Below are 57,671 nucleotides of genomic sequence, written 5' to 3' on the forward strand. Positions count from 1 at the left end.
CCGATGCATAAACCGCTGCCTCGCCGAACCTGTGGGGTTCGACTGTCAAGCGCCGGTTTGTCGGGCTTCCCGTTCGCGGGTCGGTCGCTGCCGTTTCGGCGGCGCCGGCGTCGTTCGCGTCGGGAGGCGTCTTATATGCGGCCCACCCCGGACCGCGCAAGAACTTTCTTCACTCCCATGACGATTTTTTGACCGGAGGCCAAAAAGGGGCGCCGCATGGCGCGACGCCCCCTGCCCGTCAGCCCCCCGCCCGTCAGTAGGCGGCGTGGTCCCAGAACTGGGCCATGCTGCTGTCGGCGTGGTAGCCGTCGGTTCCCATCGATGACCAGCTGAGGTCGTGAATGCCGTGGGCCAGGACAGGAGCCTTGTCCTTCAGCGAGTAGTCGGCATGCGCGCTGTCGCGGAAACCCGGATTGAAGACCGCGTCGTTCGGACCGAAGGCGCGGCCGTTGGCGGCGACATTGCCGTCCATGGTCAGCCGGCCCGGGCTGAGCAGCTTCCAATACTGATCGATCGGCATGTCGCCGGCCGCAAGGTTGTGGATCACCATGTTGTCATGGGGGCGCGCCTCGTCGCCGGCCTTGGGCACCCATTCCAGGCGGATGAAGGCATTCTCCGGACGGCTGGCGATGCCGAAATTGTTCTCCAGCAGATTGTTGTCGCCGCCATGGACATAGATGCCGGCCCAGGCGAAGCCCTTCACGAAGTTGTCGCGCACGATGACGCCGCTGGTCAGATCGTCGAGCGAGATGCCCCAACCCTTGTGATCGGTCAGCCAGTTGCCCTTGCCGTCGGTGGCGAGACCGCCGGTGTCGATCACCTCGTTGCCGCGGATGACCGACCCCATGTCCTTGGCCGAGCGGCCGAGCATCTCGATGCCGCCGCCGTCGGCGGTCTCCTGCCCGACATGGTGGATCTTGTTGAACTGGACGGTGTTGTTGCGGTTCAGCTGGCCGTCGTCCCATTCCTTGAACGACACGCCGTAACGCGGGGCGTCGGTGATGTCGTTGTTGCTGACCATGCTGTTGCTGCTGCCGACGGCGCCGATGCCGGCCCCGCCCTTGGTGATCTGGCCGATATGCTCGATGGTGTTGGCGTAGATGCGGTTACCGTCGGCGGCATGGATCATCGAAACGCCGGTGTCGCCGAGCTGCTCCATATGGTTGCCAGCGATGCGGCTGTTGTCGGTGCCGTCGAGCGAGACCGCGGTCCCGACATTGACGAAATGATTGCCGCCGACCGAATTGCCGTGCCCGCCCTGCATCGACAGCGCAGCGCCGTCATAACGGGTGTCGGAGAAGGTCAGCCCTTCGATGCTGACATTGCTGGCGTTGTTTGACTTGATCAGCGTGCCGAGCCGGGCGACGACGACGCCGTCCGACTGGAAGCTGGCGGCATGTTCCGGCTTCACCACCAGCTTGCCGTCGCTGGCGCGCCAACCGAATTCACCGGCGTCGCGGATCAGCGAGGCGTCGTTCATCACCCGATAGGTGCCGCCGGTGCGCAGAGCATAGGAGGCCGCGTCGTCGAGCGTCACCGTGTGGTGATACTGGTCGATCGACTTCACATGCGAGATGTCGTCCCTCAGCCGTTCCGTATCGAATGTCTGGACGACCAGACCGTCATGGGGCTTCAAGCCCGCCGGGATGTCGCCGTTCGAGAAGTTGAAGCTGGTCTTGCTGGCGCCGGTCGAGTTGGCCTTCAGCACATGCCAGCCGCTGGTGGCCGCCTCCGCGGGATCGAAGTCGCCGGTCTGCGCCGCATGCTGGCGCACGCCGCCGATGCTGACATCCAGGCCGTTGGCCGACGCGAGCTTGGCGGAGTAAAGGCCTTTGCCTTCATAGGTGAAGCCGGTCACCCGCTCTCCGCCGCTGAGGACCGGCGTCTCGTTCCCATAAGCGAGGAAGCTGTGGCCGTCGTCATGGGAGTCGAGTGTCAGAGTCTTGTCCAGGCGATAGGTGCCGCCACGGACATAGGTGGTGTCGACATCGCTCACCCGCATCGCGTCCCGCGCCTTCTCGAGGCTGGCGAAGGGACCGTCGGTGCCGGCGGCGTTGGGAGCGGCGAGCCGCCCGGACCAGCTGTCATTGCCCTTGGCGGACACGAAAAAAGCGGCCTGGTCGGTGGTCGTCATAAGTCATTCCTCCGTTCTGATGGAGGCATGAGTCGAATTTTTTAGTTAAAATTTTATTTACGGCCTTAGTACCTCTGATGGACAGGAGGGCTCTGCAAGATCGGTATTATGCGATGGGATGAACATCCACGAATTGCTGGCAATGTGATCCGGCATTAATTGTGAAACTGAACCTTCTCTATGGACAAGCTCTCGCCATCCGGATTCGCGCATTACGCGCCTCACCCGGCCGGCAAGAGATGCCGACAGTCGCCGCCGCGTTACAGGGCATCACTGGACTGGTCATTTTCTGGAATTTTATGATAAGCTGACCTGAGCCGGGGTCTTGTTCTTGGTCATACAGCGGTGCCGCGCCCAGTTCAGCGTCAGGGCCGCCCCTCCCCCGGCTACAGGACGTGAAAGGGACCTGTCTTGAGCGAAGAGTTGAAGAACGTCACCGCGACGAACGTCACCGCGACGGTAAAGTGGTTCAAGCCGGAAAAGGGTTTTGGGTTCGTCCGCCTTGCCGATGGCTCCGGCGAGGCTTTCTTGCACGCTTCGGTCCTGGCCGCCGCCTCCCTGCCCAACCCGGTTGAGGGCACGACGGTCGTCTGCGATCTGGCCCAGGGCGCCAAGGGGCCCCAGGTCGTCGCCATTCACTCCGCCACGCCGCCGGAAACCCCGCCCGCCCCGCGGGCCCGCAACCAGCGCCCGCCGCGCGCCACCGCCTCGGCATCCCAATCGATGGGCCAGCCGATGGGGCAGCCGGCAGGTCAGGCAGCCGGACAGGGCCCGCAGCCTGAGGATGGCGGCGAGGGCTTCGCCCGTCCGCCGAAGCCGCCGCGCGAACGGCGCGAGCGCCAGTCCGAACCGGCCGGGCCGGCGACGATGGCCTATGGCACGGTGCGCTGGTACAATCTGGACAGCCAGTCCGGCCTGATCGAGCCGTGGGAAGATGGCGCCACCGTCTATTTCGACCGCGCCACCCTGCGCCAGTCCGGCCTGGACATCGTCGCCGACGGCGAGGATGTGCGCTATCTGGCCGTCGGGTCGGAGGATGCGCCGGTCGCCCAGCGGGTGGAGCTGATCTGACGATACCGCCTTCGCAGGTGCTTGCCGCCGCCGGTTGGCCCTAACAGGCCGGCCGCGCGGCGGCTGTCGTGCATGGGGTGGACCGGTTCGCCTCAGAATCTGGTCGAGAGCGTGAAGAAAGCCCGCGGGGCGCGGTCCTGCGTGCTGAACGGCGTGGTGATGAAGGGCTTGGCCAGTTCCACACTGGCATCGATGCGCTGGAAAACCCCGAAGCGCAGGCCGACACCGGTCGAGGCGAGGGACCGGCGGCCATGGCGCGTGCCACCTTCGTAATTGTACACCGCCCCATAATCGCCGAAGCCATAGGCGACCGCATAATCCAGCCCGTCCTCCTGGACCGGAAGGATGTATTGCAGTTCCGCCCGGCCGGCGAAGCCGCTGTCGCCGGTGATTTCCGAGGGATCGAAGGCGCGGCCATACTGCTTGCCGCCCAACCCGTATTCCTCGGACGACAGCAGTTGGTCCGGGCTGTACTGCGCTTCGCCGGAGAGGGCGAGGATCAGCTGGTCGGTCAGGGGCTGGTTGCGCTGGGCCGACAGCAGCAGCTTGCGGAAATCGCTGCGCCCGCCGCTGCGGGTCAGGTTGGCGCTGCCGGATTCCGTGGCGTTCAGGATGTCCAGCCCCTTGGACAGTTCCACCGTCAACAAGTTCGACCCGCCCCAGCCGTCGGCGAAATCGTAGGAGACGTTGGCGGCGACGATGCGCAGCCGATCCTGCGACAGCTTATCGCCCAACACGTCGGTGCGGCTGTCGCGGATGGTGAAGCTGAGGCCGGCGCGCAGGGTCTCCGCCCGGCTGCGGATGAAGGGATGCGACACCGCCACACGGCCGGAGGTGGTCAGGCTGTAGAGGTCGAGCGGCCGCACGCTGTCGCCGGGCTGCGACCAGGAGCGGCGAACGCCATATTCCACCGTCGTGCCCTCGGCATCCACCGGCACCAGCTGCCCGACGTCGAAAAAGCGCAGCTCGCGGATCTGCGGGGTGACGATGCCCTGGGCGGTGGTCCGCTCGAACAGGCCGAGCTGATCCTCGACGGTGGCGACGCCGGTCAGCTGCATCGGGCCGATGGAGCGGGTGCCGCGGTTGTCCAGCGACAGGAAGCCGTTGAAGGGCGTGCGCTCCAGCGCCAGGGTCAGGCGCGAGGCGCCCGGGGTGTCGGGCGACGCCTCCAGCACCGTCTTCACCGCGACGCCGGGCAGGTCGTCGGCCAGCAGGACGTAGCGCTCCATGTCGGCCATGCGCAACGGGCGAGACGCCTTGATCTTCTCCCCCATGCGCCGCAGCAGGCCGAGCCGGTCCTTTGCCTCGCCCTGGACGACCACCTCGTCGACATAGCCCTCCACCACCTGCAGGCGGACGACGCCGTCGCGGATGCGCTGGGCCGGCACCACCGCCTGGGACAGCACATAGCCGTCGTTGCGGTAGCGCGCGGTGATGGCGTCGCGGATGGCATAGAGATCGGCCAGCGTCACCGGCTTGCCCAGCTTGTCGCGCCACAGGGCGGACAGACTGTCGCCGTCATAGACGCTGTTGCCGTCGATGCGGATCTCGGTCAGCGTCAGGGTGATGCGCTCGGCATCGCGTGGCGGCGGAGCCTTCTCCGGCGCCGGCATCTCGATCTCCGGCGAAGATTGCGGCACGGGCGGCCGTTCGAAGCGCTGCTCCAGCCGGTTGGGGTCGAGCGAGGGCGGCAGCACCGGCGGAACCGCCTGGGCCAGCGCCGGCAATGGACCTGCAACCCCCGCCAACAGGAGGATGGACAGGCGGACGAGGCGCCGGGGCGCGGACATGGACATCGACATGGTGGAGGGGGCGGTTCGGGACACGGCTCTTCGTCGCAAGGCTATTTGTCGGTGAGGGCGGTCACGCCGGCCCAGTCCGGACCGGCCGGCTGTCCGACGCGCTTTTCCGCCTTGTGCAGCATCGCCAGCGCGGCACCGTCGACGGCCACCAGCGCGCGGAAACCGGCAGCCGCGGTCTCGAACCGGCCGGCACGCCAGTGCTCCAGCGCCGAGGCGTAGGCGGCACGCTGGGCACGGTCCTCGGGATCGGCGCGGCGGGCCTCGGACAGCGGCTCGAACACCTCGACCGGCTCGCTGCGGCCGACGACCTGCACGATGTCGAGCGCGCGGAAGGCCTCCGGGTCGCCATGATGGCGCACGGTCTCGCCGCTGACCATCAGCACGGAGTTGTAGTATTTGTTGGCGCCCTCCAGCCGGGAGGCCAGATTCACCGTGTCGCCCATCACCGTGTAGTTGAAGCGGCGCGGCGAGCCGATGTTGCCGATCAGCGCCGGACCGGTGGCGATGCCGGTGCGGTTGGAACCGCGCCCGCTGGCCGTCGCCAGCAGGGTCGGGTCGTCCGCCATCGCCTGACGCATCGCCAGCGCGGCCGATACCGCGGCGCGGGCATGGTTGTCGATGGCGTAAGGGGCGCCGAACACCGCCAGCACGGCATCGCCGATGTATTTGTCGACGAAGCCGCCATGCGCCTCGATGATGTCGGTCATCACCGTGAAATAGCGGTTCAGCACGGCGACCAGCGCTTCCGGCTCCATCCCCTCCGACATCTTGGTGAAGCCGGCAATGTCGCAGAACAGGATGGACAGGTCGCGCTCCTCCCCGCCCAGGCTGGGCGACTGGCCCGACGCGATCATGTCGTCGATCAGCGATCCCGGCAGGTAGAGCTTGAAGGCGTTGCGGATGTGCCGCTGGTCGCGGTCGAGCACGGCGAAGCGGAAGCCGAGCGCCAGCGGGAAGACCAGAAGCGCCGCCAGCGCCGCCTGGAGGTAGGGCAGCACCAGCCCGCCCTGGAACGCCTCCACCGCCACCCCGCTCCACCCCGCCAGCAGCAGGAGCAGCCCGGCCGCGGCCGCCGCCGGCCGGGTCGCCAGCGTCACCACGGCAGCCAGTCCGGCTAGCAGCAGGACCAGGGACGCGGCGGCGGCCGGGCCGGTCTCCTCCAGCGCATCGTGCGCGATCAGGTTGGAGATGGCGGCGGCGTGGATGTAGACGCCGGGTATGCTGTCACGGGTGCGGCCGGCGACATACAGCTCGCTCATCACCGGCAGGGCGCAGCGTTCGGGAAGGTTCATCCCCTCCGGCTTGGTGACCCAGCGGTTGGAGGAGAGCTTGCGGTCCTCGACATCCAGCACGGTGCCGACCATCACCGCCTTGCCCTTGAAGTGCCTGGCGAAGAAGTCGGCCTTGCCGGCTTCGGCACAGGCATGGAGGTCGGCCAGCGAATAGGTCGGGATGGACCCGGCGGCGGTGGCGTGGTTGACCAGCAGCCGGTTGCCCTCCCCGCCCGGCACCCGGTAGCCGGCCAGCGTGGCGGAGCCGTCGGTCCCCCGCTCCAGCGGCGCCTTCAGCGCGCGGGAGGCGACCTCGACCGCCATGCCGGGCTCGGCCTTCGGCTGGCCGTCGGGTCCGGCGACGGACAGCGTCAGCGGAACGCGGCGCAGCACGCCGTCGGCATCCTCCACCAGATTGACCGAGCGGACGTTGTTCACCCCGGCGGCGATCGTATAGCCGCGGTAGGGCATCAGCGGGTCGCTCTGATGCTGGACCTTGGCCAGCACCAGCCGCCCCTCCTTGCCGCCGCGGCGAAGCGTCAGCAGGTAATCGCGCTCGAAGCCCGGGATCAGCGTCTCGACCGAGGTCGGGTGGACGAGGTCGAGGCCGATGGCCGCCGCCCCGCCATCCAGCATGGCGCCGAGGACGGTGCCCAGCCGCGGCCCCCACAGCGCCTGCGGCGTGCCGGCGAAGGGCGGACGGCGGTAGGTCTCCTCGTCGATGCCGACCACCACCACCGGCGAGGGGTCGGGGGCCGGCCGCGGGCCATGCACCCGCTCCCGCAGCCAATAGAGACTGTCGATCGACGGCCCCTGCAACATGGACGAGGCCGCCAGCACCAGAAGCGATGCGACCGCCGGCGCCACCGCGCCGAGCAGGACCAGCCGGACGCGCCGGGGCAGCCTCATCCCGTTCAACGGCCGCGCCCGCCGCTCAGAACCGGATCAGCCGGCCGAGCGCCGGACCGCCGCCGGCCGCGGCCTTCTCATCGATCTTCACGACGAAGGACTTCTGCCCGGCGGCGATCTTGTAGAGCCCGCCCGGCTCCAGCCCGGCGCCGCTCTTGGCGGTGTCCAGCGTGGTGCCGGGAACATTGACCGTGCTCAGCGCGATGCCCTGCACGTCCAGCCGGTCGATGGTGACCGGGCCGGGCGCCGACAGGATCAGCACCGGATGGGTCTTGAACAGGGTCAGGTCCGGCTTCGGCAGCGGCGCCTTCATGCCCGGCAGGGCGATGGGGGCGCTGCGGAAGACGGTCACCCCCGCCTTGCCCGCCTCGTTGGAGGCCAGCAGCAGCTTGCCGCCGTCGCAGGGCAGCGTGTGGCGGTCGATGCTGCCGCCCTGCACCGCCGATTCGCGAGCGCCGACCATCACCGAACCGCCGGTGATCGTCTCGTTGACGCAGGATTCCAGATAGCTCAGCGTCAGCGTCTGCCCGGCCTTCAACGTGAGCGTGCGGCCGGCCGCCAGGTAATCCATCGGCTGCACGCCGTCGACGCCGTCCGACACATCCTCAACCAATGCGGTGGGTGCAGCCGGGGCCGGAGCCGGATCCGCGGCGAGCGCCAGCGGCGATGCAGCCAGCAGAAGCAGGGTTCCGGCAACGGCGGAGCGGACGGGCATCTGGAACGCGACGAACATGGCGACGGACATGGAAAAACGGCCTCCCGGTCAGTGCAGGGGGCTGCACCCCCTACGGACGGAATCACTATAGCTGCCGTTCCCTTTAGCGAAGTTACCGGGGTACTTCAAATCCAATACGCCGCCGCGGCCCCCGGTCACAGCGATGCCGCCAGTAGATTCCCGTCATCCCGACGACATCCTATTGTCAAGAAAGTGAAATACTCCCGCCACAACGCCGTCATGACCACCGGCTAATATACACTTCCCGCGCGTGGCGGCCTTCCGGGACCCGCCGGATGGGACGGACATCATTGGAGCGTCGCGACCGAACATGGGTACCGAACACATCGTCCGCTCCTTCGCGCAGGAATTGCAGCGTCTGTCCAACCTCGTCACCCAGATGGGCGGCGTGGCCGAAGCCCAGGTGGAAGCCGCGGTGAAGGCGGTGACCCGCCGCGACGTCGGGCTGGCCTCCCAGGTGATGCAGGCCGACGCGCGGCTCGACGCCTACGAGCGCGACATCGACGCGGAGGCGGTGCGGCTGCTGGCGCTGCGCCAGCCGATGGCCCAGGATCTGCGCGAGATCGTCTCGGCCCTGAAGGTCTCGGCCGATCTGGAGCGCATCGGCGACTATGCCGCCAACGTCGCCAAGCGGTCGCTGGCGCTGGCCCAGGTGCCGGTGGTGCGGCCGGCGGCCGGCATCCCGCGCATGGGCCGGCTGGTCGAGGCGATCCTGAAGGAGGTGCTCGACGCCTACATCGAGCGCGACGTCGACAAGGCCATCGCCGCCTGGGAGCGCGACGAGGAGCTGGACGACCTCTACACCAGCCTGTTCCGCGAGGTCCTCACCTACATGATGGAGGATCCGCGCAACATCACGCCCTGCACGCACCTGCTGTTCATGGCGAAGAATCTGGAGCGCATCGGCGACCACGCCACCAACATCGCCGAGATCATCCATTTCCTGGTGGTCGGCAGCCCCCTGACGGTGCTGCGCCCGAAGAACGACGGCAGCAGCTTCGCCGTCGTCACGCCGATGGCGCCGGGCAACGGCTTTGCCCTGCCTCCCGACGACGAGGACACGGACGGGGATGCGGGCCCCGCCGACGCCGGCTGATCCGCCGCCCGCCTGCGCACTTGCCCGGACCTCCGCCGGCAGCGACACTTTGTCCGGCGACGGAGGCGAATTCACACGCGCAGGGGAGATACCGCCACGGTGCGGGGCTTTTCCGTTTGCATGCGGCGCGGGGGTCGGGTATTAGCCCGCCCCGTGTGCCCGACATCAGCCGCGGCATCCCTTTCCCTGCCTGCAACGAGACACGCTGGTCATGCCCGCCGACGCACTGAGCTCCGCCCTGCTTCCCGCCGGACTGCACGACGTGCTGCCGTCCGAAGCGGCGCATGAGGCGGCCGCCGTCGAACGCCTGCTGGCGGAATTCGCCGCGCAGGGCTATCGCCGCGTCGATCCGCCGCTGGTCGAGTTCGAAGAGAACCTGCTCTCCGGCCCCGGTGCCGTGATGTCCAAGCAGACCTTCCGGCTGATGGACCCGCATTCGCAGCGGATGATGGCGGTCCGCGCCGACATCACCCCGCAGATCGCCCGCATCGCCACCACCCGCCTGAAGAACGAGGCCCGGCCCCTGCGCCTGTGCTACGCCGGGCAGGTGCTGCGGGTGAAGGGATCGCAGCTGCGCCCCGAACGCCAGTTCACCCAGGTCGGCGTCGAGCTGATCGGCGCGCTGGAGGCCGAGGCGGACGCCGAGGTGGTCCTGCTGGCCGTCCAGGCGCTGACCGCCATCGGCGTGCCGCACCTGTCGGTCGATCTCTGCGTGCCGACCATGGTGTCGCGCATCTGCGCCGGCCTCGGGCTGGGCGAGGATGAGATCCGGCAGCTGCGCGCCGCACTCGACCGCAAGGACTCGGCCGCCGTGGCGGCCGTCGGCGGTCCCGCCGCCTCGCTGCTGGAAACGCTGATGAGCGCGTCCGGTCCCGCCGACCGCGCCATGCAGGCGCTGGTCGCCCTGCCGCTGCCGGAGGGGGCCGAGAAGGACCGCCGCCGGCTGACCGACACGCTGGCCCTGCTGCGCGCGGCGATGCCGGACCTGACGGTGACCATCGATCTGGTCGAGCATCGCGGCTTCGAATACCAGACCGGCCTCAGCTTCACCCTGTTCTCCCGCGCCGCGGGCGAGCTGGGCCAGGGCGGGCGCTACCGCGCCGGCGCGCAGGGTGAAGCCAAGGGAGATGGGCGCGGGGAGCCGGCGACCGGATTCACGCTGTACATGGATACGCTGCTGCGCGCGGTTCCGGCGGCCAAGGCGCCCGGCCGGGTTTACGTGCCGCATGGCAGCGGCTGGGAAACGGCACGCAGGCTGCGGGCCGACGGATGGGTGACGGTCGCCGGGCTTGCCCCGGTGGCCGATGCGGCCGCGGAAGCCAGACGGCTCCACTGCGGCCATTGGCTGGCAGGCGGGGACGTCAAGCCGGTCGGGTGACCCTGGGTTCAAACGACTTGCGTTCACAGAAGTTGGGTTCAAGCGAGTTGGGTTCAGGGTGAACGGGCCCCCACGCCGCGCGGATGGTACCCTGCGGTGGATCGGGAGGCTGAGCGGTTCCTTTTTGAAGTTTTGCGGAGACGAGAGATGGCCAACGTTGCGGTGGTCGGCGCCCAGTGGGGCGACGAGGGCAAGGGCAAGATCGTCGACTGGCTGTCCAGCCGGGCCGATGTGGTGGTGCGCTTCCAGGGCGGTCACAACGCCGGCCACACGCTGGTGATCAACGGCGTCGAATACAAGCTGAGCCTGCTGCCGTCCGGCGTGGTGCGCCAGAGCAAGCTGTCGGTCATCGGCAACGGCGTCGTCTTCGACCCCTGGGCCTTCATCCGCGAAGTCAACGCGATCAAGGAAAAGGGCGTCACCGTCAACCCGGAAAACCTGATCGTCGCCGAGAACGTGCCGCTGATCCTTCCGGTGCACAGCGCGCTCGACAAGGCGCGGGAAGAGGCCAAGGGCGCCGGCAAGATCGGCACCACCGGCCGCGGCATCGGCCCGGCCTATGAGGACAAGGTCGCCCGCCGCGCCATCCGCCTGTGCGACCTGACCGACGACGCCGTGCTGGTGGAGAAGGTCGACGCCCTGCTCGCCCACCACAACGCGCTGTTCCGCGCGCTGGGCGCGCCGGAGATGACCCCGGCCGACATCCTGGAGCCGCTGCGCGAGATCGCCCCGCAGGTCCTTCCCTACGCCGCCGTCGTCTGGAAGCAGCTGGACGAGTTGCGCCGCGCCGGCAAGCGCATCCTGTTCGAAGGCGCCCAGGGCACGATGCTGGACATCGACCACGGCACCTATCCGTACGTCACCTCCTCCAACACGGTGGCCGGCAACGCCGCCGCCGGCAGCGGCATGGGTCCGCGCGCCGTCGGCTATGTGCTGGGCATCTGCAAGGCCTACACCACCCGCGTCGGCTCCGGTCCCTTCCCGACCGAGCTGCTGGACGAGATCGGCGAGTTGATCGGCCAGAAGGGCAAAGAGTTCGGCGTGGTCACCGGGCGCAAGCGCCGCTGCGGCTGGTTCGACGCCGTCATGGTCCGCCAGGCGATCAAGACCGGCGGCATCGACGGCATCGCCCTGACCAAGCTGGACGTGCTGGACGGCTTCGACGAGATCAAGGTCTGCGTCGGCTACCGGCTGGACGGCCAGGAGCTCGACTATTACCCGTCGAACGCCGGCTCCCAGGCCCGCGTCGAGCCGATCTACGAGACCTTCGAAGGCTGGAAGGACACCACCCGCGGCGCCCGTTCCTGGGCGGAGCTGCCGGCCCAGGCGGTCAAGTATGTCCGCCACATCGAGGAGCTGATCCAGGCCCCGGTCGCCCTGCTGTCGACCAGCCCGGAACGCGACGACACCATCCTGATGACGGACCCCTTCGCCGACTGATCTGGCGGGAGGTTCTCCTGAAGAAAAAGGGCCGGCATTCCGCCGGCCCTTTCTCGTTTCCGCGGTCTCAGGTCAGGCCAGCCCGATCAAACAGACCGCGTCAGCCCGCCGTCGACCCGGATGTTCTGGCCGGTGATATAGCCGGCGCCCGGCGAGGCCAGGAAGGCCACCGTGGCGGCGATCTCCTCGCTGCTGCCGTAGCGCTGCATCGGCACGCTCTGGCGCCGTTCCTCGGTCGCTGGCAGGCTGTCGATCCAGCCGGGCAGGACGTTGTTCATCCGCACATTCTCCGCCGCATACTGCTCGGCGAAGATCCTGGTGTAGGCGGCCAGACCGGCCCGGGCGACGGCGGAGGTCGGGAACATCGCGCTCGGCTCGAACGCCCAGGCGGTGGAGATGTTGACGATGGAGCCGGCCTTCTGCCCGACCATGATCGGCGCCACCAGCCGGACCGCCCGCACGACGTTGAGGAAATAGACCTCGATGCCGCGGTGCCAGTCCTCGTCGCTGATCTCCAGCAGGGCGCCGCGCGGACCGTGGCCGGCGCTGTTGACCAGCGCGTCGATGCGGCCCCAGCGCTCTATCGTCGCATCGACCAGCCGCTTCAGGTCGTCATTCGACTGGTTCGACCCCGTCACCCCGATGCCGCCGAGTTCCGCGGCCAGGGCCTCGCCTTTGCCGGAGGAGGACAGGATCGCGACCTTGAACCCGTCGGCCGCCAGCCGGCGCGCCGAGGCCGCCCCCATGCCGCTGCCGCCGGCGGTGATGACGGCAACCTTTTCGTCGGACATGCTCATTCCTCCCAATCCTGCAGTTGCCCAACCATAAGGGCGGCCGGCCGCCGTCTCAAATGCGATTTCAGCGGCGGCCTTGGAACTGCGGGGGAACTGCGGAGCGGTAAGGGCCGCGACTGCGGCCCCGCAGGCCCATGCCTGCGCAGGCAAGCGGCCGGATGGCCGCGCCCGACGATTGAGGGCAAGCGGAAAGCCTGATGTGTCAGGCTTTCCGCTCGATAATATCAGATGTCGAAATTGGCGGCGATGTTGCCGGTGGACTGGCGATGACGCAGGGCGTCGGCCAATGTCTGATTGTCCAGCACGGCGGCGGTGGCGTCGCGGACCTGGACCATCAGCCAGCGGACCGAGCAGGTCTCGGTATCGATGCAGTCCTCGCACGGCCGGAAGGACGCCTTGCTGGCGCAGGGAATCGGCGCCAGATGCCCGTCGATCAGCCGGATCACCTCGCCGAAGGTGATCTCCGCGGCCGGGCGGGCAAGCCGGTAGCCGCCGCTCTTGCCGCGCTTGGCGAACAGAATGCCTTCCTTGCGCAACTCGACCAGGATCGCTTCGAGGAACTTGCGCGGGATGTTCTCGCGCTCCGCGATGTCGGCGATCAGGATCAGGTCGCCATTGTCCTTCTCCGCCAGCATGATCAGGGCACGCAACGCGTATTTGGCTTTCTGCGACAGCATTCCGGCGGAATCCGTATTATTGCGGCGGCGGTTGGGTGCTCCGCCCCGATCTAAAGCTTCGGTGGTTAACATTTCGTACCGGTCCGCTATTCCACCCAAAGGCGCAATTTGCGGCCGGAACCAGCGGACCTTAGATCGGATCGCGGAAAATCGGAATCGAATTGACGCGTGAATGGTTTGCGGCAGCCGTCGCGGGCGCGTTAAGGTCACCCTGCCCATAGGATCATTCCGCTATTTTCCCGCAGAACCGAAGGTCAGGCCATGCAGTACGCCATCGTTCCGGTCACCCCGTTCCAGCAGAACTGCACGGTGCTCTGGTGCCCCGAGACGATGAAGGGGGCCGCAATCGATCCCGGCGGCGACCTGGACCGCATCCTGGCCGCGGTGAAGGCGAAGGGCGTGACGCTGGAGAAGATCCTCGTCACCCATGGCCACATCGACCATGCCGGCGCCGTCGCCGATCTGGCCGACAAGCTGTCGTTGCCCATCGAGGGTCCGCAGCGCGACGACCAGTTCTGGATCGACGGCATGCCGATGCAGAGCCAGATGTTCGGCTTTCCGCCCGTGCGCTCCTTCACCCCCGGCCGCTGGCTGGAGGAGGGCGACACGGTGACCGTCGGCAACCAGACGCTGGAGGTGCGCCACTGCCCCGGCCACACCCCCGGCCACGTCGTGTTCGTCCATGTGCCGTCGAAGCTCGCCATCGTCGGCGACGTGCTGTTCCAGGGCTCCATCGGCCGCACCGATTTCCCCAAGGGCAACTACGCTGACCTGATCGCCTCGATCCGCGACAAGCTGTTCCCCTACGGCGACGACATCGCCTTCATCCCCGGCCACGGCCCGATGTCGAGCTTCGGCGAGGAGCGGCTGTACAATCCATTTTTGAATGATTGAGGGCCGTTCCTGAACGAGTGAGGGCGGTCCGCCCTCAAGCCATCCCTCAATCCACCGCCGGATCGTCGCCCAGCAGCAGGTCGATGCGCCGGCGCAGGCTGATCAGTTCGCGGCGCTGCATGTCGTCGACATAGGCGCGGTGCTCGCGCGGATCGCCCAGCCGGGCGGTCGCGCGGCGCAGCGCGTCGAGGAAGCGGCCGACCGCCGACATGGTGCGCAGCGACGGCTCCTTGGCGGCGTCCTTGCGGCTGCGCGCCGCCTGCACCGTCCCATCGCCGGCCTTCACCTGCTCCCACAGCGCGATCTGCTCGTCCAGATCCTTGATCCAGGCGATCTCGATCAGGGTGGAGCGGGACACGTCATGATGGGCGGCGGCATATTCCTGCTTGATCGTCTCCGGCAGGCTGTTCAGCCGCAGGGTATGGCTGACGTTGCTCTGGCTCTTGCCGATGATGCGGCCCAGCTGTTCCTGGGTGTAGCCGAAGCGGTCGATCAGCCGCGCCAGCGCCTCCGCCAGTTCCAGCGCGTCGAGGTCGACGCGCTGCACATTCTCCACCAGCGTCAGCTCGTCCGGATTGCCGGAGGTGACCAGCGCGTAGATGGTCGCCAGCCCCAGCATCTCGTGCGCCCGCAGCCGCCGTTCGCCGGCGACCAGACGGTGGCCGCCCACCACCTCCTGCACCAGCACCGGCTGCTTCAGCCCGTAATGCGCAATCGAGTCGGCCAGCCCCTGCATCTCCTGCGGGTCGAAATGGCGGCGCGGCATGCTCGGGTTGCGCATGATCCTGGCGACGTCGAGTTCCAGCAGCCGGGGCGGCTTTCCCGTATCGTCGAACAGATCCGAGTGATCGGGTGCGAGCGTCGGCATGTCCTGGTCTGGTCCCCTGGTTCCCGGTCCTTCCGGCCCCGCAACGGTGCCCCGGCCGTTGCGGCTCTGTCAACGGCACAGTGAGAAGAAAAGGAGAACAGGCCCCGCCGGCTTCGCTGCCGCCGGCAGGGCCGGTCCCTCACGCGGACTTGATGTCGGCCAGGAAGCGCTCGATCTCCGCCCTGAGATGCCCGGCCTGCCGGGTAAGATCCTGCGACGAGACCAGCACCTCGCCGGCAACCGTCTTGGTCGTGTCGGCGGACCGCGCCACCCCGTCGATGATCGCGGTGACCGATTGCGTCGCCTTGGCCGCCTGTTCGGCGTTGGCGGCAATGTCCATCGTCGCCGTGCCCTGTTCCTCGATGGCGCCGGCGACGATGCTGGAGATGCGGCCCATGTCCTCGATCACCGTGGCGATCTGGCCGATGGAAGCCGCGGCGCCGTCCGTCACCGACTGCATGGTGCCGATCTGGCTGCCGATCTCGTCGGTGGCCTTGGCGGTCTGCGCGGCCAGATGCTTGACCTCGTTGGCAACGACGGCGAAGCCCTTGCCCGCCTCTCCCGCCCGTGCCGCTTCGATGGTGGCGTTCAGCGCCAGCAGGTTGGTCTGCGCCGCGATGTCGTGGATCAGCTGAACGACCGTACCGATGCGGCCGGCGGTCTCCACCACGGCGCGCATGGTTTCGCCGGCCTGCGCGGCGGCGCCGATGGCGGCCTGGGTGATCCGGCCCGACTCCTCGATGTGACGGCCGATGTCGCCGATGGAGGCGCGCAGCTGGTTGGCCGCCGACGCCACCGTCCCGACATTGCTCGCCGTCTGGTCGGCCGCAGCGGCGACGCTGGTCGCCTCGTGCAGCGTGCGGTCGGCGCCGTCGCTCATCGATCTGGCCGTCACCTCCAGCCCGCCGGCGGCGCTGGCCACCGCGCGGACGATGCCGCCGACCCGCGCATCGAAGCCGTCGGTCACCCGTTCCAGCTGGCGGGTGCGTTCCTCGCGCAGCGCGCGGACCCGCTCCTGCTCGGCATGAAGGTCGTCGGCCTTGATCAGCGCCTCCTTGAAGATCTGCATGGCCCCGGCCATCCGGCCGATCTCGTCATGGCGCTCCTGCGCCGGCACGGCCAGCGCACGCTCGCCCTGGGCCAGACGCTGCATGGCGTCGCACATCGACGACAGCGGGCGGGTGATGCCGCGGGCGAACAGAATGCCGCCCAGGCAGATGACCAGCAGCAGAGCGGCCCCGGCGCCGATCATGTTGTCGCGCATCGACCTGACCGGCGCCAGAATCTCGTCGACGCCGGCCTCCGCCAGCACCAGCCACTGGATGCCGTTGTGCGTCATCGGCCGATAGGCGGTCAGGGCGGGGACGTCGCCGGAGATGTTGGTCGCCTCGACCACGCCGGTGTGGTCGGGATCGCTTTTGATGACGCCCATGGCGCCGCCCTCATAGGGCTTCAGCACCGCCGGCCCCGTCGCGAATCGCGGCGTGCTGCGGAGCTTGCCGTCCTCGCCGACCAGGAAGGTGTCGCCGCTGTCCCCCATGCCGCCGGTCGCGCGCATGATGCGGTCGAGCCCGTTCGGCTCGATGCGGAAAACCAGGGTCGCGAGCATCTGCACGCTGCCGTCCGGCTGGCGCAGGGCCACCGGGGTGGCAAGGAAGGCCGACGGGGCGCCGCCGGCCGGCGCATAGGTGCTGAAATCGGCCGCCCGCGCCTCGTCCGGCTTGGGATCGCGCTTCACCGAGTCGGCCAGCGCGGCAAGCGGCCCCTCCGCGGCCGGCTTGCCGAAATCGCCGCCCTTCGCGGCGCTGTAGACCACCGTTCCGTCCTGCGACAGCAGCAGGACGTCGGCCAGCCCGCGGCGCAGCATCAGGTCGGTCATCCAGGAATGGAGCCGCAGATGCGCCATGTCGTACATGGTGCTGCCTTCCGGCTTCTCCATCTTGTAGCGCTCGGCCGGCGGGTTGGGGTTGTCGTCGACATAGCGCTTGCGCAGGAGGGTGCCGGGGTCGCCGCGGTCGCCCTCGATCCGCCAGCCGTTGCCCAGCGCCACCGCCGCGTCCCGCATCGACCGCGTGTTGGCGGTGAGGACGATGTCGCCCTCCAACCCTTCCAGATAGGACTGGACGCTGGCGGCGCGGGCGTCCGCCAGCGCCACCAGCTTGTCCTGTGCCGCGGTGCGCAGACGGTCGGTGGCCGCGGAATAGGCGAAGCTGCCGAGCAGCAGCGCCGCCAGCACCGCCGATCCGACCACAGCGCCGGGAATCTTGTGGCGCAGAAGCAATCTATTCAAGGTTGTGCTCCTCCCGTGCAGTCCAAGGTGCCGGTTGGCCCGGCTTAACTGGCGCTACAAGCGGCCGCTCCCTCCCACGAAATGGTTTCCAACCGAAGGGGCAGAACGCCACAGCGCCGTACACATACAATCCTATTGGCGAACTGTTAACAAACAGACACACAAGTTTAATCGTTTTGTTAAACGATCGTTCAAAATCCATTCGGCTGGCGCAATGAAACGTAACTTAGTAGAAAGGGGTTATGCAGAGCCGAGGATTTGATCGGGCGTCTGTTGGGAGGTCGGTCGATGTCACTTGCTGAGCGCAAGCTTTTTGTCGAGCGCTGGATTCGCTCACCACTGAAGGTCGCGTCGGTAACTCCAAGTGGACCTGAACTGTGCCGGGCGATGGCGAAGGCCGCCCAGTGCAGCCCCACGCGGCGTGTGGTGGAGCTGGGGCCGGGCACCGGTCCCGTCACCTCGGCACTGCTGAGCCATGGCGTCACGCCCGACAATCTGCTGATGGTGGAACTCGATCCCGCCTTCGCCGACCATCTGTCGATGCTGCACCCCAGTGCCACGGTGGTGCGCGGCGACGCGACGCGGGTTCACCGCATCGTCCAGGCCCATGGCTGGGAGACCTGCGACGCGGTGGTTTCCGGCCTGCCGCTGATCGCCATGCCGCTGTCGGTGCAGGCACGGATCGTGCGCGGCGCCTTTTCCGTGCTGGCGCCCGACGGCGTTTTCGTGCAATTCACCTACGGTCCCTTCGCCCCGGTCAATCCGGAACTGATCCGGCGGCTGCGGCTGAAGCCGCGGCGCCATGCCTGGATCGCCCGGAACCTGCCCCCGGCGTCGGTCTGGACCTTCCGCAGGCTGCCCTGACGACGAGTCATTTTGACCGCTGATACCGTACTGGACGAGGCGCGCGCCCTGATCGACGCGCGCCGTTACCGCCCCGCCCTGCGTCTGCTCCGCGGCGCACCCTCGTCCTCCGGGATCGAGCGGCTCCATCTGCTGGGGCTGGCCCATCTCGGCCATCGCGGTCCGGCCGCCGCCGTCGCCTGCCTGCGCCGGGTGCTGGCCGACGGCCCCGGAGATGCCGACCGGCTGGCCATGCTCGCCAAGGCCCATCAGGCCGACAACGCCCCCTTCCCCGCCGTCGGCTGGCTGGAGCGCGCGCTGCGCGTCGCCCCCGGACGCCCCGACCTGACCGCGGCGCTGGCCGGAGCCTTGCGCCGCGACGCCCGCTACAGCGACGCGATTGCCCTGACGCGCGAGGCGCTGGCCGCCGGCGACCTCTCCCCCGACATCCGCTTCGAGGCCGCCACCGCCGCAGCCTATCTCGGGCGCGACGGAGCGGCGCTGGCCCATTTCGATGCGCTGCTGGCCGACGATCCCGAGCATGCCGCGGCCTGGTTCGGCAGCCATGCCCAGGCGCTGCACGATCACGGCCCCGACGAGGCCCTGCGCCGCCTGCGCCGTGCCACGCGTTGCGGCGGTGCCGCCGGCAAATACTGGGGCTATCTCGCCGCCACCCTGCGGCTGCTCGGCCAGGATGCCGAGGCCGACGCGGTGGAGGCGGCGGAGGTCGGCGACAACCCGAAGCGCCGCCCGCTGCCCGACGGGGTCAAGGCGCTGCTGCCGAAGCTCTCCGCCGACTTCCGGCTGTTCGGCAACAGCGGCCGGCTGCTGGGTCACGCGGTCGCATGCGCCGCCACGCCCGGACTGGTGCTGGAGTTCGGGGTCCGGCGCGGCACCTCGCTCGACCACATTGCAGACGCCGCAGGCCAGGAGGTCCACGGCTTCGATTCGTTCGAGGGCCTGCCGGAGGGCTGGGTCAACTCTCCCCGCGGCGTGCTGACCACCGGCAGCCAGCTGCCGCCGGTGCGCGACAATGCCCGCCTGCATGTGGGGTGGTTCGAGGACAGCCTGCCGCCGTTCCTGTCGGCCCATCCGGGGCCGGTGCGCTTCGTCAATGTCGACAGCGACATCTACGCCTCGGCCCGCACCGTGCTGACCGCGCTGGCCGACCGGGTGCGTCCGGGAACGATCGTCGTCTTCGACGAGTATATCGGCAACCGCAGCTGGCGCGACGACGAGTACCGGGCGTTCCAGGAATTCGTCGCGGAGAACGCGGTGCGCTACGAGTATTTCGCCGCCAGCCCCTACACCAAGCAGGTGGCGGTGCGCATTCTGGAAATCGGACACACAGGTTAAGGTGCGGCGGGGGCAGGGCGCCCCCGCCGCCGAAACACCCTCAGCCGGCCGCCTTCACCTGACGGCGGCGCGCATGCAGGACCGGCTCGGTGTAGCCGTTCGGCTGGACGCGGCCCTTGAACACCAGATCGCAGGCGGCCTGGAAGGCGATGCTGCCGTCGAAGTTGCCGGCCATCGGCTTGTACAGCGGGTCGCCGGCATTCTGCTTGTCGACGACGGCGGCCATGCGCTTCATGACCTCCATCACCTGGGCCTCGGTGCAGATGCCGTGGTGCAGCCAGTTGGCGATGTGCTGGCTGGAGATGCGCAGCGTGGCGCGGTCTTCCATCAGCCCGACGTCATGGATGTCCGGCACCTTGGAGCAGCCGACGCCCTGGTCGATCCAGCGCACCACATAGCCGAGGATGCCCTGGGCGTTGTTCTCCAGCTCCTGCCGGACCTCGTCCTCCGACCAGTTGGGGCGGTCGGCGAGCGGGATGGTCAGGATGTCGGACAGGGCGGCGGCCTGACGCTTGGCCAGCTGGTCCTGCACCTCGGCCACATTCACCGCGTGATAGTGGGTGGCGTGCAGGGTGGCGGCGGTCGGCGACGGCACCCAGGCGGTGTTGGCGCCGGCCTTCGGATGGCCGATCTTGGCGACCAGCATGTCGGCCATCAGGTCGGGCATCGCCCACATGCCCTTGCCGATCTGGGCGCGGCCCTTCAGACCGGCGCGCAGCCCGACATCGACATTGTTGTCCTCATAGGCGGAGATCCACTTGGTGGCCTTCATCGCCGCCTTGCGGACGACCGGGCCGGCCTCCATCGAGGTGTGGATCTCGTCGCCGGTGCGGTCCAGGAAGCCGGTGTTGATGAACACCACCCGGTCCTTGGCGGCGCGGATGCACTCCTTGAGGTTGACGCTGGTGCGGCGCTCCTCGTCCATGATGCCGACCTTGAGGGTGTTGCGGGCCATGCCCAGCAGATCCTCGACGCGGCCGAACAGCTCGTCGGCGAAGGCGACCTCTTCCGGCCCGTGCATCTTCGGCTTCACGATGTAGACCGAGCCGGCGCGGCTGTTGCGCAAGCCCCCCTCAGCCTTCAGATCGTGCAGCGCGATCAGCGAGGTGAAGACGCCGTCGAGGATGCCTTCCGGCGCCTCACTGCCGTCGGACAGCTTGACCATGTCGATGGTCATCAGGTGGCCGACGTTGCGGACCAGCAGCAGGCTGCGGCCATGCAGGGTGACGCTGCCGGTCGGCGTGGTATAGACGCGGTCCGGGTTCAGCTTGCGGACGACGGTCTTGTCGCCCTTGGGGAAGCTGGCCTCCAGCGTGCCCTTCATCAGGCCCAGCCAGTTGCGGTAGGCGACGACCTTGTCCTCCGCATCCACGGCAGCGACGGAATCCTCGCAGTCCTGGATGGTCGACAGCGCGGCTTCCAGCACGACGTCGGCGACGCCGGCGGCATCGTCCTTGCCGATCACGCTGCTGCGGTCGATGCGGATCTCGATGTGGGTGCCGTTCTGCACCAGCAGCACCGCCGACGGTGCCGACGCCTCGCCCTGCCATCCGACGAAGGCGGCCTTGTCCTTCAGGCCGGTCTTGCGCCCGTCCTTCAGCGTCACCGCCAGCGCGTCGCCCTCGACCGCATAGCCGGCGGCGTCGGCATGGCTGCCGTCGGCCAGCGGAACGCTGTCGTCGAGGAACTTGCGGGCCCAGGCGATCACCTGCGCGCCGCGGGCGGCGTCATAGCCGCCGGCCGCCGGGGTGCCGGGGATGGCGTCGGTGCCGTACAGCGCGTCGTACAGGCTGCCCCAGCGCGCGTTGGCGGCGTTCAGGGCATAGCGGGCGTTGGTGATCGGCACCACCAGCTGCGGGCCGGCGAGATAAGCGATCTCCGGATCGACGTTGCCGGTGCCGATGGCGAAGTCGCCGCCCTCCGGCACCAGATAGCCGATCTCGCGCAGGAAGGACTCGTATTCGGCCTGATCGAAGAGCTTGCCGCGGCGGGCGGTGTGCCAGCCGTCGATCTGCGCCTGCAGGCTGTCGCGCTTGTCCAGCAGCGCCTTGTTGCGCGGCGCCAGCTCGTGCAGAAGCTGGTCGAGGCCGGTCCAGAGACGGTCGGCGTCGACACCGGTCCCCGGCAGCGCCTCGTCATTGATGAAGTCGTACAGCGGGCGGGCGATTTCGAGGCCGCCACGGCGGATCCAGTTGCTCATCTCGTTGCGTGTCCCATTCTCTTGCGCTCGGTTCGCAGACTCCTCTCCGGGAGTCTTTGTCATCGGTTATCGCGTCTTCCGCGCGAGCCGGTCAACACAATGTCGCACCGCAGCGTATGGAGAAATGGTAGCAGGTGGCCGGCGCCGGACCGGCCGCGCTCACGCCAGCAGATTCAGCACCGCAGCCGATTGGGGGGCGGGCTGGGCAGCCAAGGCGGTGGCGGTCGACAGGGCCGGAGCCTCCGCCCCCTCCGCAGCGCTGCCGCCGGGCGCTCCGGTGACCCCGAGCGCCTGCCCAAGCTCCTTGGCCGACACGAGCGCCGCGGCGCGCAAGGCGTTGACCTCCTTCTGGGCGGCTTCGACCATCTTGTCGTCGGCCTTGAAGCCTTCCCGCCGCTCGCGCCGCCGTTTTTCCGACTCGTCCAACATGTTGGCGGCCTTCGCCTCGCCGATGATGCGCTTGGAGGTGGCGAGCACCCCCTCCACCCGCTGGCCGAAAGTGTCGGCCTCGCGGTAGCGCGACATCTTCATGGCATTGTCGGCCATCAGCTGCTGGATCATCGCGCTCCGCCCGCCGGGGCCGGCCGCCGCGGCGGCGGGGTGGCCGACAGCAGAGCGGCCATCGGCAGGCTGGCCGGCAGCGGACGGATCGACCTGTGACGGATCGGCGCCTGACGTGCTGGCGGCAGTCATCCCGCCATTGCCCAGGCCCGACAGCACATCCTCCACCATGCGGGCGATGTTGGCGGGCAGTTTGCCGTCCCGCATCTCCGCCGCACCCGCGGACTGGGCATCCGCATCGGCGCCGGCATCGGCCGCCATCAGGTCGGCGGCGTTTTCCGCGGAACCGGCGGCGGCCGATGCCCCCTCCCCCGTCGAGATGCCGATGGTCAGCGTCACCTCGGTCTGTTGCAGGGTCAGGCTGGTGGTGGTGCGGGTGATCGTCGTCTCCGACGACAGCATCGTGCCGCCGCCGGTGGTGGCGCCGGCATCGCCCGGCAGCCCCAGCTCCGCCGCGGCCTTGATCCCGGCCCCATATTCCTTGGCGGCGCGCCCGGCCTCGCGCGCCAGCAGCGCAGCCTCCCGCGCCAGGGTCGCCAGCTTCTGCGGATCGCCCTGGGCAAAGCGCATCGCCAGCTTCAATTGCTCGATCTTGCGTTCGACCTGCTCAAGCCGCGCGGCAGCCGCCTGCTTGGGCCCGCCGACCCGCCTCGCCTCCTCCAGCGCCGCCTGGGCGCTGGCATGGTCGCTCTGCCATTTGGCGGCAGCCTGGGTCAGCGCCTGCGCACGCTCCGCCTTCTGGGCGAGCTGGCCGTGGGCGTCCTTGGCCTGCAGCTCCTTCTCCCACGGCTTCTTCGCCTGCTGCAGGCGGAAAAGCCCGGCCTGACCGTCGGCCACCACGCTGAAGACGCTCATGCCGCCACCCCCCGGTCCGGCCGAACCAACTTGTTCGCGGCAAAGTTTAGCACAATCGCAGAAACTGTCCATTTCGCGCAGGGCGTGCGTGGAACCCCGAAGGCTCGGGCCGTGTTTCACTTCCCGACACCCGCTTCCGCAACGGGCGGTTCGATACCGCAGGCGCGGAGCCACGGAACACCGGAATCCCCGAGGAGGAAAGACAAGATGCCGAACCGCGACATGACCGGCACCGGCGGACCGACCCCGACCGGCTCCACGACCGGAAGTTCAACCGCTGGAAGCTCGCCGACCGGAAATCTCGCTGCCGGCAGCTCCAGCATCGGCGGCAGCGTCGATGAGATGAAGAAGTCCGTCAACCGTGCGGCCGAAGACGTAGTGGCCACCGGACGCGAGACGCTGGGCAACGCCCAGGGCCGCATCCGCTCGCTGCTGGAGCAGCAGACCGGCCGCGCCGCCGACCAGCTGGGCGGCGTCGCCAACGCCCTGCACAAGGCCGCCGAGCAGCTGAACGAGGAAAATGGCGGCGTGGTCGCCGATTACGCCGAGCAGGCGGCCAGCCGCGTCGAGCGTGTCGCCGACATGCTGCGCGACGCCTCCGTCGACGACATCGTCGGCGAGGTCGAGGGTTTCGCCCGCCGTCAGCCCGAGGTGTTCATCGGCGCCGCCTTCGCCGTCGGCTTCCTCGCCGCGCGCTTCCTCAAAAGCTCCAGCGACCGCCGCATGCACCGCGCCTCTACCTCGCTTCGCGGCACTGCGCACCCGTCGCAGACCGTGCGCACCGCCCGCGGCTCCTCCTATGACGCCGGCCGTGATACCGGCCGCGACACGGGCCGCAGCTCCGCCTCCAACCGGGGCATGGCCGGCGGCATCGGCGAGTCCGTCAGCCGCAGCACCCCGTCCCACAGCGCCGACACCCCGACGACGGGGTCGTCGGGTGTGAACACCGGCCATCTCGCCGGCCGCATGGACTCCGAACGCGGGTCGGAGCGTCTGGGAGAGCCGAAGCCGGCCGCCGGCCGCATCGGCATGCCGCTGTCCACAGCCCCGGCCTCGGTCACCGGCCACGGCGCCTCGCCATCGGCGGACACCGCTCTCGGCACCAGCACCATCGGCACGCCGGCCAGCGTGTCGGGTGCCGCCGGCAGCACCGTGAACTCCGGCGCCACCGGCATCGGCAGCGTCCAGGGCGGTAGCCAGGGCGGCCCTGCCGGGGCCACCTCCTCCACCTCCAAGCCGCAGGGTCAGCGTCCATGAGCGCCGCCGAGAACCGCTATGACGAGCCGCGGGATCCGCGGCAGGACCGGCCGCTCGCCGGCCTGTTCGCCGATCTCGCCCGCGAATCCGCCAACCTCGCCCGATCCGAGATCGCGTTGGCGAAGGCCGAGCTGACCGACAAGGCCTCCGAGGCCGCCGGTGGCGCGGCCTTCATCGCCGTCGGCGGACTGGTCGCCTTCGCCGGCGTCCTGGTCCTGCTTGCCTCCGCGGTTCTCGGCCTGTCCAACGTCCTGGCCCCGTGGCTGTCCGCGCTGATCGTCGGCGTGGTGGTTCTGGCGGTGGGCGGCATCCTGGCTTACGTCGGCAAGAACCGGCTGAGCCCCGCCAACCTCCGCCCCCGCCGCACCATGAACACGCTGGACGAGGACAAGCGCTGGGCGAAATCCCAGCTTGCCCGCTGAGGGGCCGGACGATGACGGACGACGATCGCAATCCTACAGCCGGCCGGACGGCCGGGCCGAAAGATCTCGACGCCCTGGAGGGCGACATCCGCGCCAGCCGCGCGCGCATCGGCGGCACCGTCGATGCGCTGCGCGACCGGACATCCCGTCTGCGCGACAGTCTGACGCGGTGGTCTCCCCAAACCCTGATGGAGAATTCCATGAAGCACACCTATTCGCCGTCGACGCCGGACACCCCGTCCCAGCGCGCCAACCTGCACCAGACCGACCGTTACGAAAGCGGCCAGACCGTCCATTACAATCGCCGCCAGTCCCAGTCCTCCGGTTCAGTGCTGGACAGCGTCACCGGCAACCCGATCCCGCTGGCGCTGGTCGGCATCGGTCTCGGCTGGCTGGCCCTGTCCAGCACCGGCTACGACCGCCGCATCGCCCGCTCCAGCACGGTCCGCAACGCCCGCCATCGCATGGGCGACGCCGTGGACTATGCCCGCGAAACGCTGAGCGACGCCGGCGAAAGCGTCCGCAACGCCGCCAGCTCGGCCTATGACAGCGCCTCTGGCGCGGTCAGCTCCGCCTACGACAGCGCCTCGGGCACCGTCAGCGGCATGGTGGGCGGTTCGGACAACGGCCATGTATCCGACCCTGTGTCCGGCCGGGGCGACCTCCACAACCAGCGCCAGTCGCAGGGCTATGTCAGCCGCGGCGTGTCGCGCCTGTCCTCGATGACCCCGTCGACCGACCATCTGCGCCACCGTGCGCACGACATGTCGACCGGCTTCTGGGATCTGATCGAGGATCATCCCATCGTCGCCGGCGCCATGGGCGTGGCGCTGGGTGCGGCCATCGGCGCCGCCCTGCCCGGCACGCGCTATGAGAAGCAGTGGGTCGGCGACTATGCCGACGAGGCGACCGAGCGGGCCAAGTCCATCGCCATGGACGCGCTGGACCGCGGCACCCGTGCCGCCCAGGCGGCCGCCCAGACCGTGGTCGAGTCGGCCAAGGAAGACGTCCGCGACGTCGTCTCCGAAGCCACCAGCGCCGCCCGCGAGGAAGTGAAGAAGCCGGGCTGACCCCCGCTTCCCTCGCCACAGGACCGACCCCGCGCCGCCCCGGCGCGGGGTTTTCCGCATTGGGGGTCTCTTTTGCCACCCTGCGGCAAACCGCCGCACCCTGTCCCCTGACCTGCGGCTTCGCTGTAGCGTGGGGACAATCGCGACGCTATAACCAAGCGGCGCTGACGGGTATTGCCGGCACATCAGCCATGCAAACCCGCGAAAGCCGCGGAAACCCTGCGCTTTTATCGACAAACGCCCCTTGCCCCCCGGAGCAATCAGGACTAAATTGGTCCTGTATTCGAAACCGGGGTGAAACGGGGTGCGGGCATGATCCGGCTGAGCAAGCTGACCGACTATGCCATCGTCGTGCTGAGCGAGATGGCGCGCCAGGTCGGCGCGGTCCATACCGTCGCCCATCTTGCCGACCGCACCGGCGTTCCCGCTCCAACCGTCGCCAAGCTGATGAAGGCGATGACGCCTGCCGGGCTCACCACCTCGCAACGCGGCGCTGCCGGCGGTTATGCGCTGAGCCGTCCGGCCGATGCAATCTCCATCGCGGAAATCATCACGGCGCTCGACGGTCCCATCGCGCTGACCGCCTGCGTCGACGGCGCCGACAGCCAGTGCGGGGTGGAGCAACTTTGCCCCATGCGCGGCGGTTGGGAAAAGGTGAACCGCGCCATCCGCGGCGCGCTGGAGGAGGTGTCGCTGGCCGACATGATGGTCCCGATCACCTTCCCGGCACCGGCAGCCGCAACGAATTCCACAGCCGCCCAGCCGGCCCGCCCTGCGCACTGAACGGCGCGCACCGAACAGCATTCTTGAGAAGGACGAGGCAAAGCCATGGCCGCCCAACCGGAAACCGTCGAGCAGGTCCGCGCCGTCACCGAGCAGAAGTACAAGTACGGCTTCACGACCGACATCGAGGCCGACGTCGCGCCGAAGGGCCTCAACGAGGACATCGTCCGCTTCATCTCCGCCAAGAAGGAGGAGCCGCAGTGGCTGCTGGACTGGCGCCTGAAGGCGTTCCGCGTCTGGCAGACGATGGAGGAGCCGCAGTGGGCCGCCGTCAGCTTCCCGCCCATCGACTATCAGGACGCGCATTACTATGCGGCGCCGAAGAAGAAGGCCGGGCCGAAGTCGCTGGACGAGGTCGATCCCGAACTGCTGAAGACCTACGAGAAGCTGGGCATCCCGCTGCGTGAGCAGGAGATCCTGGCCGGCGTCGAAGGGTCGGAGGGTAAGAGCCCTGCCATCGCCGTCGACGCCGTGTTCGACAGCGTGTCGGTCGCCACCACCTTCAAGGCGAAGCTGGAGGAGATGGGCATCATCTTCTGCGCGATCTCCGAGGCGGTGCAGAAGCACCCGGAGCTGGTGAAGAAGTATCTCGGCTCGGTGGTGCCCTACACCGACAACTACTATGCGACGCTGAACTGCGCGGTCTTCACCGACGGCAGCTTCGTCTACATCCCCAAGGGCGTGCGCTGCCCGATGGAGCTGTCGACCTACTTCCGCATCAACCAGGCCAACACCGGCCAGTTCGAGCGGACGCTGATCATCGCCGATGAGGGCGCTTACGTCAGCTATCTGGAAGGCTGCACGGCGCCCCAGCGCGACGAGAACCAGCTGCACGCCGCGGTGGTCGAGCTGGTGGCGATGGACGACGCGACGATCAAGTATTCGACCGTCCAGAACTGGTATCCCGGCAATGCCGAAGGTGTCGGCGGCATCTACAACTTCGTCACCAAGCGCGGCGCCTGCCGCGGCAAGAACTCCAAGATCTCCTGGACGCAGGTCGAGACCGGCTCGGCGATCACCTGGAAGTATCCGAGCTGCATCCTGCAGGGCGACAATTCGGTGGGCGAGTTCTATTCGGTCGCCATCACCAACAATTTCCAGCAGGCCGACACCGGCACCAAGATGATCCACATCGGCAAGAACACCCGCTCGACAATCGTGTCGAAGGGCATCTCGGCCGGCAAGGCGCAGCAGACCTACCGCGGCTTGGTGAAGATCCTGCCCAGGGCGGAGGGTGCGCGTAACCACACCCAGTGCGACAGCCTGCTGATCGGCGACCAGTGCGGCGCCCACACCGTCCCCTACATCGAAAGCCGCAACCGCTCCGCCCGCATCGAGCATGAGGCGACGACGGCGAAGATCAGCGAGGACCAGCTGTTCTACTGCCGCCAGCGCGGCATCTCGGAGGAGGACGCGGTGTCGCTGATCGTCAACGGCTTCTGCAAGGAGGTCCTGAAGGAGCTCCCGATGGAATTCGCCGTGGAGGCGCAGAAGCTGGTGGGCATCAGCCTGGAAGGCAGCGTGGGCTAAGGGCACTTCCCACCCACCGAAGAGAACGTGAAGACCGGACGGCGTGCCGGCGGCCTGAAGAAGACAACGAGGCGAAGACGATGATCGAAATCAAGAACCTGCACGCCACCGTGGACGGCAAGGAAATCCTCAAGGGCGTCGACCTGACCATCCGCCCGGGCGAGGTCCATGCCATCATGGGGCCGAACGGCGCCGGCAAGAGCACCATGTCCTACGTCCTCGCCGGCCGCGACGGCTACGAGGTCACGGAAGGGTCGGTCACCTATTACGGCAAGGACCTGCTGGCGATGGAGCCGGAGGAGCGGGCCGCCGAGGGCGTCTTCCTGGCCTTCCAGTATCCGGTCGAAATCCCCGGCGTCGGCAACACCACCTTCCTCAAGACCGCGATCAACGCCATCCGCAAGCATCGCGGCGAGAAGGAACTCGACGCCATGCAGTTCCTCAAGCTGATCCGCGAGAAGACCAAGGCGCTCGGCATGAGCGACGAGATGCTGAAGCGCGCCGTCAATGTCGGCTTCTCCGGTGGCGAGAAGAAGCGCAACGAGACACTTCAGATGGCGGTGCTGGAACCGAAATTCGCCATCCTCGACGAGACCGACAGCGGGCTGGACATCGACGCGCTGAAGATCGTCGCCGAGGGCGTCAACGCGCTGCGCTCGCCGGAACGCTCGATGCTGGTCATCACCCACTACCAGCGCCTGCTCGACTACATCGTTCCCGACCATGTCCATGTGCTGGCCGCCGGCCGCATCGTGAAGTCGGGTGGCAAGGAACTGGCGCTGGAGCTGGAGAAGAACGGCTACCGCGACTTCGGCGCGAGCGAGGCGGCGTGATGACGGCCAACCATTCCCCGCTCCACCCCATGACCTACTCGACGCGCGGCGCCGATCCGGCGACGGCGCCGGCCTTCCTGGCGCCGCTCGATGAGGTGGGCGCCGGCCTGCCCGGCAGCGGCCTGTCCTGGCTGACCGACCTGCGCGCCGCCGGACGTGAGCGCTTTGCCGCCGTCGGTCTGCCGACGATCAGGAACGAGAGCTGGCGCTACACCAACCTGCGCGACCTCGCCAAGACCAGCTTCCAGCCGGCCGCCCCCGCCGCCGCCGTGATCGATTTTCTGCCGACCGTGCGGGTCGAGGGGCAGGACGGTCCGCGTCTGGTCTTCGTCGACGGCCGTTTCCGCGCCGACCTGTCCTCGGTCGAGGGCCTGCCGCCGGGTGTGGAACTGCTGAGCATCGCCGCAGCGCTCAACAGTCACACTGACCTGCTGGCCGACCATATCGGCCGCCTCGCCGCGGCGGACGACCGTCCCCTGGTCGCGCTGAACAGCGCCTATCTCGCCGACGGTCCCGTCCTGCACGTGCCGGCTGGTGTCCAGGTCGAGCGGCCGGTCGAACTGGTCTTCGTCTCGGTTGGCTCGGAAGCTCAGGCGACCTCCTGCCATCCGCGCACGCTGCTGATCGCGGAGGCCGGATCGAAGGCGGTGGTGGTCGAACATCATGTCGGCCGCAGTGCCGGCACGACGCTGGCGAACCACGTCACCGAGGTGTTCGTCGGCGAGGGCGCCACGCTGCACCACTACAAGTCGCAGCGCGACGGCGGCGGCGCCATCCACCTGTCGCACATCGCGGCGACGGTGGCGACCGGCGGCTGCTACGACAATTTCATCCTGACCACGGGCGCCAAGCTGTCGCGCAACGAGGTGGTCAGCCGCCTGGACGGCACCGACGCCCGCACCCATGTCAGCGGCGGCTATCTGGTCCGCGGCACCCAGCATGCCGACACCACCACGCTGATCGTCCACGCCCAGCCCAACGGCACCAGCCGCGAGGTCTACAAGGGTGTGATCGACGACACCGCCCGTGCGGTGTTCCAGGGCAAGATCACCGTCTGCCCCGGTGCGCAGAAGACCGACGGCTACCAGTTGAACCGCGCCCTGCTGCTGTCCGACGGGGCCGAGATCGACAGCAAGCCGGAGCTGGAAATCCACGCCGACGACGTGAAGTGCAGTCACGGCTGCACGGCGGGCGAACTGGACGACGATGCGCTGTTCTACCTGCGCGCCCGCGGCATCGACCGCGACACCGCCCAAGGCCTGCTGATCGGCGCCTTCCTGTTGGAATCCCTTGAGGAAATCGCTGAAGAGTCGATCCGCGACGCCTTCCAGGGGATCGTGGCCGGCTGGCTGGAGGAGCAGAAGTAACCATGTCCGATGCCATCCTGAACCAAGCCTACGACGTGCAGCGGGTGCGGGAGGATTTCCCGATCCTCGCCCGCAGCGTCCACGCCAGGAAGGGAAAGCCCGGCAAGCCGTTGGTCTATCTGGACAGCGGGGCGTCCGCCCAGAAGCCGCGTCAGGTCATCCAGGCCATGACCCGCTTCCTGGAGGAGGATTATTCCAACATCCACCGCGGCGTCCATTTCCTGTCGCAGACCGCGACCGACCAGTTCGAGGCGGTGCGCACCAAGGTCGCGCGCTTCCTGAACGCGCCCAACGACCGCTGCATCGTCTTCACCCGCAGCTCGACCGAGGCGATCAACCTCGTCGCCAGCAGCTATGGCCGCACCTTCCTGAACGAAGGCGACGAGGTCATCCTGTCGATCATGGAGCATCACGCGAACATCGTTCCATGGCAGCTGCTCCAGGCCGAGAAAAAGATCGTCATCAAGGTCGTGCCCTGCGACGAGGACGGCGTCCTCGACATGGATGCCTACCGCAGCCTGCTGTCCGACCGCACGAAGCTGGTGGCGATCACCCACTGCTCCAATGTTCTGGGCACCGTCACCCCGGCCAAGACCATCGCCAGGCTGGCGCATGAGCGCGGCGTGCCCGTCCTGTTCGACGGCAGCCAGGCGGTGGTGCACGGCACGGTCGACGTGCAGGACATCGACGCCGACTTCTACGTCTTCACCGCGCACAAGCTGTATGGCCCGACCGGCCTTGGCGTGCTGTACGGCAAGTACGACCTCTTGAAGAAGATGCCCCCCTACCAGGGCGGCGGCGACATGATCGAGAGCGTCAGCTTCGAAGGCACCACCTTCAAGGCGCCGCCGTCGCGCTTCGAGGCCGGCACGCCGCCGATCACCGAGGTGATCGGGCTGGGCGCCGCCATCGACTATGTCGAGGCTCTTGGCCGCGACGCCATCGCCGCGCACGAGCACGACCTGCTGCAATACGCCACCCAGCAGCTGTCGCAGATCGACGGGCTGCGCATCGTCGGTACCGCGCCCGGCAAGGGGCCGATCATCTCCTTCGCGCTGGACGGCGTGCACCCGCACGACGTCGGCACCATTGTCGACCAGTATGGCGTCGCCGTGCGCGTCGGCCGCCATTGCGCCGAGCCGCTGGCCGAGCGGTTCGGCGTCGGACCGACCGTCCGCGCCTCCTTCGGCCTCTACAACACCCGGGAGGAAGCCGACGCCCTCGTCCAGTCCCTCCAGGCGGTCAAGGAGTTCTTCGGAGCATGATGGACGATCTGCGCGAGCTGTATCAGGAAGTGATCCTGGACCACGGCAAGCATCCCCGCAACTTCCGCCATCCCGACGACGCCAACCGCGAGGCGAAGGGCGAGAACCCGATGTGCGGCGACCGCTTCATGGTCTATCTGACCCTGAAGGACGGGGTGGTCGACGACGTGGCCTTCCAGGGCCGCGGCTGCGCCATCTCCACCGCCAGCGCCTCGATGATGACGGAGCTGGTGCATGGCAAGACGGCGGCGGAAGCGGAGAAACTTTTCCACGCCTTCCACGAGCTGTGCACCCAGGACGAGCCCGACATCCCCGACGGTGTCGACGACGAGACGATGGAAAAGCTGATGGTGATGTCCGGCGTGCGCCAGTTCCCGGTGCGGGTGAAGTGCGCGACCCTGGCTTGGCACGCCATGAACGCGGCACTCCATGGCGAGGCTTCGGCCTCCAGCGACCAGTTTTGATGGAGGGTGATGGAAATGCCCGATGAAGCCCTGACCCAGCGCCCGATGGCTCCCAACCCGGCCGAAGCCGAGGCGCAGTTGAAGGCCGACGCGGCGACCGATGCGACGACTGCGGCTCCCGAGTCCAAGGACTTCGCCCCGATGCCCCAGCCGCCCGAGGGCTACGACCCGCGGGAGGAGATCATGGATCGCGTCGTGGCGGCCATCAAGACCTGCTATGACCCGGAAATCCCGGTCGACATCTGGGAACTGGGGCTGATCTACCGTGTGGACATGGATGGTCAGCGCAATGTCGAGATTGATATGACGCTGACCAGCCCCATGTGTCCGGTGGCCGGCGAACTGCCCGAGCAGGTCCGTCAGGCCGTGCTGGGCGTCGAGGACGTCAACGAGGTCAAGATCGAGCTGGTGTGGGAGCCCCCGTGGCACCAGGGCATGATGTCCGAGGAAGCCCGCCTGCAACTGGATATGTTCTGAGCCGCATTAGGAGACCGTCACCATGGCCCGCCCCCTGCCCAAGGCGCTCACGATCACCGACGCCGCCGCGGAGCGCGTCAAGGCGCTGATGTCCAAGGCCACCGACGACATGGTAGGCCTGCGCATCGGCGTGAAGGCACGCGGCTGCTCCGGCCTCAGCTACGACGTTCAGTATGCCAAGGAGAAGATGAAGTTCGACGAGGTGGTGGAGGACAAGGGCGTCACCATCCTGATCGACCCGGCCGCCGTCATGTTCCTGATCGGCAGCGAGATGGACTATGTCGACGACAAGTTCCAGACCGGCTTCGTCTTCAAGAACCCGAATGAAAAGGGCCGCTGCGGCTGCGGCGAGAGCTTCCACGTCTGATCCGAGATCGCCCTCTCCCGCGCCAAGTCCCCTCTCCCCCCCGGGGAGAGGGTTAGGGTGAGGGGGGCGCGCGGCGATGATTCTCAAGCATCCAGCCCCCTCCGCCCCCTACCGAATCCACCCCACGCATCCCCCTCACCCCGACCCTCTCCCCGGGGGAGAGGAAGAATCGAGAGGGTAAGCCCCCTCACGACATCGGGTTTGGCGGCGGCTTCGGCATTTCCGGCAGCGGGATGAACTCGCTGTTGTCGAGGTCCGGCAACTTCATCCGCCCGGCCCGCCAGTCCGCCTTGGCCTGCTCGATCCGCTCCTTGCGGGACGACACGAAGTTCCAGTCGATGAAGCGCTGCCCCAGCGGCTCGCCGCCGACCGCCATGACGATGGACTGGGTGGCGGCGGTCAGCACCGCCGGATGGCCGGGGGCGAAGACGATCATCCGCCCCGCCTCGAACCGCTGCCCTTCCACCTCCACGCTTCCCGCCACCACATAGGCCGCGCGCTGCCATCCGTCCTCCGGCAAGGCGACGCGGGCGCCGGGGGCGAGATCCCAGTGGATGTAGAACAGAGGGGAATGGGTCTTCACCCCAGCCCGGGCGCCGAAGGCCTCGCCCGCCACCAGCCGGCCGCGGACGCCGCCCTCCTTGAACAGCGGCAGGTCGCCGGTGCCGTAATGGGCAAAGGCCGGGTCGGTCTCCTCGTCCGCCTCGGGCAACGCGACCCAGGCCTGGATGCCGTGCATCGTCCCGCCTTCCATCCGGGCACGCTCGAAGCGTTCGGAGTGGGTGATGCCGCGCCCGGCAGTCATCCAGTTCACTTCCCCCGGCCGGATCGGCTGTTCGGAGCCCACGCTGTCACGGTGCATGATCTCGCCCTCGAACAGGTAGGTCACGGTGGACAGGCCGATGTGCGGGTGGGGACGCACGTCGACGTCGCGGGGAAGACCCGGCTGGAAATCGACCGGCCCCATATGGTCGAAGAAGACGAAGGGGCCGACCATCCGCCGCTGGACAAAGGGCAGAACCCGCCCCACTTCGAATCCGCCAAGGCTTTTGCGGCGCTGCTCGATCACCAAATCCAGCATGGGTCTTCCTCCCGACGGTTGAGATTCGTTTCGTTCAGGCGTTCGGATCGCGCGGCACGGTCTGGATGACCTCGAACCCCTCGAACTCCGGCGGACCGACATAAAGCGGCTTGCGGGCACCGGCATTGCCATGGGCGTTGCGGAAGGCTTCCGACCGCGTCCAGCCCTGGAAGGCGCCTTCGGACTCCCAAACCGTGTGGGAGGAATAGAGCCGGTGATCGTCCCGGTCGGGCCCCCGCAGCATGTGGAACTCGACGAAGCCCGGCACCTTGTGCAGATGCACCTCGCGGTTCAGCCAGACCTCCTCGAACTCCTGCTCGGCCCCATGGCGGACCTTGAAACGGTTCATCGCGATGAACATGCGGCATTCCTTTCCGGCGTGGTCGACAGGTCCGACCCGGTCGAGGATAGAGGTTGGCAGCAGCGCGGGGCAATCAACCTGACGCGCCGTCCCTTATGATCGTGCTGCGTCGGACCGGAGACGCCAATTCCGCAAATTTCTCATGCACATCAACGCCTTGATGTCTTTTTCTGTAAGTGCACACACGCGCTCCGACCAATGGGATAAAATGCGCACGCCTTCCTCGCTTTGGAGAAGGCGCAATGCATGCTCTTCGCAATCTCCTCGCGATCCCCACACGCCACGGACGCACTGAACAGTGCAACAGCCTCCGAAATCTGTTTCACGGTGTTCCAAGCGTCCGGTTCGGTAAGGGTTGTCCGTGTCTGGCCCCCTAATGCCGTTAAGCTCTAATATACCCATAAGAGGTACAAGGTCCGCGGGCAGGGTGACCGACCAGTGGCCGGGGGGAGCGAAATGACTGCAACAGTCCCAAAGCAGACGGGGACGGTGCAAGGCCGTACCAGGACTCCTGGTGCCATCGGCACGCTCGTCACCCTCTCCGTTCCCTTCCTGCTCGTGCTTCAGGGCGCCCGTGTGCCGGGGTCGGTGGAGTTGGCCCATTACCTGCCACTGCACACCTTCTTCGAAACCTTCTCCATCGCCGTCGCCACCCTGATCTTCGCCATCGGCTGGCACTCCCGGAGCGACGACACCCCGCCGGCCCTGCTGGCGCTGTCCACCTGCTTCCTCGGCGTGGCGCTGCTCGATTTCGGGCATCTGCTGTCCTTCACCGGCATGCCCGACTTCGTGACGCCGGCCGGCCCGGAAAAGGCCATCGCCTTCTGGCTCGGCGCCCGGCTGGTGGCGGCGGTGGCCCTGCTGATGGCGGCCGTCCTTCCCTGGAAGGTCGGCACGGCGAACTCGGCGGCCCTGCGCTATCCGCTGGTTGGCGGGGTTCTGCTGTCGAGCGCTACGATCTTCTGGGCGGTCCTGTGGCACCCGGATCTGCTGCCGCGCACCTATGTGGACGGGGAAGGGCTGACGCCGCTGAAGATCGCGGCCGAATATCTGCTGGTCCTTCTCTATGCCGCGGCGGCGCTGATGTTCTATCGCCGCCAGCGCGCGGCGCGCACGCTCGACGTCCACCGCATGGTGATCGCCGCCATCGCCATCGCGATCAGCGAACTGTGCTTCACGCTCTATCTCAGCGTCTACGATCTCGCGAACATGGCAGGCCATGTCTACAAGGTCATCGGCTACTGGTATCTGTACCGCGCCGTGTTCGTCACCGCGGTGCATCACCCCTATGACGCCCTGCACCAGTCGGAGCGCGACCTCTGGCGGGAAAAGGAGCAGGCCCGCGTCACCCTGCTGTCCATCGGCGACGGGCTGATCGCCACCGACACCGCCGGCCGCATCAGTCTGATGAACCCGGTGGCGGAGCGGCTGACCGGCTGGTCCCTGGGCGAGGCCGCCGGCCGGCCGGTGACCGAGGTGTTCGACATCGAGAATGCGGAGACGGGGCGGCGGGTGCCGGTGCCGGTCGAGCAGGTGCTGAAGAACGGCGACATGGTCGGCCTCGCCAACCACACCGTTCTGGTGGCGTGCGACGGAACCCGCAGCCACATCGCCGACATGGCCTCGCCCATCCGCGACCGGGACGGCACGCTGCACGGCGTCGTCATGGTCTTCCAGGATGTGACCGAGACTTATGCCAGCCGCGAGGCGTTGAAGGACAGCCTGTCGCTGAACACCGGAATCCTCGAAAGCGCCGCCTGCGGCATCATCGCCACCACGCTGGACGGCGTCGTCCGTGTCTTCAACCGCGAGGCGGAGCGCATCTTCGGCTACCCGGCGGCGGAGATGATCGGCAGCGCCGACCTGCCGCGCCTCTATGACCCGGACGAATTGCGCGCCCATGCCGACGGGCTGTCCATCGAACTCGACCGTCCGGTCAAGGCGGATTTCGCGGCGCTGGTCGCCCACACCCGGTGCAGCGGCCGGCCCGAGCCCGGTGAATGGACCGGAGTGCGCAGGAACGGCGCCCGCATCTCGATTTCCACCGTCACCAGCGTGCTTCGAGACAGCGGCGGTGCGGTCCGCGGCTATCTGACTGTGGTGATGGACGTCACCGAGCGGAAGCAGGCGGAGCGGCAGATCGAAAATCTCGCCTTCTACGACCCGCTGACCAACCTGCCGAACCGGCGCCTGCTGATGGAGCATCTCGACGTCCATCTGCGGGCGGCCCGGCTGGGTGGGCGCTGCGGTGCGCTGATGTTCCTCGATCTTGACGATTTCAAGGGTTTGAACGACGCCCGCGGCCACATGATCGGCGACATGCTGCTGCGCGAACTGGCGGCACGGCTCAACGCCACCCTGCGCAAGGGTGATCTGGTCTGCCGGCTGAGCGGGGACGAGTTCGTCATCCTGTTGCCGGACATTGGCACCACGCTGGAGGAGGCGACCGCCATCGCCTCAAAGGTGGCGGAAAAGCTCCGGCTGGCGGTGGCCCACCCCTTCCAGCTCGACTGCTGCGAACACAGCATCTTCGCCAGCATCGGCCTGACCGTCTTCCCCAAGACGCCGGACGAGTCGGTCGAGGATCTGCTAAAGCAGGCCGACACCGCCATGTATGCCGCCAAGGACAGCGGGCGGAACACCATCCGCGACTATGACCCCACCATGCTGATCGAGGCCCAGGCCCGCCTGCTGCTGCTCCAGGATTTGCGCAAGGCGGTCGATGCCGGGGAATTCACCCTGTTCCTGCAACCGCAGACCAGTGCCGACGGCACGCTGGTGGCGGCGGAAGCGCTGATCCGCTGGCAGCATCCGCAGCGCGGCTTCGTCGCCCCCGGCGCCTTCATTGCGGAGGCCGAGGAATCCGGCCTGATCCTGCCGATCGGTGATTGGGTCCTGATGGAGGCCTGCCATGTGCTTCGCCGGCTGGCCGATGCCGGAAGCGACTGCCACCTGTCGGTCAACATCAGCCCGCGCCAGTTCCGTCAGCCGAACTTCTGCGCCGGTGTCATCGCCGCTCTGCGCGCCACCCGGACCGACCCGCGCCGCCTGACGCTGGAGATCACCGAAGGCATCGCGGTCGGCGACTGCGCCGACACCGTCGCCAAGATGTCGGAGCTTGCCGCTCTCGGCATCTCCTTCTCGCTGGACGATTTCGGCACCGGCTTCTCGTCGCTGTCCTACCTGAAGCGGCTGCCGGTGCGGGAAATCAAGATCGACCGCTCCTTCGTCCAGGATGTCGACAGCAACAGCCACAATGCGGTGCTGGTGGAGACGATGCTGTCGATTGCCAGCCGTCTCGGCCTGAAGGTGGTGGCGGAAGGGGTTGAAACCGCGGCCGAACGGGATTTTCTTGAGGATCGTGGCTGCGCGGTTTTCCAGGGCTATTACTTCGACCGTCCAATGCCAACCGAAGACTTCATCGCAAAATATATGAAGAAACCGGAAATTCTTGAAATGGAAGAGCCGGCCCACGCATGACGGTGGGCCGGCACCCTGCTCTTGTTACTTCTGGGCCACCATCTTGGGCTGGCCGTTGCTCCATACATACATGACATAGTTCGGCTTGGTGATGTCGCCCTTCTTGTCGAATTCCACCGGGCCGACGACGGTGTCATAGCTGCCGGAATGCAGGGTCTTCGCCAGCTTGCCGCTGTCCGTGCTGCCGGCCTTCTGGAGCCCCTCGGCGATCACCTGGACCGCGGCATAGCTGTAGAAGGCGAAGTTGCCCGGTTCCGGCAGGCCGGCCTTCTTGAAGGAGGCGATCAGTTCCTGCGCCTTCGGATCGCTGGCCGCCGACGCGCTGTCGGTGTACAGCGTGCCCTCGCCGGCCGGGCCGGTGATCGACCAGTATTCCTGGTTGTTCAGGCCGTCGCCGGCGATGAACTGCGGCTTCATGCCCTGTTCCTGCGCCTGACGGACTATCAGGCCCAGCTCCGGATGGTAGCCGCCATAGTAGACGGCATCGATGTTCTTGTCCTTCAGGCTGGTGATCAGGGCCGAGAAGTCCTTCTCACCCGCCGTGACCGACCCGCGATAGGCGACCTTGCCGCCGGCCTTCTCCAGCGTCTCCACCACGACGTCGGCCAGCCCCTTGCCATAGGCCTGCTTGTCGTCCAGAACCGCGACGTTCTTGCCCTTGAAGGTCTGGGCCAGATAGGTGCCGGCAACCACGCCCTGCTGGTCGTCACGGCCGCAGACCCGGAAGATGTTCGGATGGCCCTTGGCGGTCAGCAGCGGGTTGGTGGCGGTCGGGGTGACCATCACCACGCCTTCTTCCTGGTAGACGTCGGCCGCCGGGATGCTGGCGCCGGAGCAGAGATGGCCGACCACCGCCGTCACCTTCTCGCGCACGAACTGGTTGGCGACGGCCACCGCCTGACGCGGGTCGCAGGCATCGTCGCCCACCTTCAGCACCAGCTTCTGCCCCAGCACGCCGCCTTTGGCGTTGATGTCCGCGACCGCCTGCTTGGCTCCGTACACCGACTGCTCGCCCAGCGCCGCGACCGGGCCGGTCGTCGCCGTGCCCAGGCCGATCACGATGTCGGCCTGCGCCGTGCCGAAGCCGGCCAGCAGCGCCGTCGCGCTGACGAAGGAAAGGACGGTGAGACGCATGATTGGTTCTCCCAGGATGGCCATTTTGTGCCGGACCATATCCGCCGGCCACGGCATGTTTTCTTTTCTGACCGATACGACAGGATTTTAAAAGCGCGATCATGGGTTTCGCAGCGCTCCGACGGAAACCGCGACCGTTCGCCGCCATCGCCGTTGTGCGCCACCGTTTGAGCGGGACTCCTGCCCACGGGAGGACCGCAGCGCCTATTGCCCGCCATGCCCTCCGCCTCATTTGGTGCCGGAAAGAAAAACCCCCGCCGGATCGCTCCGGCGGGGGTTTCCTTTACCGACCGCTGCTTGCGGCTATCAGGCCGGAACGGCGACCTTGTCCGCGACTTCCTGGAAGGCCGGGATCTGGTCGAAGTTCATGTAGCGGTAGATGTCGGCGGCGGACTTGTTCACCACGCCGACCTGGGCCAGATACTCCTCGGTGGTCGGGATCTTGCCCAGCAGCGCCGCGACGGCGGCCAGTTCGGCCGACGACAGGTAGACTCGGGTGTCGATGCCCAGACGGTTCGGGAAGTTGCGGGTCGAAGTGGAGACGGCAGTCGAGCCCTTGCGGACCTGCGCCTGGTTGCCCATGCACAAGCTGCAGCCGGGCATCTCCATGCGGGCGCCGGCCTTGCCGAGGGTGGCGTAGTAGCCCTCCTCGGTCAGCATCATCGCATCCATCTTCGTCGGCGGAGCGATCCACAGGCGGGTCGGGAGGTCCGAATTCCCGTTCAGGATCTTACCGGCGGCGCGGAAGTGGCCGATGTTGGTCATGCAGGAACCGATGAACACCTCGTCGATCTTGTCGCCGGCGACCTCGGACAGCGTCTTCACGTCGTCCGGATCGTTCGGGCAGGCCAGGATCGGCTCCTTGATGTCGGCCAGATCGATCTCGATCACCGCGGCATAGTCGGCGTCGGCGTCCGGACGCAGCAGCTGCGGGGAGGATATCCACGCCTCCATCGCCTTGATGCGGCGCTCCAGGGTGCGCGCATCGGCGTACCCGCTGGCGATCATCCACTTCATCAGCGTGATGTTGGAGGTCATGTACTCGATGATCGGCTCCTTGTTCAGGAGCACGGTGCAGCCCGCCGCCGAGCGCTCGGCCGAGGCGTCGGTCAGCTCGAACGCCTGCTCGACCTTCAGGTCGGGCAGACCTTCGATCTCCAGCACGCGGCCGGAGAAGATATTCTTCTTGCCCTTCTTCTCGACCGTCAGCAGGCCGGCCTTGATCGCGTAGAGCGGGATGGCGTTGACGAGGTCACGCAGGGTGACGCCCGGCTGCATCTCGCCCTTGAAGCGGACCAGGACCGATTCCGGCATGTCCAGCGGCATGACGCCGGTGGCGGCGGCGAAGGCGACCAGACCGGAACCGGCCGGGAAGCTGATGCCGATCGGGAAGCGGGTGTGGCTGTCGCCGCCGGTGCCGACAGTGTCCGGCAGCAGCAGGCGGTTCAGCCAGGAGTGGATGACGCCGTCGCCCGGACGCAGCGCCACGCCGCCGCGGGTGGAGATGAAGTCCGGCAGCTCGTGGTGGGTCTTGACGTCCACCAGCTTCGGATAGGCAGCGGTGTGGCAGAAGGACTGCATCACCAGATCGGCCGAGAAGCCCAGGCAGGCCAGGTCCTTCAGCTCGTCGCGGGTCATCGGGCCGGTGGTGTCCTGCGACCCCACCGTCGTCATCTTCGGCTCGCAATAGGTGCCCGGGCGGATACCCTTGCCTTCCGGCAGGCCACAGGCGCGGCCGACCATCTTCTGGGCCAGCGTGTAGCCCTTGCCGGTGTCGGCCGGCGAGGCCGGCTGGCGGAACAGCTCCGACGCCGGCAGGCCGAGCGCCTCGCGGGCGCGGGTGGTCAGGCCGCGGCCGATGATCAGCGGGATGCGGCCGCCGGCACGCACCTCGTCGAAGATCACCTCGGAGCGCACGGTGAACTCGGCGATGACCTCGCCGTTCTTCAGCGCCTTGCCCTCATAGGGGCGCAGCTCGATGACGTCGCCCATCTCCATCTTGTTGACGTCGAGTTCGATGGGCAGGGCGCCGGCGTCTTCCATGGTGTTGAAGAAGATCGGGGCGATCTTGGTGCCGAGGCAGACGCCGCCGAAACGCTTGTTCGGGACGAACGGGATGTCCTCGCCGGTGAACCACAGCACCGAGTTGGTGGCGGACTTGCGCGAGGAGCCGGTGCCGACCACGTCGCCGACATAGGCGATCAGGTTGCCCTTCTGCTTCAGCGCTTCCAGCTGCTTCGTCGGGCCGCGCTGGCCCGGCTCGTCGGCCTCGATGCCCGGACGCGGGTTCTTCAGCATGGCGAGCGCGTGCAGCGGGATGTCCGGACGGCTCCAGGCGTCGGGGGCCGGCGACAGGTCGTCGGTGTTGGTCTCGCCCGACACCTTGAAGACGGTCAGCGTCATCGACGCCGGGACTTCCGGACGCGAGGTGAACCACTCGGCATCGGCCCAGGACTGCAGCACCGACTTGGCGTTGGCGTTGCCCTTGTCGGCCAGCTTCTTGACGTCGTGGAAGAAATCGAAGACCAGCAGGGTCTTCTTCAGGCCTTCCGCGGCGGCGGTGCCGCACTCGGCATCCGACAGCAGGTCGATCATCGGCTGGACGTTGAAACCGCCGAGCATGGTGCCCAGCAGTTCGGTGGCCTTGACCTTGGAGATCAGCGGCGAGCTGTCGGCGCCCTTGGCGACGGCGGCCAGGAACCCGGCCTTGACGCGGGCGGCATCGTCGACGCCGGCCGGAACGCGGTGGGTGATGAGGTCGAGGAGGAAGGCCTCCTCGCCCGCCGGCGGGGCCTTCAGCAGGTCGATCAGCTCCGACGTCTGCTTCGCGGTCAGGGGCAGAGCCGGGATTCCGAGGGCGGCGCGTTCGGCCGCGTGCTGGCGGTAGGCTTCGAGCACGGCAGGGTTCCTCATAAATGAAAGGCCGGCCCTTGGATGGGAACCGTGAGACGGCCCGCTTGAACTCAGGTCGGGTTTATATGCCTGCTAAAGTGAAAGTGCAAGGGGGCGCCCCGCTTACGTGAAGCGGACAGGACGAAGCTGCCATTCTTTTTGCACTGGTATTACCGGCGCTTGGTATGACCACTTCGTCGTCCCCGCTTTACTTCAGCGCGGCCGCCTGCTCCGGCGCCAGCAGCACGATGCCGTCCTCGTCGGCGAACAGGATGTCGCCGGGGCGCACCGCCGTGCCCGGCAGTTCGACGGCCACGTCCACCAGCCCCTGGTCGCGGCGGGTGGAGGCCCGCGGGATCGACGCCAGCGCCTTGATGCCGAGCGGCAGGGCCGCCAACTCCGCCACGTCGCGGACGCAGCCCCAGATCACCACACCGGCCCAGCCGTTCTTCGCCGCCGACGCGGCGATCATGTCGCCCATCAGGGCGCAGCGCAGGCTGCCGGCGCCATCCACCACCAGAACGCGGCCGGCGCCGGGGGTTGCAAGCAGCTCCTTGACGCGGGAATTGTCCTCCAAACACTTCACGGTGACGACCGGACCGGTGAAGCGGGTGACGGCGCCGAAGTCGCGGAAGCCCGGCAGGACATAGCGGGCGTCGTCCTTGAAGCGGTCGAACAGGTCGCAGGTGGGGGTGAAGGCGGCGGTTTGGTCGGCGGCGGTCTGGTCAATCGTCATGGGGCTTTGAACTCCACAGCGTGAACGGTACGGGGACTTTCTCGCCCCCCTCTTGCGCCAAAGGCGGGCAGCAGGCAAGAGCCGCGCGCCGCGATGGCGGCAGGTCGGCGAACGTGACGCAGGAGACTTGCCGAACGTGCAATCGACGCCAGCGCAACTGCACCCATATTTCCGACAAGACGAAGAAAACGGATGGTGCCTTCCCCATGAAAACGCCGAACTTCGCGGCTTTCGCTGCGGCCGGTGCGCTGACGATGCTGGTCTCCGCCTGCGCCTCCACCCTCTCGCCCCCGCCGGTGGCACAGCCCGATCCGGCGCTGCTTTCCATCATCAACAGCAACGTGACCAACGACTGCAACCCGCAGACCGCCGCGGTGCTGACCGGCGTGGGCCTGCCTGCCAGCAACGTGCGCGGCGTGAATTACGGCATCTATCGCGACGAATACCGCGACAAGATCGTCCGCTGGGACGCCTGGGTGTATCTGAAGGATCAGCCTGGCTCGCTGGTGGTCACGCTCGACGAGGATTGCCGGCCGATCCAGATCTATGCGCGCGAAGGGGCGAAGCTGCCGGGCAGGTAAAGAAATAGCCGTCCGGGCCGGGAGTTGGAACGGCATGGAACAGGGTTCCGGCATCCGTTCCACACCCGGGCAGTTGCCCATCCGTGACGGACGCCTGCCAGGACGGTGGAACAGCGTGGAACAGTTCCCCGGCTGTCGTTCCATCCGATCGGGCGAAGCGGCCCGATCGGCGGCGGGCTGACTGTCGAACGGCATGGCGGGCCTCCGTGAACGGGGTCAACCGCCGTAGTTTATAGGACTTTCATCCTTTCTCGGGGTTTTTGTCGAAGGGACCGGATTGCGGTTCCACTTCGCAAAAACCTCTGACCTGTCTTAACTATCCCCCTGCCGCCCGGACAACGTTGCCGACGCGCCCTCCGACACATGGGCATCCACCGCACGGTCATGGCGCTTCAGCCGTTCCTGAAGCGTGTCGCCCATGCGCAGGGCCACGGCGATGGACAGGATGTCGCCCAGCACCAGATGGGCGATGCGGACGGTCATCGGCGAGTGGATGTCGAAATCGTCGGCCACATCGGCGACGAGGCTGACCGTCGCCATGTCGGCGAGCGGCGAACCCGAGCGGGTCAGAGCCACCACGTCGGCCCCGGCCTTGCGGGCGTTCTGCACGGCGTCGAGGATGTCGCGGGTGCGGCCGGTGCTGGACACCGCAACCACGGCATCGCCCTTTGCCAGGGTCAGGGCGGAGGCGAAATAGACGTGGGAGTCGGTGTAGGCGACGGTCGGCATGCCTAGCCGGAAGAACTTGCGCTGGATGTCCTCCGCCACCGTGCCGGAGTTGCCGGAGCCGTAGAACTCGATCCGGCGGGCCGCGGCCAGCACGTCGGCGGCGCGGTCCACCGCGTCGGCCGACAGGTTGTTGCGCACCTGCATCAGCGTGGCGATGGTGCGGTCGAACAGCTTGCCGGCCAGCACCGCCCCCGGCACACCCCCTGGAACATTGCCATCCGCATCCAGTTCCCCCCCCACCGACAGATCCTGATGCAGGAACGGCATGCCGCCGGCGATGTCCTGCGCCAGCTTGATCTTGAATTCGCGGAAACCGCGGCAGCCCAGCGCCGCGCAGAAGCGCGCCACCGTCGGCTCGCTCACCCCGACCCGGTCGGCCAGTTCGGCCATGGACAGGTTGATCACGTCGCCCGGATGGGCCATCGCATAGTCGGCCAGCTTGCGTTCCGAAGGCCGGATCTGGTCGCGGACGGCGGCGATTCTCGCCAGCATGTGGGGGGCGCTCCCTTCTGATTGTGGGTCAGCCTAGCACATGTAGCAAAGCTACATATACAGCGCTGCGAACGACCGATTCCGTCGCGGGCGCGACCTGCCCTTTCCGAGCGTTTCCAACCGCTCCGGCCTTGCCCTGCGACAAAATGCCGGGCCTGTCCGCCTTGTCCGGAAGCCCGCCCGGGAGTATGTAGTAAAACTACAGAACGGGCGCAACACACGGCATCGGTCACCGCACCGGCCGCCCCGCGCCCGGTCTGAAAATATGACGTGTATCAACGAATCCGGCGCCGATTGCGCCTATGCTTCCAATCGTCCCGCGTGGTTCGCGGGCACCACGAGACCGCCGACACGGCCATTGACCCGCGCCGACGGCTATATCTCTGAGGAGTCATCATGGACACCCTGCTGATGGACGGACTTGCCCAGGCCACGGAGCAGCAGTCCGCCGCCGACCCCTGGCGCGGCTTCGCCCCGGGCGTCTGGCGCCGCTCGGTCGACGTCCGCGATTTCATCCAGCGCAACCTGACCCCCTATGAAGGGGACGCAGGCTTCGTCGCCGGTCCCACCGCCCGCACCACCGCGCTGTTCGCCAAGGTCACCGACCTGCTGAAGCAGGAACGCGCCGCCAAGGGCGGCGTCCTGGACGCCGACACCGAAGTCTTCGCCTCGATCACCTCGCACGCCGCCGGTTATATCGACCGCGAGCTGGAAGTGATCGTCGGCCTGCAGACCGACAAGCCGCTGAAGCGCGCCATCATGCCGTTCGGCGGCTGGCGCATGGTCAAGACCGGGCTGGAGGCCTACGGCTACACCCCGTCGCCGAAGCTGGAAGAGATTTTCCCGGTCCTGCGCAAGACGCACAATGACGGCGTGTTCGATGTCTACACGCCCGAGATGCTGCGCTGCCGCAAGTCCGGCGTCATCACCGGCCTGCCCGATGCCTATGGCCGCGGCCGCATCATCGGCGACTATCGCCGGCTGGCGCTGTACGGCGCCGATTTCCTGATCAAGGACAAGAAGGCACAGCTGGCCTCGCTGGAAGTCAGCCGGATCGACGAGGACGTGCTGCGCCTGCGCGAGGAGATCTCCGAGCAGATCCGCGCGCTGAAGGAGCTGGTCGAGATGGCCGCCTCCTACGGCTTCGACGTCAAGCGTCCGGCCGCCACCGCGCGGGAAGCGGTGCAGTGGACCTATCTGGCCTATCTGGCGGCGGTCAAGGAAGCCAACGGTGCCGCCATGTCGCTGGGCCGGGTGTCCAGCTTCCTCGACATCTACATCGAGCGCGACCTCAGCGACGGCGTCATCACCGAGGCGGAAGCCCAGGAGATGATCGACCATTTCGTCATGAAGCTGCGTCTGGTCCGCTTCCTGCGCACGCCGGAATACGACCAGCTGTTCTCGGGCGACCCGACCTGGGTGACGGAATGCCTGGGCGGCATGGGGCTGGACGGCCGGACGCTGGTCAGTAAGACCAACTTCCGCATGTTGCAGACCCTGCACAACCTGGGGCCGGCGCCGGAACCGAACCTGACGGTGCTGTGGTCGGAGAAGCTGCCGGACGGCTTCAAGCGCTTCTGCGCCGACACCTCGATCAAGACCTGCTCGGTCCAGTACGAGAGCGACGACCTGATGCGCGGCTATTGGGGCGACGATTACGGCATCGCCTGCTGCGTCTCGGCCATGCGCATCGGCAAGCAGATGCAGTTCTTCGGCGCCCGCGCCAACCTGGCCAAGACGCTGATGTACGCCATCAACGGCGGCAAGGACGAGGTTTCGGGCGAGCAGATCGCCCCGGCCTACGCGCCCATCACCGGCGACGTGCTGGACTATGACGAGGTCATGGCCCGCTTCGAGCCGATGATGGAGTGGCTGGCCAAGGTCTACATGAACGCGCTGAACGCCATCCACTACATGCACGACAAGTACATGTACGAGCGGATGGAGATGGCGCTCCACGACCGCGACATCCTGCGCACCATGGCCTGCGGCATCGCCGGTCTGAGCGTGGTGGCGGACAGCCTGTCGGCGATCAAGCACGCCAAGGTGAAGGTCATCCGCGACGAGAGCGGCCTCGCCACCGATTTCGAGATCGACGGCGACTATCCGGCCTTCGGCAACAACGACGCGCGGGTCGACGACATCGCGGTGTGGGCGGTCGAGCGCTTCATGACGGCGCTGCGCAAGCAGAAGCCCTACCGGAACGCCATGCCGACGCAGTCGGTGCTGACGATCACCTCCAACGTGGTCTACGGCAAGAAGACCGGCAACACGCCGGACGGCCGCAAGGCCGGCCAGCCCTTCGCGCCGGGCGCCAACCCGATGCACGGGCGGGACAAGAAGGGCGCCATCGCGTCGATGGCCAGCGTGGCGAAGCTGCCCTACGCCCATGCGCAGGACGGCATCAGCTACACCTTCACCATCGTCCCCGGCGCTCTCGGCCGGACCGAATACGAGCGGGTGAGCAATCTGGTCGGCATGCTGGACGGCTATGCCGCCCAGGGTGGTCACCACATCAACGTCAACGTCTTCGACCGCGAGACGCTGTTGCACGCCATGGACCATCCGGAGCTGTACCCGCAGCTGACCATCCGGGTGTCTGGCTATGCCGTGAACTTCATCAAGCTGACGCGCGAGCAGCAGCTCGACGTCATCAGCCGGACGTTCCACAACAAGCATTGAGGGGGGGTGACGGGTCGGTTCCCTCTCCCGCCCCGGGAGAGGGAAGGGGCCCGCCGCAAAGCGGTGGGAAGGGTGAGGGGTTATCCAGACATGGATTTCCGATCCTTGGGCTACCCCTCACCCTCCCCACTTCGTGGGTCCCCTCCCTCTCCCGGGACGGGAGAGGGAACACCCCGGATCGCAAAGTTTTAAAATTGGATCGGTTATGACTCCCCCCCTCCCCCAAGCCCGCCCCGGCTCCGTTTCCGGCTGGATCCATTCGGTCGAGACCGGCGGCACGGTGGACGGGCCGGGGATCCGCTATGTGCTGTTCATGTCGGGGTGCCCGCTGCGCTGCCTCTACTGCCACAACCCCGACACCCAGCACATGCATGACGGGACGCGGACGACCTCCGCGGAAGTCCTCGACGACATCGCGCTCTACGCCACCTTCCTGCAACGCGCCCATGGTGGATTGACGCTGAGCGGCGGCGAGCCGCTGGTGCAGCCGGAATTCACCGCCGCCATCCTGCGCGGGGCGAAGGCGCTGGGGCTGCACACCGCGCTCGACACCTCCGGCTTCCTCGGCAACCATGCCGACGACCATCTGCTGGAGGACGTCGACCTCGTCCTGCTCGACATCAAGGCCTTTTCCGAGAAGACCTACCGCCATCTGACCGGCGTTCCGCTGCGCCCGACGCTGGAGTTCGCCGAACGGCTGGCCGGGCTGAACAAGCGCATCTGGCTGCGCTATGTGCTGGTCCCCAACCTGACCGACGACGCGGCCGAGATCGACGGGCTGGCGGAGTTCGTCGCCGGGCTGGGCGTGGTCGACCGGGTCGACGTGCTGCCCTTCCACAAGATGGGCGAGCACAAATGGAAGGCGTTGGGACGCAAATACATGCTGACCGACACCGAGCCGCCGTCGCGCGAGCTGGTGGAACGGGTGCGCAAACAGTTCCAGGCGCAGGGGCTGCGGGCGGACTGAGCCCCCTGCCGAAAACGTCATCGACACGTCACGAAGGCGACACGACGCCGTCACGCGCCCTCGCCTAATACCCCCTTTGGAATTCGCTTGGGTTTCAATTGGGGGGTTCTTTTCAATGCGGACGATACACCGTGCGGGACGGTTGAGGACGGCGCTGCTGTCCGCCACCGGCCTCGCCTCTCTCATCCTGTCCACCTGCGGTGTTGCGATGGGGGTCGCCTCCGCCCAGACCGCGGACAGCGTGACCGTCGGCGGCTCCAGCTTCGTCAACCAGGGCCTGGTCGGCGTCGGCCGGATCGGCTCCGCCACCCGCGACAAGTATGGCGAGACCTTCGGCTCGATGTCCGGGCTGACCTTCGACGCCAGGTCCTGGCGGCGCACCGGCGACAGCTACAGCGGCATCATGTATGCCCTGCCCGACCGCGGCTACAACGTCGTCGGCACCACCGACTACCGGCCGCGATTCAACACGCTGGCCCTGTCGCTGACGCCCTATTACGGCAGCGCCGCGCTGGCCGCCGGCAGCGGGCAGCAGTCGCAGATCGGGCTGAGCCTGCTCGACACCACCCTGCTGACGGAAGCGAACGGCGCCGTCACCACCGGCCTCGACCCGCAGCCGCGCACCGGCGTGCGCGCCGCCGCCGGGGGGCTGCCGGCGCTGCCGCAGGCCTACAACGGCAAGGTCAGCCTCGACACCGAGGGCATCGCCCGGCTCGCCGACGGCAGCTTCTTCATCAGCGACGAATACGGCCCCTACATCTATCACTTCTCCGCCACCGGCCGGATGATCTCGGCGGTGCAGCCGCCGGCAGCATTGCTGCCGGTGCGCAACGGCGGGCTGGATTTCGCCTCCAACAACCCGGCCACCGGCCAGCCGGCACCGACCCCGGCCGACCCGGTCACCGGGCGGCAGAACAACCAGGGGCTGGAAGGCCTGTCGCTGACGCCGGACAAGACCAAGCTGGCGACCCTGCTGCAAAGCGCCACCCGCCAGGACGGCGGCACCGGCGGCAACAGCGCCACCCGGCGCAACACCCGCCTGCTGATCTACGACGTGTCGTCCAACCCGGACAGCCCGGCGCTGATCGGCCATTACGTCGTGCCGCTGCCCACCTTCCGGTCCGGCAGCAGCACGCTGGTCGCGGCGCAGAGCGAGATGCTGGCGCTGAACGACAAGCAGTTCCTCGTCCTATCGCGCGACAGCAACAACGGCCAGGGGCTGAGCGGCACCAACTCGCTCTACCGCAGCATCGACATCGTCGACGTGTCGAACGCCACCAATCTGGTCGGCACCGCCTATGAGGGCACCACCCCCGTCGCTCCCGGCGGCAATCTGGTGGCCTCGGTCACGCCGGTGTCCTACAGCCAGTTCCTGAGCATCAACAACAACGGCCAGCTGGCGAAGTTCGGGCTGCACAATGGCGGCGCGCAGGACGCCAACCTTTTGTCGGAGAAGTGGGAGGCGATGGGGCTGCTGCCGGCGCTCGACGCCGCCAGGCCCGACGATTTCTTCCTGTTCGTCGGCAACGACAACGACTTCCTGACCCGCAACGGCTATCAGGTCGGCGCCGCCTATGACGCCGGGACCAATGTCGACACGATGCTGCTGGTCTACCGGCTGACCCTGCCGACCTACGTCGATCCGCTCGCCATCGAATCGCTGCGCCAGACCGCCCTGCCGGTGGCACGCGGCCTCGGCAACGCGTCGGTGGCGATGGCCGACGCGGCCTCACGCTCGGTGCGCAGCCATCTGAACGGCCTGCGCTTCCTCGGCACCTCCGGCGAAGGCGGCGGACAGGCCGCAAGCGGTCCGGCGATCAGTGGCTGGGCCGGCGGACGGCTGGGCTACAACAACGCCGACGACACCGGCATGGCGCTCGGCGGCGACACCGATTCGCGCACCGGGCAGGTCGGTGCCGACATCCGCATCGCCGACACCCTCGTCGCCGGCTTCGCGGTGGGGGGCGCGCGCAACAGCCTGTCCTTCGGCGACACCGGCAGCGCCAAGGTCCGCTCCGCCTCGATAAGCCCCTATGTCGCCGGCCAGTACGGCGGCTTCTTCGGCAGCCTGTCGGGCACCTATTCCTTCGACACTTACGACAAGATCGCCCGCAACACCGGCGCCTACGGCCTGACCGCCCGCGGCGAGACCAAGGGGCGCAGCTGGTCGGTCGGCGTCGACGGCGGCTATGAGCTGGGCGAAGGGGCGTGGTCGTTCGGCCCGGTCGCCGCGGCGCGCTACACCCGCGCCACCATCGACGGCTACACGGAGGCGGAAGCCATCCACCTGAACGGCATCCTGCCGAGCCAGACCCAGCGCGGCTGGAGCTGGGAGTTCGGCGGGCAGGTCGCCCACCGCTTCGAGACGGAAAGCGCGTCGATCATCCCGCAGGCCCGCCTCAGCTACGAGTGGAACCGGGTGCGCGGGGCCGAGACGCTGGCCGCCACGCTCGCCAACCGCACCACCAGCAGCCTGGGCACGGTGACCCGGACCTTCGGCACGCCCGAACGCGACGGGCTGCGCGCCGGGGCCGGCGTCACTCTGCTGAGCGGAGCGGTGGCGTGGCAGGTCGGGTATGACGGCAAGTTCGGTCACGACAACCGCGACCACAGCGTCTTCACCTCGGTCGGCTACCGGTTCTGAAAAACGGGCATGGCGGGCGGGATCGTCTCCCGCCCGCCATGCCGCTTTTCGGGTGCCGCTGTCAACGGCACTCAGGCCGGGCGGATCGCCTGGGCGAAGGTGAACAGCATGGTCGGGTCGACCGCCCTCTTCACCTCGGCCAGCTTGGCGAGATTCTCGCCGTAATAGGCCCGCTGCCAGTCGGCGAGCGACGGGTCGGGGAAGTTCTGGAACGCTCCCTGGGCCCTGGTCCGGCGGTTCACGTCGTCGTAGAAGCGCTGCTGCCATTCCAGCGCCTGCTCGATCAGCAGGGCCGAATCCGTCGGCCGCCACCAGTTGGCCTCGACCGAGAACAGCCAGTCATAGCCACGGTGGACATAGGCGGTTTCCGTCGGGCCGACGCGGTTGATGGCGCCGCCGACCTGGAAGAACTTGAAGGCGACCGGCATCGAGGTGGCGGGCATCCTGGCCGCCCAGTCGAACATCGCGGCGATGGCCTCGTCGCCGATGTCCGCCGCCTTCATGTAGCTGGATTTTTCCTGGTAGTAATAGGGGAAGGTGGTTTCGGTCAGGAAATCCTGCCCCGTCCAGTAGGGCACATTCTCCTCAAGCTTGGACTGGCTCCAGTCGATCGACTCCCAGGTGGATTTGAAGATTTCCTTCAGCGTCACTCTGGATTTGTGCAGCTGCCCGAGGATCGACAGCTTCAGCGGCACGTTGGCGCAGCGCTCCTGCCAGCTCGGGATGGTGACGTTGATCTTGCTGCCGAACTCGTCGGGGGCCGCCGCCAGTTCGGTCAGCAGGAGCTTCAGGATTTTCGGCAGATCCTTGCCGGCCCAGACCAGATTGAACACCGTCACCGGCTCCGCCGGGCGGGTTTCCACGGTGAAGGAGGTGTTGATGCCGAAATTCCCGCCGGCACCGCCGCGGCAAGCCCAATAGAGGGCGGATTCGCTGTCCGCATTGGCGTTCACGTGGCTGCCGTCGGCCTTGACCAGCTCCGTCGCGCGCAGCAAATCGGACGCCATGCCGAACTTGCGCATGTTGAAGCCGATGCCGCCGCCCAGCAGGAATCCGGCGGCGCCGACCGAATCGCAGCGCCCATGGGTGATGGTGCGGCCCAACCGCTCCATCTGCTTGTAGACGTAGGAGTTCAGCGTGCCGCCCAGCACCCGGACCAGCCCGTCGGATCCCTTCACCGGCTCCGCCCCCGCCATCAGCGTCATGTCGATCAGCAGGCCGGGCGTGGTGGAAAAGCCGGCGTAATTGTGGCCGCCGGACCGTACGGCGAAAGGCATGGCCTGCTGCTTCACCCAGGCGATGCAGGCCTGGACATCCTCCGGCCGCGAACAGCGGGCGATGCCGGCCGGCAGGGTGGCACCATAGCGCAGATTGTTGGGCCGGCAGATATCGGCGAAGAACGGATCCTCCGGCCGCAGCACCCCGCCCTTCACCCCCTTCGCCAAATCGGACCAGGCCGACGGCGGCGGGCAGTATGCCCCGCCGGTCTCCGCCGCGATGGCGGATCCCGGCATCAGCCGGACCGCGGCGGCGGCACCGGCGAAACGCCCGGCCCCGACAAGGAAATTGCGACGGGAAACGTGCAGTCCGAGTGCCATGGGCCTGTCCATCCTGTTTTATAAGTTGTGTTTTTCTAAATTTACTATCCTATTGATAATAATTTCCGTCAACCACGCCCGGATCAGGGGCCAAAAACCTCCTCGGCCACCGCATCCAGCAGGGCATCGTCGCTCTGCTGGTTGCCGTTCGTCAGGAAGATCAGCGCGGTGCGGCGGCCGGGGTAATAGCGGACATCGGCCTCGAACCCGTCATAGCGCCCGTCATGGCCGGCGCCGCGTCCCCAGCGGTCCTTCCATAGCGCCACACCCAGCCCCTGCCCGTCCTCATTCTCCGACGGGGTCAGCATGCGGCGGACCGTCGCCGCCCCCAGCAGCCGGTTGTCGCGGAACAGGGCGAAGACGAAGCGTTCCAGATCGCCGGCGGTGGTGACCAGCGGCCCGTCGCCGGTGGTCGCCGCCCAGGACCGCCGGCTGACGTCGCCCTCCCCGGTGTAGCCATGGGCGAGGCTGCGGTCGCGCGGATCGGCGCCGACGCTGGTCGAGCCCATCCCGGCCCGCTCCAGCACCCGGTTCCGCAGAACCTGCGCGAAGGGAACGCCGTCGCGCCGCGACGCGATGTGGCCGAGCAGGACATAATTGCTGTTGGAGTATTCGTAATGCCCGCCGACCGGACCGGTCGCCTTCTCCCCCGCCGCATAGGCGAGCAGGGTGCCGTCGCGCGGCAGCCGTTCCAACTTCGCCGCCTCATCCTCCTGATAGGCATCGGTGATGTAATCGGGAATGCCCGAGCTGTGGTCGAGCAGATGGACCAGACGCGCCCGGTTGGCGTTGGCAATCCTGTCCAGCGGCAGGTCGGAAGCCAGCTCCCGCACCGGCTGGTCGAGCGAGAGCAGCCCCTCCTCCACCTGTTGCAGCACGGCGGCGGCGGTCGCCATCTTGCCGACGGAGGCGACATAGAAGCGGGTGTCCTCCGTCACCGCCCGCCCGCCCTTGCGGTCGGCGATGCCGGACACCACCACCCGCCGTCCGTCCGGACCCGACACCAGCAGGATGCCGCCATCCAGTTCCTCGTCGCCCAGGAAGCGGTCGAGCAGCCGTTGCAGCCGGTCGGGCTTGGCGGCTGCGGCATCGGAGACTGGGATCGCCAGAGCCAGCATCAGCGCCAAGCCCGGCATCAGCCGGCGCAGACCCCCGGCACGGTTCGAAAAGCGGCCGGAGTTGTCCCGTCCTTGCGTCCGCATGCACCCTGCCCCCGTCCAGTGAGCGGCCCGGCGGGATTACGCCGAAAGCCATAACCGGAATCGAGGGTAAGACTCGCAATCGGAAAACGGCAAGGCGTGGACGCTAGCGCTTTTCAATCGGCCCCTTTACCACCGGTCGGGTGCTGCCGCGGACCACCAGTTCGCAGTCGAGATTGTGGTGCTTCGGCGTGACGCGGACGCCGTCGAGCGCCGCCAGGATCTGCGTGGCGCTGAGGCGGCCGATCTCGCGCTGGGGCGGGCGGACGGTTGTCAGCGGCGGCGGGCAGGAGCTGCTGAAGGGAAGGTCGCCGAATCCCACCACCGCCAGATCGTCCGGCACCTTCAGGTCGCGGCGGGTGACCTCGAACAGCACGCCCAGCGCTAGCGCGTCGTTGGAGCAGACCACGCCGTCGATATCGGAATGGCGGGTCAGAATCTCGTCGATCAGCCAGCGGCCGACCTCCGTCGTGGCGGCATCGGGGACGGTGAAGTCGATGGGATCGTGCAGGCCGCGGCGCATCACCTCCGCCTCATAGCCGTCGGTGCGGCTGCGGACGCGCAGATCCTGGTGGGCGGCGGCGCCGATGTAGGCGACCTTGCGGCTGCCCTGGTCGTAGAGGTGGCTGGTCTGCATGCGGCCGACCTCGAAATGCGAGAAGCCGACGCTGATGTTGACCGCCTCGCCGGGGTGGCCGGGCATGTCCCACATCTCCACCACCGGCACGCCGCAGGAGGCCAGCATGGCGCGCGTCCGTTCGGTGTGGTGGAAGCCGGTCACAACCATCGCCGCCGGTGACCAGGCGAGGAAGGCGCGGATCAGGCTTTCCTCCTCCTCCGGGCTGAACTCGCTGACGCCCAGCAGGGTCTGGTAATGCGCCGCCTGGAACATGCCCTGGAGCGTGTTGTAGGTCTCGGCGAAGAAAGAATTCAGGATGGACGGCAGGATGACGCCGACGGTACGGCTGCGCGCGGCGGCAAGGCTGCCGGCGACCAGATTGGGCACATAGCCCATCTCGTCGATCACCCGCGCGATGCGTTCGGCGAGATGGCGGGACACCGCCTCTGGCCGGCGGAGATAGAGCGAGACGGTGCTGGCCGACACATCGGCGGCGGTGGCTACGTCGGTCATCGTCACCCGCTGGGTGCCGCGGCGCGTCCGCTTCCTGGTTTCGGTCGTCTGCATCGTCGGTCTTCCTCACGCATCAGGGGCGGCGCATCAGTGCCGCGTCGGCGGGTCGGCATGGGCCATGTCGCCATGGTCCGGGTCGGCAAGCGCCAGTTCGGACAGCGCCAGGATCGCGTCGTGAACGAGCTGATAAGCGGCCTCGATCCGGCCGAGCGCCGGATCGCAATCCTCCCCGCTGTCACGCGTTTCCTGGCGCACCGCCCGGAACAGGCTCAACGCCTCGCGACCGATGATCCTATGGCTTGCCCACAGACCGCAATCCTCTTGCAGTGCGAGCGGGATATGCAACAGGCGATGGCGCAGCACGGCCGCGTCAAGCTCCAGTTCGGCGATGCGCCGGCTGAGAAGGGGTGTCATCGATGTCATGCCTTCGGAGCGCGCCCCGATGGACGCGCCCCGCTTTCCCACAATAAAGCTGCCGGATCAGCCGGCGACCAGATCGGCCATGGCGGCCTTCATGCCCTTCGCCTCGATGGCGGCGAGGCTGTCGGCCACCCGCGCGGCAAGGCCGGGGACGGCAGTCAGGTCCTCCTTCCACAGGCGGACGTCGGACAGGATGGCGGCCACCAGTGCCTTCGGATCGCTGCCGTTGGCCGCCCAGGCGGCGCTCATGGCCGCGATCACCTCGGCATTGTCGCTGATCGGGTAGGATCCGGCCTCGCGCTTGCCGGCATAGGCGCCGCCGGACAGCTCGCCGCGGTAGAAGCGCAGCAGCGCCGCCAGCGAGAAGGACAGGCCGGCCGGAGCCGAGCCGTTGCGGACCACCGCGTCCTTCAGGCTGGGCAGGACGCGCACCTGCCACTTCGACACCGAGTTCAGCGTGATCGAGATCAGCTCGTGCCGGATATAGGGGTTGCCGAAGCGCTCCATGATGGTGCGGGCATAATCCTGCCGCTCGGCCTCCGGCAGGGGCACGTAGGGGACGATCTCCTCGAACATCACCCTGTTCAGGTAGGCCGAGACGGTCGGGTCGTCCATCATCGACTTGACGGTGTCCAGCCCGGCGCAATAGGCGGCCAGTGCGCTGGCGGTGTGGGCGCCGTTCAGGATGCGGACCTTGCGGGTGCGGTAGGGCTGAAGATCGTCGGTCCACACCACGTTCAGGCCGGCCTTGTGCAGCGGCAACTCGTCCGCCAGATGGGCCGGCCCCTCGATCACCCAGACATGGAAAGGCTCGGCGGCGACGGCCAGCCTGTCCTCATAGCCCCACTTGGCGGACAGCGCGGCGGCCTCGTCCTTCGGATAGCCGGGGACGATGCGGTCGACCAGCGTGTTCAGGAAGTGGTTGTGCGTCTCGATCCAGTCGGCGAAGCCGGCCTCCAGGCCCCAACGCTTTGCATGGGCCAGGACGATGCGCTTCAGGTTGGTGCCGTTGGCCTCGATCAGTTCGCAGGGCAGGAAGACCAGACCGCTGTCGGCGCTGCCGCCCAGCGCCTTGTAGCGGGCATACAGCAGGGCCGCGACCTTGGCCGGGAAGCTGTCCGGGCAGGTGCCGGGCGCATAGGCCTCCTCGCGGTCGGCGATGCCGGCCTCGGTGGTGTTGGAGACGAAGAATCGCAGCGCCGGAGACACGGCCAGCTCGACCATCCGTGCCCAGTCCGCATAGGGGTTGAGCGCTTCCGACACGCAGGAGACGACGCGGCGGGATTCGACCTCCCGCCCGTTCTCAATGCCGCGCAGCAGGACGGTGTAGAGGTTGTCCTGCGCCTTCAGCAGCGGTGCGATGCCCTGGCCCAGCGGCTGGGCGATGGCGACACCGGCTTTGGTCAGCCCCTGCCCGTTGGCGACATCGACCATCCAATCGACGAAACCGCGCAGGAAGTTGCCGTCTCCCACCTGAAGAATGGTCACGGGCAGGGTCGGAGCGCCGTCGGTGTGAGCGACGTCGAACGCGCCGCCGGCAAGCTGGTCACGGGTCAGGGAACGCATGACTGGGCATCCTTAAGGGGAGCTGAAAATCCGGGCCCGGCGCCATCAGGGCAAGCACAGGCGATGGGTTCAATATACTAATATATTAATGGGCCGGGCAAGGGGAAAAGGGTGCGGCATTGTGGTGGGGAGGGTGAGGGGAGAGCGTGGCGGCCCTTATCGAGAATCCACCCAATGCATCCCCCTCACCCCACCCCTCTCCCCAGGGGGGAGAGGGAGATCCCCCTACTCCTTGAACCCCGCCATATGCTCGAACAGATGGCGCTTGCGGCGGATCTCGGCCTCGGCTTCATCCACCAGCACGTGATAACGCTCGGGGTTGGCGCGCTCCACGGCGCTGAAGCGGGACTCGCCGGCCATGAAGGCGGCAAGGCCGGCCGACGGAGCGCCGCTGTCCAGCTGCAGGGCGGTCTTGCCCTCGGCCAGCCGCTGCGGATCGCGGCGATAAAGCGACCAGTGACCGCTGTCCACCGCCAGCTTCTGGTGCTCCAGCCCGTGCGACAGCTCGAAGCCGTGGGCGACGCAATGGCTGTAGGCCAGCACCAGCGAGGGGCCGCGGTAGGCCTCGGCCTCCGTCAGGGCGTTCAGCGTGTGGCTGTCGCGGGCACCGAAGGCGGTGCGGGCGACATAGACATGGTCGTAGGCCATCGCCATCAGCCCCAGATCCTTCTTCGCCGCCGACCGGCCGGCGGTGGCGAACTTGGCCGAGGCGCCGATGGGCGTCGCCTTGGACTGCTGGCCGCCGGTGTTGGAATAGACCTCCGTATCCATCACCAGGATGTTGATGTCGCGCCCCGACGCCAGCGCATGGTCGAGGCCGCCATAGCCGATATCGTAGGCCCAGCCGTCGCCGCCGACGATCCACACGCATTTGCGGACCAGATAGTCGGCCAGTTGCTCCAGCCGGCGGGCCAGCGGGTCCTTCAGCGGGGCGAGCTGTGCCATCAGCGTGGCGACATGGGCGCGC

General features: G+C 67.6%; 45 protein-coding genes (1 of these 45 running past the window's edge). 23 read left to right on the plus strand and 22 right to left on the minus strand.

What is annotated here, in order from left to right:
• Window positions 1–253 precede the first annotated feature (253 nt).
• Entirely contained in the window at window positions 254–2,134 is a 1,881-nt protein-coding gene (locus ABNQ40_RS09280; RefSeq protein ID WP_109050612.1) for a right-handed parallel beta-helix repeat-containing protein, read from the minus strand.
• A gap of 411 nt (window positions 2,135–2,545) precedes the next feature.
• Between ABNQ40_RS09280 and ABNQ40_RS09285 the strand changes: the two genes are divergently transcribed.
• Window positions 2,546–3,205: a cold-shock protein gene (locus tag ABNQ40_RS09285; RefSeq protein WP_247879871.1), complete on the plus strand. Its 660-nt coding sequence runs from the start codon at window positions 2,546–2,548 to the stop codon at window positions 3,203–3,205.
• Window positions 3,206–3,297: 92 nt separating this feature from the next.
• On the opposite strand, the gene ABNQ40_RS09290 is transcribed toward ABNQ40_RS09285, so the two are convergent.
• The 3 genes from ABNQ40_RS09290 to ABNQ40_RS09300 are packed head-to-tail and all read right to left on the minus strand — an operon-like array spanning window position 3,298 to window position 7,932.
• A complete protein-coding gene (locus ABNQ40_RS09290) occupies window positions 3,298–4,995 on the minus strand; it encodes a ShlB/FhaC/HecB family hemolysin secretion/activation protein (RefSeq protein WP_247879872.1) in 1,698 nt (565 codons plus the stop codon).
• Between the two features lie 53 nt (window positions 4,996–5,048).
• The gene (locus tag ABNQ40_RS09295) at window positions 5,049–7,187 is read right to left on the minus strand and encodes an adenylate/guanylate cyclase domain-containing protein (RefSeq protein ID WP_109050613.1); all 2,139 of its coding nucleotides are present in this window, start codon (window positions 7,185–7,187) and stop codon (window positions 5,049–5,051) included.
• Window positions 7,188–7,212: 25 nt separating this feature from the next.
• On the minus strand, window positions 7,213–7,932 hold the full coding sequence (locus ABNQ40_RS09300) for a hypothetical protein (protein WP_247879873.1): 720 nt from the start codon (window positions 7,930–7,932) through the stop codon (window positions 7,213–7,215).
• Window positions 7,933–8,233: 301 nt separating this feature from the next.
• Here ABNQ40_RS09300 and phoU point away from each other — a divergent pair, with 301 nt between their 5' ends.
• The 3 genes from phoU (at window position 8,234) to ABNQ40_RS09315 (ending at window position 11,837) form a co-directional block, all read left to right on the plus strand.
• Window positions 8,234–9,019: a phosphate signaling complex protein PhoU gene (phoU, locus tag ABNQ40_RS09305; RefSeq protein ID WP_109050614.1), complete on the plus strand. Its 786-nt coding sequence runs from the start codon at window positions 8,234–8,236 to the stop codon at window positions 9,017–9,019.
• A 211-nt stretch (window positions 9,020–9,230) separates the two neighbouring features.
• A complete protein-coding gene (locus ABNQ40_RS09310; protein WP_109050616.1) occupies window positions 9,231–10,397 on the plus strand; it encodes an ATP phosphoribosyltransferase regulatory subunit in 1,167 nt (388 codons plus the stop codon).
• Window positions 10,398–10,544: 147 nt separating this feature from the next.
• On the plus strand, window positions 10,545–11,837 hold the full coding sequence (locus tag ABNQ40_RS09315) for an adenylosuccinate synthase (RefSeq protein WP_098738202.1): 1,293 nt from the start codon (window positions 10,545–10,547) through the stop codon (window positions 11,835–11,837).
• A gap of 86 nt (window positions 11,838–11,923) precedes the next feature.
• On the opposite strand, the gene ABNQ40_RS09320 is transcribed toward ABNQ40_RS09315, so the two are convergent.
• Window positions 11,924–12,628, minus strand: coding sequence for an SDR family oxidoreductase (locus ABNQ40_RS09320; protein WP_109491029.1), 705 nt, complete (start codon window positions 12,626–12,628; stop codon window positions 11,924–11,926).
• Window positions 12,629–12,855: 227 nt separating this feature from the next.
• Window positions 12,856–13,308 (minus strand): Rrf2 family transcriptional regulator, encoded by a 453-nt coding sequence (locus ABNQ40_RS09325; RefSeq protein WP_109050617.1) that lies wholly within the window; start codon window positions 13,306–13,308, stop codon window positions 12,856–12,858.
• Window positions 13,309–13,569: 261 nt separating this feature from the next.
• Here ABNQ40_RS09325 and ABNQ40_RS09330 point away from each other — a divergent pair, with 261 nt between their 5' ends.
• Window positions 13,570–14,202: an MBL fold metallo-hydrolase gene (locus tag ABNQ40_RS09330; RefSeq protein WP_109050618.1), complete on the plus strand. Its 633-nt coding sequence runs from the start codon at window positions 13,570–13,572 to the stop codon at window positions 14,200–14,202.
• Between the two features lie 46 nt (window positions 14,203–14,248).
• On the opposite strand, the gene ABNQ40_RS09335 is transcribed toward ABNQ40_RS09330, so the two are convergent.
• Both ABNQ40_RS09335 and ABNQ40_RS09340 read right to left on the minus strand, forming a co-directional pair.
• Window positions 14,249–15,070 carry a ParB/RepB/Spo0J family partition protein gene (locus tag ABNQ40_RS09335; RefSeq protein WP_109050619.1) on the minus strand — a complete coding sequence of 274 codons (822 nt, stop codon included), beginning with the start codon at window positions 15,068–15,070 and terminating at the stop codon, window positions 14,249–14,251.
• Between the two features lie 139 nt (window positions 15,071–15,209).
• Window positions 15,210–17,360: a methyl-accepting chemotaxis protein gene (locus ABNQ40_RS09340; RefSeq protein WP_146255503.1), complete on the minus strand. Its 2,151-nt coding sequence runs from the start codon at window positions 17,358–17,360 to the stop codon at window positions 15,210–15,212.
• A 387-nt stretch (window positions 17,361–17,747) separates the two neighbouring features.
• Between ABNQ40_RS09340 and ABNQ40_RS09345 the strand changes: the two genes are divergently transcribed.
• Together ABNQ40_RS09345 and ABNQ40_RS09350 are read left to right on the plus strand one after the other, a co-directional pair.
• Window positions 17,748–18,224, plus strand: a complete 477-nt coding sequence (locus ABNQ40_RS09345; protein WP_109050621.1) for a ribose ABC transporter permease — start codon at window positions 17,748–17,750, stop codon at window positions 18,222–18,224.
• 12 nt (window positions 18,225–18,236) lie between these two features.
• On the plus strand, window positions 18,237–19,559 hold the full coding sequence (locus ABNQ40_RS09350) for a class I SAM-dependent methyltransferase (protein ID WP_247879875.1): 1,323 nt from the start codon (window positions 18,237–18,239) through the stop codon (window positions 19,557–19,559).
• Window positions 19,560–19,599: 40 nt separating this feature from the next.
• On the opposite strand, the gene ABNQ40_RS09355 is transcribed toward ABNQ40_RS09350, so the two are convergent.
• Together ABNQ40_RS09355 and ABNQ40_RS09360 are read right to left on the minus strand one after the other, a co-directional pair.
• Window positions 19,600–21,759, minus strand: coding sequence for a malate synthase G (locus tag ABNQ40_RS09355; RefSeq protein WP_109050623.1), 2,160 nt, complete (start codon window positions 21,757–21,759; stop codon window positions 19,600–19,602).
• 159 nt (window positions 21,760–21,918) lie between these two features.
• Window positions 21,919–23,175, minus strand: a complete 1,257-nt coding sequence (locus ABNQ40_RS09360; protein ID WP_109050624.1) for a hypothetical protein — start codon at window positions 23,173–23,175, stop codon at window positions 21,919–21,921.
• 207 nt (window positions 23,176–23,382) lie between these two features.
• On the opposite strand from ABNQ40_RS09360, the gene ABNQ40_RS09365 reads away from it, so the two are divergent.
• The 11 genes from ABNQ40_RS09365 to ABNQ40_RS09415 all read left to right on the plus strand — a co-directional run bounded on the left by ABNQ40_RS09365 (window position 23,383) and on the right by ABNQ40_RS09415 (window position 33,010).
• Entirely contained in the window at window positions 23,383–24,432 is a 1,050-nt protein-coding gene (locus ABNQ40_RS09365) for a hypothetical protein (RefSeq protein ID WP_109050625.1), read from the plus strand.
• Window positions 24,429–24,854: a phage holin family protein gene (locus tag ABNQ40_RS09370; protein WP_109050626.1), complete on the plus strand. Its 426-nt coding sequence runs from the start codon at window positions 24,429–24,431 to the stop codon at window positions 24,852–24,854. The genes ABNQ40_RS09365 and ABNQ40_RS09370 overlap by 4 nt, the downstream gene beginning before the upstream one ends.
• Before the next feature lie 11 nt (window positions 24,855–24,865).
• Entirely contained in the window at window positions 24,866–25,924 is a 1,059-nt protein-coding gene (locus tag ABNQ40_RS09375) for a hypothetical protein (protein ID WP_109050627.1), read from the plus strand.
• Window positions 25,925–26,236: 312 nt separating this feature from the next.
• Window positions 26,237–26,707, plus strand: a complete 471-nt coding sequence (locus ABNQ40_RS09380) for an SUF system Fe-S cluster assembly regulator (protein WP_098738191.1) — start codon at window positions 26,237–26,239, stop codon at window positions 26,705–26,707.
• Between the two features lie 45 nt (window positions 26,708–26,752).
• Window positions 26,753–28,237 carry a Fe-S cluster assembly protein SufB gene (sufB, locus tag ABNQ40_RS09385; RefSeq protein ID WP_109050628.1) on the plus strand — a complete coding sequence of 495 codons (1,485 nt, stop codon included), beginning with the start codon at window positions 26,753–26,755 and terminating at the stop codon, window positions 28,235–28,237.
• 80 nt (window positions 28,238–28,317) lie between these two features.
• Entirely contained in the window at window positions 28,318–29,070 is a 753-nt protein-coding gene (gene sufC / locus ABNQ40_RS09390) for a Fe-S cluster assembly ATPase SufC (protein ID WP_098738189.1), read from the plus strand.
• The gene (gene sufD, locus ABNQ40_RS09395) at window positions 29,070–30,437 is read left to right on the plus strand and encodes a Fe-S cluster assembly protein SufD (RefSeq protein WP_247879876.1); all 1,368 of its coding nucleotides are present in this window, start codon (window positions 29,070–29,072) and stop codon (window positions 30,435–30,437) included. Before sufC ends, sufD begins: the two co-directional genes overlap by 1 nt.
• 2 nt (window positions 30,438–30,439) lie before the next feature.
• Window positions 30,440–31,702 carry a cysteine desulfurase gene (locus ABNQ40_RS09400; RefSeq protein ID WP_109050629.1) on the plus strand — a complete coding sequence of 421 codons (1,263 nt, stop codon included), beginning with the start codon at window positions 30,440–30,442 and terminating at the stop codon, window positions 31,700–31,702.
• A complete protein-coding gene (gene sufU, locus ABNQ40_RS09405) occupies window positions 31,699–32,166 on the plus strand; it encodes a Fe-S cluster assembly sulfur transfer protein SufU (RefSeq protein WP_109050630.1) in 468 nt (155 codons plus the stop codon). Before ABNQ40_RS09400 ends, sufU begins: the two co-directional genes overlap by 4 nt.
• Before the next feature lie 15 nt (window positions 32,167–32,181).
• A complete protein-coding gene (locus ABNQ40_RS09410; RefSeq protein ID WP_109491031.1) occupies window positions 32,182–32,643 on the plus strand; it encodes an iron-sulfur cluster assembly protein in 462 nt (153 codons plus the stop codon).
• A gap of 22 nt (window positions 32,644–32,665) precedes the next feature.
• On the plus strand, window positions 32,666–33,010 hold the full coding sequence (locus ABNQ40_RS09415) for an iron-sulfur cluster assembly accessory protein (RefSeq protein WP_098738185.1): 345 nt from the start codon (window positions 32,666–32,668) through the stop codon (window positions 33,008–33,010).
• Between the two features lie 187 nt (window positions 33,011–33,197).
• Here the strand turns inward: ABNQ40_RS09415 and ABNQ40_RS09420 are convergent, their stop codons facing one another.
• Window positions 33,198–34,091, minus strand: coding sequence for a pirin family protein (locus ABNQ40_RS09420; protein WP_109050631.1), 894 nt, complete (start codon window positions 34,089–34,091; stop codon window positions 33,198–33,200).
• A gap of 34 nt (window positions 34,092–34,125) precedes the next feature.
• Window positions 34,126–34,452: an antibiotic biosynthesis monooxygenase gene (locus tag ABNQ40_RS09425; RefSeq protein ID WP_098738183.1), complete on the minus strand. Its 327-nt coding sequence runs from the start codon at window positions 34,450–34,452 to the stop codon at window positions 34,126–34,128.
• A gap of 489 nt (window positions 34,453–34,941) precedes the next feature.
• Here ABNQ40_RS09425 and ABNQ40_RS09430 point away from each other — a divergent pair, with 489 nt between their 5' ends.
• Window positions 34,942–37,932: an EAL domain-containing protein gene (locus tag ABNQ40_RS09430; RefSeq protein WP_247879877.1), complete on the plus strand. Its 2,991-nt coding sequence runs from the start codon at window positions 34,942–34,944 to the stop codon at window positions 37,930–37,932.
• A gap of 24 nt (window positions 37,933–37,956) precedes the next feature.
• Here the strand turns inward: ABNQ40_RS09430 and ABNQ40_RS09435 are convergent, their stop codons facing one another.
• The 3 genes from ABNQ40_RS09435 to rraA all read right to left on the minus strand — a co-directional run bounded on the left by ABNQ40_RS09435 (window position 37,957) and on the right by rraA (window position 42,694).
• A complete protein-coding gene (locus ABNQ40_RS09435) occupies window positions 37,957–39,066 on the minus strand; it encodes a branched-chain amino acid ABC transporter substrate-binding protein (protein WP_109050633.1) in 1,110 nt (369 codons plus the stop codon).
• A gap of 306 nt (window positions 39,067–39,372) precedes the next feature.
• Window positions 39,373–41,964: a bifunctional aconitate hydratase 2/2-methylisocitrate dehydratase gene (acnB, locus tag ABNQ40_RS09440; RefSeq protein ID WP_109050634.1), complete on the minus strand. Its 2,592-nt coding sequence runs from the start codon at window positions 41,962–41,964 to the stop codon at window positions 39,373–39,375.
• Between the two features lie 202 nt (window positions 41,965–42,166).
• On the minus strand, window positions 42,167–42,694 hold the full coding sequence (gene rraA / locus ABNQ40_RS09445; RefSeq protein WP_109050635.1) for a ribonuclease E activity regulator RraA: 528 nt from the start codon (window positions 42,692–42,694) through the stop codon (window positions 42,167–42,169).
• A gap of 206 nt (window positions 42,695–42,900) precedes the next feature.
• Here rraA and ABNQ40_RS09450 point away from each other — a divergent pair, with 206 nt between their 5' ends.
• Window positions 42,901–43,275, plus strand: coding sequence for a hypothetical protein (locus tag ABNQ40_RS09450; RefSeq protein ID WP_109050636.1), 375 nt, complete (start codon window positions 42,901–42,903; stop codon window positions 43,273–43,275).
• Between the two features lie 312 nt (window positions 43,276–43,587).
• Here ABNQ40_RS09450 and ABNQ40_RS09455 read toward each other — a convergent pair whose 3' ends face one another.
• Window positions 43,588–44,496, minus strand: a complete 909-nt coding sequence (locus tag ABNQ40_RS09455) for a MurR/RpiR family transcriptional regulator (RefSeq protein WP_109050637.1) — start codon at window positions 44,494–44,496, stop codon at window positions 43,588–43,590.
• Between the two features lie 396 nt (window positions 44,497–44,892).
• Between ABNQ40_RS09455 and pflB the strand changes: the two genes are divergently transcribed.
• From pflB to ABNQ40_RS09470, 3 genes are all read left to right on the plus strand, one after another.
• Window positions 44,893–47,178 carry a formate C-acetyltransferase gene (gene pflB, locus ABNQ40_RS09460; RefSeq protein ID WP_109050638.1) on the plus strand — a complete coding sequence of 762 codons (2,286 nt, stop codon included), beginning with the start codon at window positions 44,893–44,895 and terminating at the stop codon, window positions 47,176–47,178.
• A gap of 205 nt (window positions 47,179–47,383) precedes the next feature.
• Complete coding sequence (gene pflA, locus ABNQ40_RS09465) at window positions 47,384–48,145, plus strand: pyruvate formate-lyase-activating protein (protein WP_109050639.1); 762 nt, start codon at window positions 47,384–47,386, stop codon at window positions 48,143–48,145.
• A gap of 115 nt (window positions 48,146–48,260) precedes the next feature.
• Window positions 48,261–50,789 (plus strand): esterase-like activity of phytase family protein, encoded by a 2,529-nt coding sequence (locus ABNQ40_RS09470; RefSeq protein WP_109050640.1) that lies wholly within the window; start codon window positions 48,261–48,263, stop codon window positions 50,787–50,789.
• 71 nt (window positions 50,790–50,860) lie between these two features.
• On the opposite strand, the gene ABNQ40_RS09475 is transcribed toward ABNQ40_RS09470, so the two are convergent.
• The 6 genes from ABNQ40_RS09475 to nifJ all read right to left on the minus strand — a co-directional run.
• The gene (locus tag ABNQ40_RS09475; protein ID WP_247879878.1) at window positions 50,861–52,387 is read right to left on the minus strand and encodes an FAD-binding oxidoreductase; all 1,527 of its coding nucleotides are present in this window, start codon (window positions 52,385–52,387) and stop codon (window positions 50,861–50,863) included.
• An 83-nt stretch (window positions 52,388–52,470) separates the two neighbouring features.
• Complete coding sequence (locus ABNQ40_RS09480; protein ID WP_247879879.1) at window positions 52,471–53,589, minus strand: serine hydrolase; 1,119 nt, start codon at window positions 53,587–53,589, stop codon at window positions 52,471–52,473.
• Window positions 53,590–53,692: 103 nt separating this feature from the next.
• Entirely contained in the window at window positions 53,693–54,772 is a 1,080-nt protein-coding gene (locus ABNQ40_RS09485) for a LacI family DNA-binding transcriptional regulator (protein ID WP_109050642.1), read from the minus strand.
• A 33-nt stretch (window positions 54,773–54,805) separates the two neighbouring features.
• Window positions 54,806–55,132 (minus strand): hypothetical protein, encoded by a 327-nt coding sequence (locus ABNQ40_RS09490; RefSeq protein ID WP_109491033.1) that lies wholly within the window; start codon window positions 55,130–55,132, stop codon window positions 54,806–54,808.
• 66 nt (window positions 55,133–55,198) lie between these two features.
• Window positions 55,199–56,704 (minus strand): tagaturonate reductase, encoded by a 1,506-nt coding sequence (locus tag ABNQ40_RS09495; RefSeq protein WP_109050643.1) that lies wholly within the window; start codon window positions 56,702–56,704, stop codon window positions 55,199–55,201.
• A gap of 225 nt (window positions 56,705–56,929) precedes the next feature.
• Window positions 56,930–57,671, minus strand: the final stretch of a protein-coding gene (gene nifJ, locus ABNQ40_RS09500) for a pyruvate:ferredoxin (flavodoxin) oxidoreductase (RefSeq protein ID WP_391347399.1). The gene runs 2,801 nt beyond the window's last position; the window shows 742 of its 3,543 coding nt (coding positions 2,802–3,543); its start codon lies off the right edge, out of view — the gene reads right to left on this strand; it ends in the stop codon at window positions 56,930–56,932.

The organism is Azospirillum sp. A23 (genome assembly GCF_042938965.1).
GTDB lineage: Bacteria > Pseudomonadota > Alphaproteobacteria > Azospirillales > Azospirillaceae > Azospirillum > Azospirillum melinis.

What these genes read in the sequence shown, in the direction of transcription:
- ABNQ40_RS09455 (WP_109050637.1), bottom strand. Translation starts at nt 44,496, where the DNA reads ATGCTGGCGAGAATCGCCGCCGTCCGCGACCAGATCCGGCCTTCGGAA.
- ABNQ40_RS09280 (WP_109050612.1), bottom strand. Translation starts at nt 2,134, where the DNA reads ATGACGACCACCGACCAGGCCGCTTTTTTCGTGTCCGCCAAGGGCAAT.
- ABNQ40_RS09375 (WP_109050627.1), top strand. Translation starts at nt 24,866, where the DNA reads ATGACGGACGACGATCGCAATCCTACAGCCGGCCGGACGGCCGGGCCG.
- sufD (WP_247879876.1), top strand. Translation starts at nt 29,070, where the DNA reads ATGACGGCCAACCATTCCCCGCTCCACCCCATGACCTACTCGACGCGC.
- ABNQ40_RS09300 (WP_247879873.1), bottom strand. Translation starts at nt 7,932, where the DNA reads ATGTCCGTCGCCATGTTCGTCGCGTTCCAGATGCCCGTCCGCTCCGCC.
- ABNQ40_RS09480 (WP_247879879.1), bottom strand. Translation starts at nt 53,589, where the DNA reads ATGCGGACGCAAGGACGGGACAACTCCGGCCGCTTTTCGAACCGTGCC.
- ABNQ40_RS09295 (WP_109050613.1), bottom strand. Translation starts at nt 7,187, where the DNA reads ATGAGGCTGCCCCGGCGCGTCCGGCTGGTCCTGCTCGGCGCGGTGGCG.
- ABNQ40_RS09325 (WP_109050617.1), bottom strand. Translation starts at nt 13,308, where the DNA reads ATGCTGTCGCAGAAAGCCAAATACGCGTTGCGTGCCCTGATCATGCTG.
- pflA (WP_109050639.1), top strand. Translation starts at nt 47,384, where the DNA reads ATGACTCCCCCCCTCCCCCAAGCCCGCCCCGGCTCCGTTTCCGGCTGG.
- ABNQ40_RS09435 (WP_109050633.1), bottom strand. Translation starts at nt 39,066, where the DNA reads ATGCGTCTCACCGTCCTTTCCTTCGTCAGCGCGACGGCGCTGCTGGCC.
- rraA (WP_109050635.1), bottom strand. Translation starts at nt 42,694, where the DNA reads ATGACGATTGACCAGACCGCCGCCGACCAAACCGCCGCCTTCACCCCC.
- ABNQ40_RS09410 (WP_109491031.1), top strand. Translation starts at nt 32,182, where the DNA reads ATGCCCGATGAAGCCCTGACCCAGCGCCCGATGGCTCCCAACCCGGCC.
- ABNQ40_RS09330 (WP_109050618.1), top strand. Translation starts at nt 13,570, where the DNA reads ATGCAGTACGCCATCGTTCCGGTCACCCCGTTCCAGCAGAACTGCACG.
- ABNQ40_RS09380 (WP_098738191.1), top strand. Translation starts at nt 26,237, where the DNA reads ATGATCCGGCTGAGCAAGCTGACCGACTATGCCATCGTCGTGCTGAGC.
- ABNQ40_RS09365 (WP_109050625.1), top strand. Translation starts at nt 23,383, where the DNA reads ATGCCGAACCGCGACATGACCGGCACCGGCGGACCGACCCCGACCGGC.
- ABNQ40_RS09315 (WP_098738202.1), top strand. Translation starts at nt 10,545, where the DNA reads ATGGCCAACGTTGCGGTGGTCGGCGCCCAGTGGGGCGACGAGGGCAAG.
- ABNQ40_RS09355 (WP_109050623.1), bottom strand. Translation starts at nt 21,759, where the DNA reads ATGAGCAACTGGATCCGCCGTGGCGGCCTCGAAATCGCCCGCCCGCTG.
- phoU (WP_109050614.1), top strand. Translation starts at nt 8,234, where the DNA reads ATGGGTACCGAACACATCGTCCGCTCCTTCGCGCAGGAATTGCAGCGT.
- ABNQ40_RS09475 (WP_247879878.1), bottom strand. Translation starts at nt 52,387, where the DNA reads ATGGCACTCGGACTGCACGTTTCCCGTCGCAATTTCCTTGTCGGGGCC.
- ABNQ40_RS09450 (WP_109050636.1), top strand. Translation starts at nt 42,901, where the DNA reads ATGAAAACGCCGAACTTCGCGGCTTTCGCTGCGGCCGGTGCGCTGACG.
- ABNQ40_RS09310 (WP_109050616.1), top strand. Translation starts at nt 9,231, where the DNA reads ATGCCCGCCGACGCACTGAGCTCCGCCCTGCTTCCCGCCGGACTGCAC.
- sufC (WP_098738189.1), top strand. Translation starts at nt 28,318, where the DNA reads ATGATCGAAATCAAGAACCTGCACGCCACCGTGGACGGCAAGGAAATC.
- ABNQ40_RS09415 (WP_098738185.1), top strand. Translation starts at nt 32,666, where the DNA reads ATGGCCCGCCCCCTGCCCAAGGCGCTCACGATCACCGACGCCGCCGCG.
- ABNQ40_RS09420 (WP_109050631.1), bottom strand. Translation starts at nt 34,091, where the DNA reads ATGCTGGATTTGGTGATCGAGCAGCGCCGCAAAAGCCTTGGCGGATTC.
- ABNQ40_RS09400 (WP_109050629.1), top strand. Translation starts at nt 30,440, where the DNA reads ATGTCCGATGCCATCCTGAACCAAGCCTACGACGTGCAGCGGGTGCGG.
- ABNQ40_RS09345 (WP_109050621.1), top strand. Translation starts at nt 17,748, where the DNA reads ATGGCGAAGGCCGCCCAGTGCAGCCCCACGCGGCGTGTGGTGGAGCTG.
- ABNQ40_RS09370 (WP_109050626.1), top strand. Translation starts at nt 24,429, where the DNA reads ATGAGCGCCGCCGAGAACCGCTATGACGAGCCGCGGGATCCGCGGCAG.
- ABNQ40_RS09425 (WP_098738183.1), bottom strand. Translation starts at nt 34,452, where the DNA reads ATGTTCATCGCGATGAACCGTTTCAAGGTCCGCCATGGGGCCGAGCAG.
- ABNQ40_RS09290 (WP_247879872.1), bottom strand. Translation starts at nt 4,995, where the DNA reads ATGTCCGCGCCCCGGCGCCTCGTCCGCCTGTCCATCCTCCTGTTGGCG.
- sufB (WP_109050628.1), top strand. Translation starts at nt 26,753, where the DNA reads ATGGCCGCCCAACCGGAAACCGTCGAGCAGGTCCGCGCCGTCACCGAG.
- ABNQ40_RS09490 (WP_109491033.1), bottom strand. Translation starts at nt 55,132, where the DNA reads ATGACACCCCTTCTCAGCCGGCGCATCGCCGAACTGGAGCTTGACGCG.
- ABNQ40_RS09470 (WP_109050640.1), top strand. Translation starts at nt 48,261, where the DNA reads ATGCGGACGATACACCGTGCGGGACGGTTGAGGACGGCGCTGCTGTCC.
- ABNQ40_RS09495 (WP_109050643.1), bottom strand. Translation starts at nt 56,704, where the DNA reads ATGCGTTCCCTGACCCGTGACCAGCTTGCCGGCGGCGCGTTCGACGTC.
- ABNQ40_RS09320 (WP_109491029.1), bottom strand. Translation starts at nt 12,628, where the DNA reads ATGTCCGACGAAAAGGTTGCCGTCATCACCGCCGGCGGCAGCGGCATG.
- ABNQ40_RS09335 (WP_109050619.1), bottom strand. Translation starts at nt 15,070, where the DNA reads ATGCCGACGCTCGCACCCGATCACTCGGATCTGTTCGACGATACGGGA.
- pflB (WP_109050638.1), top strand. Translation starts at nt 44,893, where the DNA reads ATGGACACCCTGCTGATGGACGGACTTGCCCAGGCCACGGAGCAGCAG.
- ABNQ40_RS09485 (WP_109050642.1), bottom strand. Translation starts at nt 54,772, where the DNA reads ATGCAGACGACCGAAACCAGGAAGCGGACGCGCCGCGGCACCCAGCGG.
- ABNQ40_RS09360 (WP_109050624.1), bottom strand. Translation starts at nt 23,175, where the DNA reads ATGAGCGTCTTCAGCGTGGTGGCCGACGGTCAGGCCGGGCTTTTCCGC.
- sufU (WP_109050630.1), top strand. Translation starts at nt 31,699, where the DNA reads ATGATGGACGATCTGCGCGAGCTGTATCAGGAAGTGATCCTGGACCAC.